We start from the raw sequence: 57671 nt of genomic DNA on the forward strand, positions 1-57671 counted from the left end.
TAGAAGAAAGCTGGAAAGAGCAACTTAAAGACGAATTTGAGAAAGATTATTTTGCCAAGCTAACAAACTTTGTAAGGGAAGAATATAGGACAAAGCAAATATTCCCTCCTGCAAAACTGATCTTTAACTCATTTGAGCATACTCCGTTCCATCAGGTGAAAGTCGTAATCTTAGGGCAGGATCCTTATCATAATGATGGGCAGGCTCATGGCCTTTCTTTCTCTGTACCTGATGGCATGCCGGCTCCTCCTTCTTTGGTAAACATCTTTAAAGAGATAAACAGAGATTTGGGCTTACCCATTCCCAAATCTGGCAATCTTATCCATTGGGCAAATCAGGGAGTTCTTCTATTAAACGCCACTCTTACTGTTCAGGCGCATATGGCTGGTTCTCATCAGAAGAAAGGGTGGGAAGCTTTTACTGATGCTGCCATCCGTAAGCTTGCCGAAGGGCGTGAAAATCTGGTCTTTATATTATGGGGAGCATATGCTCAAAAGAAAGCTGCTTTTATTGATCCGGCTAAACATCTGATACTGAAATCGGTACATCCATCTCCGTTGTCTGCTCATAATGGCTTCTTCGGGAACAACCACTTTAGCGAAACAAATAAATATCTTGTATCTAAAGGGCTGAAACCGATAGAGTGGTAACCTATTCTATTTTGCTGTTTTTTGCCAGAAGTCAAGATATTTCTTTGCCACAACTATATAGTCGTGATTTTGCTCGACAAACAGACGGCTCTTTCTCGATATTTTGGGAATCTCTTTCTTGTTCAGTACCAGCCATTCCAATTTCTCGAAAACATCGTCTTCGGTAGGATGTACATTCACTATAGGCTGATTAGTGCTGTCGTCATACAGGTCATAAATATATGGCTCACCTCCTCCAACAACAACTTTCCCTTGAGCCATTGCCAACAAGGCATTCATGGCGGGTGTATGAGAATATAGCTGATCGAGGACAACATGAGCCTGCGACATCAGTTGCTGATAGACGTCGTAGCTTACTGACTCTACACGGGTCACAATCACCTTGTCTTCATATTTGTCTTTGATCCTTGCCAGAGCTTTTTCCATTACGTCCGTCCCTTTGAATTTCTCTCTGACTTTGTTGATCCCTATAAAGAAGTTGACCTTTTCAGGCTCTTCCTCAATAGGCTGAAATTCTATCTCTGCTGTATTCAGGGGTAGTGGGATGTATTTTACTTTATCTCCGAAACATGGTTCATATGAGCAATAATATTCGTAAAGACAGGCGGCTATGCCATCCACGGAATTGGCCAATTCTATATTGAATTTTTCGAGAGGGGTACCTATCCATTTGTCTATGAAGCGTTGGTTGAAATCCACATTGATAGGCTTGCCTTCTACAAAAAATTCTGAGTAATCGAATATTTCGTTTCCCAGACAGGCTTTCACCCAATAAGAGTCGTCGCCGAAAGCTCCCATAAAGACTTTTTTATTATTCTTTTGTAGTTTTTTATACAAATGGCGATTAATTCTCACATTCTGGGTAGTGAAACATGGATTGATGAGCTGCACAACATCATATCCCTTAAATGCTTTAAATTTGCCTAGAACTGATGTCATACTTGTAAGAGTATCTATAACGCCCGAACTTTTGCGAGATAAATCCACATCGCGTGGATAGTTCTTAAAACCATCTCCGTCCGAGGCGGTTAATACTTCATGTCCTAATATTCGCAATCCTTCGGCTAACGTTAGATGAGCCCGGCTATATTCTCCTACTAATAGTATTTTCATAAAGTCCTGTTCTGATAAAAATTGAGGTCGAAGACCTATTCTATTGTTTCAATGTGTACAAAGATAACGATTAATTACCTATGTTCAGTATATCTTTTCGCTTGATGATGAATGTGTATCGTTCGTCAATAAATAAGATAGGCAGATAGCCTTCTTCTTGCCATTTTGCATTTGCTTTTTTTACTTTACTATTACTGAAAGCTCGCACATACATGCTTGTTCCTTCTTCTTCGCCGATCAATACTGCTTTTTTCTTTAGTGTTGCCGGATCATATTTCTCTAAAATATTGTCTAGCGAAATTTCCTTTACAGGAGTGTTAAGGTAGTGCAGATTGTGTCTGCGGCTATCAGTTACAAATGCAATGTAAGTATCTCCTCCTCTTTCTTCTATTTCTTTGCCTACACATACAAGGAAAGAGCCCGATGTATTTATTTTTGTTTTCTGAATGTGCTTTTTTATCGCTTTCAGCCAGATTGTTCCTACCACAAACAGTAGCAGGTATGGAATTATATACCATGACACAAGCATGTCGTAGTTGAATAAGTATAAAATACCAACAAGCCCTGCAAACAGAAATAATGTAGGAGGAACTAACAATACACTTTTCCACCAAGGGGTTTTATTCAGATAGTCTTTTTTGAAAAGATAATCTTTCTCTAATTTTACAAAATCACTAGCCTTCATATTTTTATTATTCAGAGTATAAAAGTTTTTACCCTATGGCTGCAAAGTTAAGACGGTTTTGCAAACTGAAATATTTTAACAGGTAGAAAGTTTATTATTTGTAAGAAAATAAAACATATATTATGAGAATCTTCTCGTACATACGGATAACTACAAGGGATAACCCTACATCAATCAATCCTCAAATCAGATATTTTTATCCACTTAAATCATTTCTATTTTAACTAAAACCTGACAAACTTCTACACTTTCACCACGATATAATCGTTGTCTTCATCTTTTTCCTCATCTTTCGATGACGGTTGATTGGTATTTAATACCTTCCTGAAATCAGTCATCATTTTCACTGCTTCGTCTTGGCTTACTTCTTTGGGAAACTTCAAAACTATAGGGTTGTTTTCAGAATGATTTGTTTTCGGCTCGTCTTTCTTTTCCTGTTTTTTAGGACAGCGTTCCAATGCCAGTTTTATAACAGCCGCTTTTGCCGCCATCTTCTTTCTGGTTACTGTTTTCGATTTCACAGTTGCCTCGCCATAACCGTTGTCTTGGTAAACAATCTTCTCTGTAGTCACCATATAACCTTCAAGTTGCTCACGCAACGAGCGGCGTGCCAATATTGCAAGGCTGCTGTCGCGACGGTCTTCGGCATCTTCCAATACCTGACAGAATTCAGGTTTCGAGTTTTTCCATTCATAAAACGAGTTGCGGCTGATCCGCAGAGCATCACAAATTTCGCTGATTGTATAAGTATCCTCTTCTATCAGCCTTACTATTTTTTCCACTAAACGTTCACTATATTTTGCCATAATCTAAAAAAGTTTTTCTTGTATAGATAAAGATTGTCTGATCTGTTTGCTCCGAAAAGCATGTCTTGTGTTTTTCGCAATGAGGACAGCCAATCCCTCGAAAAACAAAAAACATTCATTTTGTGACATCATAAAGTCAAGAAAACGGCAGAAAAATTTTAATTTTGTTATCCATACATTGATTCTTATAAGAATCGTAACACAAAAACGAAGATGAATAGCTATCCTATATATAATAATGAAGGGCTTACTCTTTCCAAATTTAAAAGATTGATGAAAGGGTTGGAAGCTAATCTTACTGTCGACGAGATGCAAAAGTTGCGCAAGGTAGTGAAGAGGGCTATTTCTGACAATGTGTATCAAAAAGATCATCAGATAGGAAGTATTACCGACCTCACAGTCAGCACAAGTATCATCCTCATAGAAGAGCTTGGCCTGAAAAGTGCTGCCGTTATTGCTTTAATATTATATAGGCCTGTTGTGCATAAATCTGTAACTACAGAAGATATCAGGAAAATATTTGGAGCAGATGTTGCTGATATAGTGAACGGGCTGATTAAGATAAATGCTTTGGAGACCAACGAGTCGGCAATGGCATCGGACAATTATATAAAGTTGCTGATCTCTCTGGCAGAAGATATGCGTGTTATCCTTATCAAGATAGCCAGCCGTTTGCATAAAATAAGGTGTGCAGAGCAATATGACGAGCAATACAGGTTGCAGTTAGCAATAGAAGTGTCGTATCTGTACACCCCGCTTGCACACAAACTCGGACTTTACAATATAAAGACCGAGATGGAAGACCTCTATCTTAAATATACAGACAGGGAAGCCTACAATTATATATTGAGCAAATTGAGCGAGAGCAAGGCTTCACGCGACAAGTACATAGCCGAATTTATAGCACCTATAAATGCAAAACTCAAGGAAACCGGGCTGAAATATGATATAAAAGGCAGAGTGAAATCTATATCGTCTATCAACAATAAGCTGAAAAAACAAAAGATAGACTTCGAATCTATATATGACTTGTTTGCCATCAGGATAATCCTAGACTCTCCTTTAGACAAGGAGAAAGCCGAGTGCTGGCAGGCATACTCTATAGTGACAGATATGTACACCCCCAATCCCAAAAGGCTTAAGGACTGGCTGTCTATCCCCAAAAGTAATGGTTACGAGTCTTTGCATACCACAGTGATGGGGCCCGAATCCAGATGGGTGGAAGTTCAGATACGTACCCGCCGCATGGATGAGATTGCAGAAAGAGGGCTTGCTGCACACTGGAAGTATAAAGGAGTGAAGAGCCAATCGAAAATGGATGACTGGCTTACAGGGTTGAGAGAGATGCTGGAGAATAAAGATCTGGAGAATACTGAAAAATTAGAAAATTTCAAACTCGATCTTTACGATGACGAGATATACGTATTTACTCCCAAAGGAGATTTGCATAAGCTGCCGAAAGGTGCAACAATATTAGATTTTGCTTTTTCCATCCATTCTCGTATCGGTTCCACTTGTGTGTCGGGAAAGGTAAACGGACGAAATGTATCCATCAGGCATAAACTGAAAAACGGCGATCAGATAGAAATATTGACATCACCAAACCAGTCTCCGAAAAGGGATTGGCTAAACTTTGTTACAACCTCTAAGGCTAAGAATAAAATACGCCAAAGCCTAAAAGAAGAAGCAAACAAACAGGTAGAGATAGCAAAAGAATTGCTGAAACGCCGTGTAAAAAACCGTAAGATAGAAATCAACGAATCTATTATGATGCGGTTGATAAAAAAACTCGGCTTTAAAACAATTACCGATTTCTATATAAAGATAGCAGAGGAAAGTCTCGACGTAAATACTTTTATAGATCAATATCTAGATCTGGAAAAGAAAGAGACAGAGCCGCACGAACGGCACGAGGCTGTAAGTGCTGATAAATATGTGCCATTGCAACCCGAATCGAAAAAAGACTCTGTTCGGAAAGAAGAATTGGTTATTGATCAGAATCTGACCGGAATAGACTATCGGCTGGCTAAATGCTGTAATCCGATATACGGAGATGAGATATTCGGTTTTGTGTCTTCGCAGGGGATAAAGATACACCGCAAGAATTGTCCGAATGCAGGAGATATGTTGTCTCGTTTTGCATACAGAGTGATTCCTGCACGCTGGTCGGGCAAATCGGGGTCTACCTACACAGTCACATTACGGGTGATAGGGAATGACGACATCGGTGTGATCAACAACCTGACATCGATAATAGCCAAAGAAGACGGGATAAATATGCGTTCGATCAGTATAGATTCTAACGACGGATTGTTTCAGGGCAATATATCGGTTATGCTTAACAATACGGATATGCTAAATGGTCTGATGAAAAAACTTCGTACCGTAAGAGGTGTGAAAGATGTGAGCAGGCTGAATTAAAAATAAAAAGGTCGGTACGTTTTTCGTATCGATCTTCCCAGCTTTGGCTGATAGATAAATTGTCAGCCGACTGTTTGCATAGTGCGTGAAAAAATACTACCTATTTCTTTTCCACAGCTTTCTTTACATCTGCTTTTACTTCTTTTACTTCTTTTTTAGCCTTGTTAGTTGCTTCTTTTTCTTCGTGTTTTACATCTTTCTTAGCTGCATTAACTTCAGATTTAACTGTTTTCTTTGATTCTTTTACATCTTTGTCAGCTGCTTTTTTAGTTTCATTTAAATGAAGCTTAGCATCATGCTTGGCATCGCCTAATGAGCTTTTTGCTTTTTGGGTTTCTGTCTTTGTTTCTTTTTTTGCTTTAGAAACTACATCCTGTGCCATTACATTACCTGATACTAACAATGCAATTGCAGCAATACCTGCAAGAATAGTCTTTTTCATGACCTTGTTTTTTTAATTGTTGTTTTATATATGAATTGTATCCCAATTCTGATATAAAACAATTCATGAATTTCTTTGTTTTCGTCAAAGCCATTTATTTTTGTGCAAATTTTGCAAAAGAATATTTACTAATCTTAAAAAAAAGATAATGGTCAATTATACATAAAAACGAATAATTATTACCTTTGGAAACCCAAATAGCCGAACCTCAATCTACGGCTTTTTTTATGCTCAAAAAAATAAATATGAAAAACAACTCTACAATGGAAGAAAAAAAAGTAGTGCTTGGCATTAACGAGAAGCCCAAGCCGGCGCAATGGCTGTTATTGAGTATACAACATCTGTTCGCTATGTTTGGCGCTACAGTTCTTGTTCCGGCTCTTACAGGGATGAGTCCTGCTGTAGCTCTTATCTCCAGTGGGATCGGTACTTTGGTTTTTATTGCTATTACCAAAGGTAAAGTCCCGTCTTACTTGGGATCGTCTTTTGCCTTTATCAATCCCATTATTGCCGTGAAAGCTCTGGAGTTGGATCCTAGCTCAGGGGTAGGTGTCGGAAGTTTTCTTGTCGGTAGCTTTTTGGTAGGGGTTACCTATTCTGTTGTAGCTCTTATAATTTCCCGTGCGGGTACAAATTGGCTGATGAAACTTCTCCCACCTGTAGTTGTAGGCCCTGTTATTATGGTCATTGGGCTAGGATTGTCTGCTACAGCAGTAAATATGTCGACTAATAATCCTGCGGGAGAGTATGATCTTACATATGTATTGATCGGCTTGGTTACTTTGACTATTACTATTCTGACTGCAATTTTTACAAGAGGCTTTCTCAGTGTTATACCGGTATTGGTAGGGATAGTCGGAGGATACATCTTTTCGATAATAATGGGCGTTGTAGACCTGCAACCTGTCATTGCTGCCAACTGGATAGAATTGCCTCCCTTCCAAATACCATTTGTAGATTATACTCCTTCTTTTACGTGGCGTATAGTATTGATGATGGTTCCTGTTGCTATAGTTCCTATTGCTGAACATATAGGGCATCAGTTGGTGTTAAGTAAAGTGGTAGGTAAAGACCTTATAAAAGATCCCGGACTAGACCGCTCTATGTTGGGCGATGGCGTGGCTACTATGATAGCATCTGCGATAGGTGGACCTCCGAGTACTACTTATGGTGAGAATATTGGAGTATTGGCTATTACCAGAGCGTTTAGTGTTTATCTCTTCGTCGGAGCTGCCGTATTTGCTATCCTTTTTGGCTTTTGCGGAAAGATAGCAGTGTTGTTGGCAACCATACCGACTCCTGTAATGGGTGGGGTTTCCATACTTCTTTTTGGTATTATTGCATCAAGCGGTCTGCGGATGTTGGTAGAAAATAAAGTAGATTTTAGCCGTAAACGCAATCTTATTATTGCATCTGTAATTTTGGTGATAGGTATTGGTGGAGCAGCTATTCATATCGGCAAAATGTTTTCTCTCGAAGGCATGGCTTTGGCTTCTATAATAGGAGTTGTTTTGAATCAAGTACTACCGGGAAAACAAGTTGTTGATTTTGATGAAATGTTTAAAGAATAAACACATAATATAGTATAAAAAAGAGAAAAGGTGTGGCTTGAGTCATACCTTTTCTCTTCTTAGGATGAGACATAGCATGAGTAAACAAGAAGGTTAAAATGGGTTAAAATAGATTTGCTTTTGCGAATGTTGTATATGTCTAAAGCAAAGCGGTTTATGGCACAACCTGTTGTAAAACATATAAATATAGCTGTTAAATAGTCCTTTTTTTAGGAATTCAACCTTGTGGGCATTTGAAATATGTTCTATATTTGAAAATTAGATAAGTATTAAACCCTTTTTATTAGAGCACAATTATGGAGAAAACCCTTGTTATCCTGAAGCCTTCGTGCGTTCAACGCGCACTTATGGGTGAGGTGATTTCACGCTTTGAAAAAAAAGGTTTACGCTTGGCTGGTATAAAAATGATGCAATTAAACGATGCTATATTAAATGAGCATTATGCACATCTGAAAGACCGGCCTTTTTTTGGACGTGTAAAACAGTCGATGCAGGAGTCCCCTGTTATAGTACAATGCTGGGAAGGCATAGATGCAGCAAAGGTAGTACGTAATCTTATTGGTGTCACAAATGGCCGGTTAGCTGCTGCAGGTACTATTAGAGGAGATTTTTCGATGAGCGCTCAAGAAAATATTGTACATGCATCCGATTCGGCAGAATCTGCCAAAATAGAGCTTGCACGTTTTTTTTCAGATAATGAAATATTCGATTACAATCTATCTACGATTGGAAGTCTATATGCCAACGACGAGATTTAATTTATAATATGAGAAAAAGTAATATTGTTTTAGCCGGAAGTTTAAAAAAACTCAGATTACTGCCATTGGCGGCCATGTTTTTAATCCCAATGAGCGGCTTTACTCAAAACAACAAAGGAAATACAACCGAATCAGACCGGGCAGAACTAAAATACAAGCAACGCCATAGTCGGCTTAATGCAAATAACTTATATGCAGACGGCATAAAAATAAAGAGAGATTTATCAATTCTTAAAGAAATACAAGAAGAACGGATATTGAGTGAAGATGAGATTCCCGCAGAAGACTTGTATGGCGGAATTTGGAACAACAGATATGTAAATGCGTATCGTTCGATAGAAAATATTCCGGATACGTTCAAAGTAAATTTGGCAAACTTTACAATACCAACAACAGGATATATAACATCAAATTTTGGTCCTCGCCGCCGTAGAATGCACTATGGGATAGACCTGAAAGTGCAAACCGGAGATACTATTTATGCAGCATTTGATGGAAAAGTACGTGTAAAACAATATGAGCGTAGAGGATATGGATATTACCTTACATTGCGTCACCCTAATGGACTGGAAACTGTTTATGGACATTTATCCCGTTTCTTAGTCGAAGAAGATGATGTTGTAAAATCGGGTGATCCTATTGCTCTCGGAGGAAATACGGGGCGTTCGACCGGCTCTCACTTACATTTTGAAATAAGATTCTTGGGCAATCCGATCAATCCTACTTATATTGTAGACTTTGATAATAAGGTATGCCATAAAGATACATATATGGTTACTGCGAACAGCTATAACAGATCTAGCAAGGGGGTGAATGTTAATAATCTGGCTTCTACTCCAACCAGATCGAAAGTGAGTACTACTAACAAATATGCATCGGGAAAAGTTAACTATTACCGTATAAAGAAAGGCGATACTCTTGGAGCTATTGCCAGAAAATACGGCACATCGGTGAGTAAGCTTTGTTCCCTGAACAGTATGACTGCTAAAACTGTTTTGCGTCCTGGAAAAGCGATAAGAACCTCATAAGGAGCTAATCTAAATAATAGAAGAGAAAGAAGGGGTACTTAATAATTAAGTGCCCCTTTCTGTTTATTCTTTTGCCTTGGCCTGATTCCATAGCTCGTCCATTTCGGACAATGTCATGTCTTTCAGCTTTATATTCTTTTTATTTGCTTCCTGTTCTATGTAGTTGAATCTACGGATAAATTTCTGATTGGTTCGTTCCAAAGCATTATCCGGATTCACTTTATACAATCTGGCCGCATTGATAAGACTGAAAAATATATCGCCGAACTCCGCTTCCATCTTATCTTCGTCCATTTTGGCAATTTCGGTTTTCAATTCCGAAAATTCTTCCGAGACCTTTTCCCATACATCTTCTTTCTTATTCCAATCAAAGCCGGCATTGCGAGCTTTATCCTGTATGCGATGAGCTTTGGCTATTGAGGGTAGTGATGCCGGAACACCTTCGAGAATGGTTTTATTTCCTCCTTTCTCTTTCAGCTTTATCTGTTCCCACGACTTTTCTACCTCTCCCGCTGTTTTAGCGGCATCGTCACCAAATACGTGAGGATGACGAAATATCAGCTTGTCGCAAAGGCTGTTGCATACATCAGCAATGTCGAAGCTTGTTTTTTCTTCTCCTATTTTTGCATAAAAGACAACGTGTAACAATACATCGCCCAGTTCTTTTTTTATAGCTTCGTCACTGTTTTGGATAATGGCTTCGCATAGTTCATATACTTCTTCTATTGTGTTAGTTCGTAGGCTTTCGTTAGTCTGTTTTGCATCCCATGGACATTTGACACGCAATTCGTCCATGATATCAAGAAGACGCCCGAATGCTTCCAGCTTCTGTTCTTTAGTGTGCATATCTGTCTATTGTTGTTTAAAGAAAAAGCAGACTTTTTCTAAAATCTGCTCCTTCGTTATTATTAGGTTATTCCTTTATGTCTTCTTTTTGTTTCTTGAAGTTGCTCAATCCTTTGTTTAAGAAATTGAGATATTTGGGTACATCCTCATCATACGCATAAGAAGGTCCTATTGGTTTTCCTTCGTGATTCAGCAATACATAATATGGTTGAGAATTCGTACCGAATTTATGACGTTGCAGGTAACTCCATTTGTCGCCTACTGTTTTCAACTTCGAAGTCTTGCCATTTTCTTCCACTTCTATCACTTCCGGCAATTTCTTCTTATCATCTACCATCAGGGTTATAAGCACATAGTCCTTTTCAAGAATATCCTTTACTCTGGAGTCTGTCCAAACCGAAGCTTCCATCTTTCTACAATTTACACAACCATATCCTGAAAAATCTATCATTACAGGTTTGTTGTTTTTCTGAGCATATTCCATTCCTGCTTCGTAGTCGTCAAATTTGGCATGTACTTCTCCTTTATATAGATTGAAGTCTTGAGTAAACAATGGAGGAGAGAAAGCACTGATAGCTTTTAGAGGTGCTCCCCATAACCCCGGTATCATGTAAACAGCAAAAGCAAATGATATGATAGCCATGAACAGACGAGGCACAGATATATGTTTCAGGTCACTATCGTGCGGTAATTTTATTTTTCCTAGTAAGTAAACACCAAGAAGAACGAATATTATTATCCATAATGCAAGGAAGACTTCTCTGTCCAGTATTCCCCATCCATAAGCAAGGTCTGCCACTGATAAGAATTTTAGAGCAAGAGCCAGTTCTAAAAATCCCAGAACAACTTTTACCGAATTGAGCCAGCCTCCCGATTTTGGCATGCTCTCCAACCATGAAGGGAATATGGCAAACAAAGAGAATGGTATAGCTAAAGCGAATGCAAAGCCAAACATTCCTACTGCAGGAGCAATCATGCTACCCGATCCGGCTGCTTCGACAAGCAACGTTCCTATAATAGGTCCGGTACATGAAAAAGAAACCAAAGCCAGCGTAAACGCCATGAAGAAAATGCTTATAATACCTGTTGTAGAATCGGCTTTTTGATCCATCTTGTTTGTCCACGATGAAGGTAAGACCAATTCGAAAGCTCCAAAGAAAGATACGGCGAATAAGACTAACAGGCCGAAGAATATAAGATTGAATATGGCGCTTGTAGACAAATCATTCAATGCACTTGCTCCAAAGACAGCCGTGATTATAAGTCCTAAGGCTACATATATAATAATGATTCCAAGCCCGTAGGTGATTGCATCTTTGATTGCTTTGCCCTTATCTTTTTTGTTTCGTTTGAGGAAGAAACTTACTGTCATCGGTATCATAGGCCATACGCATGGGGTAAGCAGGGCTATGAAGCCTCCGCCCATTCCTACAAGGAATATCCAGAATAAAGACATGTTTGAAGTGTCTCCTGCTGCGCCATAAGTACGAAGCTCTTCTATGACAGGGGTCCATAGGGTTGCTTTGTCGGTAGGAGGGGCAGAGGTGGTGAGTTGAGGAACTGAGTCTGTACTGCTCTCTACATCAGGAGTGTTATTCTCAGTTGGAGCTTCTGTGACAGCACTATCTTCTTTGCCGGTTTCTGTTTTAGAAACAACAAGACTCGCTGGTAAATCTTTAGACTTAAATGACAGGTCTATTTTGATAGGAATGCACTGCCCATCGACCTCGCTACATACTTGTCCGCGAAGATCACCCTCAAGTACAAATGCTGCTTTGTCTGTTATTTTCAGGCGTTGTACAAATGTGACTTGTTTTTCGTAATAACCGACTTCCATGCCGAATATTTCGTCATATACTTTTTTGAGAGTTGAGTTGACTGCTTTAAATTTGCCAACCTTGGTTGCCCCTTTCAGGTTGTCGATGGCTAAACTTGTTGGTATGGGGCCTCCATCGGGTAGATTGATGTCGTATATGTGCCATGTAGGGTCTATTTTGAAACTGGCGGAAAGTTCGACTTCTCCATTACCTTTGTCTGTAAGATTTAGAGTCCATTTTGTTGGCTCTTGGGCATATGTATTAGTTAATACAGATATGAATAGAAAAAAGAATAATACAGCTTTTTGCATAAACGAGATAAGTTTTTATAGCAGAAATTTGAATTAACAAAGGTATAAAAAAGAGTATTACAAACCAGCTTTTTACTTTTTTTATATTGTAAATAAAGAAGTGTTTTTTTCTGTAAAAAGTATTTGGAGGCATTGAAGTCTTAGGGGATTTGATTTGCATTATTTAATATTCAGATCAAGATATTTTACTTATCTTCGTACATCCAATTTATGATAGATCAGGGAACCATAGACCGTATAATGGATGCTGCACAGATAGTTGATGTAGTGTCTGAGTTTGTTACACTCAAACGCAGAGGGATAAATTATGTGGGCTTATGCCCTTTTCATACCGATAAAACTCCGTCTTTTTATGTTTCTCCGGCAAAAAATATATGTAAGTGTTTTGCTTGTGGAGAGGGGGGGACTGCTGTTCATTTCATAATGAAACATGAGCAATTGTCTTATTACGAAGCGTTGAAGTTTCTGGCAAAAAAGTATAATATAGAAGTACAGGAAAAGGAACTCACAGACGAGCAAAAACAAGCCTATAATGAGCGAGAAAGTCTTTTTATTCTCAATGATTATGCTCGGGACTATTTCGCTAATACGTTACATAACCATATAGAAGGAAAGTCGGTAGGTTTTAGCTATTTCAAGGAGCGGGGCTTCAGAGAAGATATAATAGAGAAATTTCAGTTAGGATATAGTCTCGATCAGCGTGATGCTTTTTCTCAAGAGGCTATCAAAAACGGATACAAGGAAGAATATCTGGTAAAAACAGGTTTGACTATTAAAGGAGACAATAACTACCTTGCAGACCGATTTCGGGGAAGGGTTATGTTTCCGGTACACACCTTGTCGGGTAAAGTAGTAGCCTTTGGTGGACGTATTCTCAAAAAAGCTGAGAACACGGGAAAGTATGTCAATTCTCCCGAAAGCGATATTTATCATAAAGGAAATGAGCTATATGGAATCTATTTTGCCAAACAGGCTATAACTAAAGCAGACTGCTGTTATCTAGTAGAGGGCTATACGGATGTTATCTCTATGCATCAGGCAGGAATAGAGAATGTCGTAGCCTCTTCGGGCACAGCTCTTACCAATGGACAAATACGTCTTATTCATAGGTTTACAGATAATGTAAAGGTGATATATGACGGTGATGCTGCCGGTATAAAAGCAGCCTTGCGAGGAATAGATCTTCTGTTGGAAGACGGAATGAATATAAAAGTGGTTTTGCTGCCCGATGGTGAAGATCCGGACTCTTTTGCCCGAAAACAAAATGCTCAGTCGTTCAACGAATATATTAAGGAAAATCAAGTCGATTTTATACGTTTCAAGACGAAGTTGTTGTTGGACGAAGCAGGGAATGACCCAATAAAGCGTGCGTCTCTTATCTCCGATATTGTAAACAGTATTTCTGTTATACCAGACAATATTATCAGGACTGTTTATATCAGAGACTGTAGTGTACTGCTGGATATAGACGAGCGCATTCTCACTCAGGAGGTGAATAAGAAGAGGTTGGCTTATCACGAGAAGCATAATACTCCTCAGATAGCTCCCGAAATGTCTGCTGCGAACAATGATCTTTCTAAGATTCCACCGTCCGGATCGAAGCCTGTCAGAAAAAAGACACCGATAGATAAATTCGAATTAGCCATATTGTATTACGTTGTGCGTTATGGCATGGAGATATTATTTGAAGGAGGAGAAGGCAATATGGTGACAGGAGATATGCCGACAACAGTAATTGATTGGATTAAATTTGACCTTAAAAGAGATGGCTTCTGGTTTACAAACCCTTTATATACACTGATGTTGGAAGAGGCTGTTGAAAAATCGGAGGACGAACAATTCAATCCATCCCGATATTTTTTGGCACATACCGATCCGCAGGTCAGTAGGATAGCTGCCGAAATAGTGAGCGACAGATATCAGCTAAGTAAAATACATGTGAAGCAGTTCGGCGAGGATGCCAAAAAAGAAGATACTCCGCTTGCCGAAGAGAAACATTTAGCAAAAAACGTGCCTCGTGTAATTACCGAACTTAAGGATGCGTATATTTCTCAGCAAATGAAAGCCATAAAGGATGAAATGCAGCAAAAACAGAAAGAGAACGATTGGGATGCCGCTATAGAACTTATGCAACAGCTTAAAAGTCTGGAAGAAATAAAGAAAGCCTTGGCAAAAGAATTGGGAGAAAGAATAATTCTCAGATGGTAGTGTCAGATTACGATTAGTACAATATCCTAAGGAAACAAACTTAAATGGAGCAAAACTTTACAGATGAAGGTGATAACACTTCTTACGATTCGGAAGACTATTATATACCGGAGCGTTTATTAACACCTTTGGTGATTTTGCAAAGCGGTGTTGTTGGCCTGCTTTTCTATCTTATAGGCAATACTTATGCGATAAACAATGATATATTATCTTTGGTTTTGCAATATGTAGCCACGCCTTTGAGTGCTCTTCTTGCACTGTATCTGGGTTTGAAAAAAGCTAAACAGCCGGCAAATAAGAAAAAGTTGAAGTTGGCGCTGAAAATAGTATGTATTGTAATTGCTACCTTTATATTATTGAGTATAGCTACGTTTATATTTGGACTAATTATAGGTTATTTATTAAAAGGGTCGAGTAGTGGGGGTGGTAACCCTTGGCTATAAGTATGGAAAACAGGCTTCGGAATTTAGGTAATTATTATTTTGTTATTATTGTCATTTTAGGTGTTTTATGGCTCTATCGGCTGCCGCACACAGAAGATTATAAGTACGATGAAAGGACTGTGTTTGCCAAGATACAAGTTGTAGACTCTACCCTTGCAATATTGGAGGTCGATTTATCGCAATACTCTTTTGGAGACAATAAATATTTTTTATTCAAATCTCCGTCTCTTTCTTATAAAATAAGTATAGAAGATGGTTTCGAACATATCGATAGGGGAAGCGCTAGGGATTATGATAAACAGGCATACAAAAAGCTGGCATATTACTCTTTCAATGAAGATGTGTTCTACGACGCCGGATTGCCACAGTCTGTGATGGACAAAATCGAGATAGGGATTGCAAAGACAAAAGCTAAATCAAGGTATTTCAGATATTATTATTCAGTAGCAAATGAGGGCAGAATCTACTTGAAAGTGATGGAAGAATGGCATGGTTCGGAAAATAAGGACAAAGAGGATGTGTTCATCGTTTCGTGCGATTATCAGGCAAAAAAAATAGATATGACTGATACATTGAGAGAGAAACTGGAAAAGTATTTTCCGAAGCCACCCGACTCTTTGGAATCTGATACAATAAAATAATCTTCTTTATATCTAAAAACTTTATCTATAAGGCAAATAGCTATAGTTGTAAATTTAAAAAAGAGACAAATATAAAATACTGGAAAAGTGTTACCTTTGTCATCTTTTAGTTAAAATAAGAAGCCGATAATTTGTGATTATTTGATAATCGTGGCGACTAACTTAATAGCTACTTGACATAACCATAAAAAACAATAAAAATATCAGCATGTTTTATTTAGAAACACGAGACATTGTAAAGCAATATGGAGATCACACAGCTCTTAACGGAGTTAGTGTGCAGGTACCTAAAGGCTGTGTCTATGGTTTGCTTGGCCCCAATGGTGCAGGTAAATCTTCTCTGATACGCATTATTAATCGTATAACAGCGCCTGATGAAGGAACCGTTCTGTTGAACGGAAGAGAATCGACAGCCGAAGACATATTTAATATAGGTTACCTGCCCGAAGAGAGAGGACTGTATAAGAAGATGAAAGTAGGTGAACATATTGTCTTTCTTGCTCGTCTCAGAGGACTCTCGCAAATAGAGGCTAAAAAAAGGACTAATTTTTGGCTTAAAAAGTTTAATATACTTTCGTGGGAGAATAAGAAAGTAGAAGAACTGTCGAAAGGAATGCAGCAAAAGATACAGTTTATTGCTACTGTAATCCACGAACCAGATTTATATATTCTCGATGAGCCTTTTAGCGGATTCGACCCTGTGAATGCAGAGCTGTTGAAAAATGAATTGCTGGAACTGAAATCGCAGGGGAAAACAATAATCCTGTCTACACACAATATGGAGTCGGTAGAAGAACTTTGTGACGAAATATCTTTGATAAATAAGTCGAAAGTTGTTCTACAAGGTAATGTCACAGAAATACGTGCCCGTTATCGTAAGCATATTTTCAAGGTGCAGGTGGCAGGCGATTTGTTCGATGTAGAATCGGCTCTTTTCAGTGAGCTGTCGAGATCGGAAAGTAACAATTCAGTGACAGTAAGAGTACAACGCCATGATGGGGTTTCTAATTCCGAATTGTTGCAAGAGGTGACTGCAAAATATGAAGTGCTGAGTTTTGAAGAAGAACTCCCTTCGATGAATGATATTTTTATACAAATCGTATCACAGAAAGAATAATGAAAGCATTAGGAATAATTATACAAAGAGAATTGAACTCTAGGGTGAAGACAAAAGCTTTTATCCTTACCACTTTGCTCACTCCTATTTTGTTTGTGGCGGTAATGTTCTTGCCTCTCCTTATTCAGAAATACGGAGGTAACGATGATATAAATAAGGTTTACATAATAGATAACTCAGGGTTGTATGCCGACTTGTTCAAGTCTTCTAAATCCTTTGAATTTATAAATCTTGCAGCAAATGATTCCACTCCGAAGGGCAAAGCCACAGCATTATTGCAGATAAACGGGGACTTGAATATTACTCCGGATGCAGCTACATTTTTCTCAGAGAAACAGCAGCCTCCACGCGAACTAACAGCATATATAAATGATGTTCTGACTTCGGCTGTCAGAGAAAAGAAAATAGATCAGTTTTCTAAAAGTTCAAATATAGAGCCTCAGGTAGTACAAGAGTTGCAAAGCCTTCTCAAGTCGGAAGATAGAATACATGTGTCCACAATCCGTTGGGATGAGACAGGGCAAGAGTCTGAGACTTTGGGAGAAGTGGCTTCTGTAGTTGGCATGGCTCTTACGTTTTGTATGTTTTTCTTTATTATGATGTATGGCTCTTTGGTAATGCAAAGTGTAGTAGAGGAAAAGACCAACCGTATTATCGAAGTCATAATATCATCAGTGAGGCCATTCGATCTGATGATGGGTAAAATAATAGGAGTAGGGCTTGTGGGGCTTATACAATTGTTTATATGGCTTATAATAGGAGGTGGTATCTTAGTTGCCATACAGCTTTACTTCGGAGTAGATATAAACATGTCTTCTGCAATGGATTCACAGGAAGCTATGCGAATGATGCAGCTTAATCCCGACTTGCAAGATGGTCTTAAAGGAATATTTAATATCAATTGGATACAGGTTGTCTTATGCCTTATATTGTATTTTGTAGGAGGGTATTTGTTGTTTGCTTCATTGTTTGCCATGTTCGGATCGGGAGCTAACGATTCGCAAGAGGCTCAGCAGATGGTAATGCCTGTAACGATACTTCTTATGCTGGCTTTCTATACCGGTTTTGCGGCAGCTCGTAATCCCGAAGGCAGTATGGCTTTCTGGTGTGCTTTGATTCCTTTCACCTCTCCGGTGGTAATGATGGTTCGTGCTCCGTTCGAAATTCCTTTGTGGGAGCTGGCTTTGTCTGTCGTGGTTTTGTTTGTTACTGCAACATTGATGATAAGACTAGCAGCGAAGATATATAGGGTAGGGATACTTATGTATGGAAAGAAAGTATCTTTTGCCGAAATGTTTAAATGGCTGAAATATAAGTAAGATAATATAGGAAATTGCCTTAATGATTCCCGAAAAGAATCATTAAGGCAATATATTTTATAGATAAAATGCAAACTGAACTTTTAGACCGATACTAATAGGTCTTAGCTTGTTAAGGAACTCTTTCGATTCCATATTCCGTTTATGAAATGAGCCTACCAAACTATTGAGAATGATCTCAGATGGATTTGATTGGTTATATTTCATGAACGAATCCGCCTCATCTCCTCTAATATTGTTGAGTGTATAATCTATGTATCCTCCCAGATAAACAGCATATTTTTCTCCGATTGCATAACGTGCTCCCAGCTCGGCAGCAGCGCTAATACGGGTTTTGAGCTTTAGGCTTCCATCTGAACTAAGGTTAGAAAATTCTCCAAATCCCTGTTCGGGCAGATCCTCGATAACAGGTATATCAGTTCCTTCACCCCATTGTACATAAGCTCCTTTTGTAGATAGAGACTGCAACGTATTATTATACTTGGCACTCATGCGGAAACCTATTTTTGCTCCGGCAGAGACATATAGTCCCCAGCTTTTATCTATGTGATAAGAGTAGCGAACCATTATGGGTATATTCAGGTAAGTAGCTTTCAGGCTTTCGTGGTAACCCTTGCCATCATACATGAATTTAACCCTGTCTTCTTCTGCATCTTTAGTAAAGTAGTTGCCATCAAAGCCTTCCAGTTCAAACTCTGACTTATACATTGTGAAGTCAATGCCCGACACTAGAGCTAACGATTCTGTGAAGTTGTAGGCATATCCGATCCCGAAATTTGTTCCAGCTTTGTTCTTCTTGTCTATGGTAAAGATATTAGTCGACTTTGGATTAAGCCCTCCGATACCACCTCCAGCATAGACTGATATTTCATGTCCGTTTTGGGCTATAGCCCCCAGAGAAACAAGGGCTATAGCAGCTGTCATTATATATTTCATTAAATTCTTCATAATCTTAATTGTTGTATGCTTATTTTACTTGCAATTTGAAACTCTTTTGAATATCTCCACAGTTGATTTTCATAATGTACATTGCACTAATGGCTGGAGCATTAAACTGAGTGTATTCACCTCTAAGTTTGGTCGATGTAACGAGAGTGCCTGATAGAGTGTAAATCTCAACACGGGAACTCTCAAAATTGGTGTTTTCAGGTACATCTGCTTTCACTGTTATCACCTGCCCTGCGCCAACAGGATTAGGATATACGCTTATGCTTTCAGAGTTCTTGAGGGTTATTGTCTCGGAACAAGTCCTTAGTTTTCTGCTAGGAGTTTCTTTTGTTGTCACTTCTACAGAATAGTCAGAAGTTACACCAACAGTGCCTTGCTTAGGTGCATATATTTGTCCTGTTCCTACCTTCTCTCCATTTCTGTACCATGTGTAATCTTTAAAAGAATACCCTCCATTAGTTTTTGGGTTGTTATTGACTATCAACCGTGAGCCGAATTTGTTTATAACTAAATCACTAAATCTGAAGAGGCGTTCTATTGTTAGAGTGTGTTCTTCCACTATTTGCGAAGCAGAACTTCCTATTGCTATTTTTATATTTTGCAGAACAGGCTTGCTCACATCTACTGTAAATTTCTTGTTTACACTGACATAGACTCCATCCTGAACATCCAATTCTACAGTCAGCAAAGTCGTATTGTCATTGTCGCACCCGAGAATATAAGGTTGTTCGATATCGTGTTCTACACCATTTATCTTTAGTGATTTCAGGCTGTAGTCATTCTTCTCAAGACCGTCAACAATTAATACTACATCACCTTTTACTTGCAGTATCTCGTATTCATATTTTCTATTGTTGATAGTTTTTGCTGTCAGTTCCGTTCCATTCACATATACTTTTGGTTTCGAGTTTGAATAATCGGCTTCTAACGTAAGTGCAAATGCAAAGTTTGCATTGTCTGCTACCTTATACTCTCCGGTCGGATAGTCAAAAGATGCTCCTGTCAGAGCTGGAACGGTAACAGTATGCTCGATAGTTGCTTGCTTAGGACTAACGCTTACAATTACTTTTGGATGCTTGTTACTATCCGAGTTTTCTTTTGTCCCGAATTTTGTATCATGTTTTCCATCGGTAGCCTCTTTATTGTTGTATATGCGAAATGCTATTTCTTTTTTACCTTTAATAAGCTCACTTTTTGCATATTCGGTAATGTCAAAATATATTCGATCTTGTACACCTGCTCCTCTTATATGCCCTTTGTGTTGAGCTATAATTTCGTCGGAATTAACAGGTTTTGTGACAAATGTAATGGTCTTTTCGTCCCATGTAGTATCTTCTACAGGGTTCAATATCCAATATACCTGATCTGCCGATGCGTTAGTATAAGTAGTGAATAGAGATAGTTCGACCTTTCCTACTTCTTCTTTTGTCGGATCTTTTAGGTTACTCATTCCCGATAGAGGAAGTTTGATAAAGCCCTCTCGATTATAGCCTACAGGATTTTTCTTTATAAGTATGTCAGCTTCTGTGCCGTGATTTACGTTCTCATTTGCTGCACCATCGTGAACAAAAGTATCTCCCGAAACAGGCGATTCTATAGTGTATAGTACTTCTATCTCTCCCGAAGAACCACCTTTTTCTATTTTGTGCATTTGTGAAAAACCTGCATGGTCATCATCCGAACCGGTAAAGTCGCATACTGTTGTAATAACATCTTGAGAAACCGAAGGGAATGTTGTTTTCACATTGATTGATGCCTTGCTTTGAGCCGGATCGGCTATGTGCATTGTCACTGATGGGGTTTTAACATCCTTCAGTATAATAGCACAAGCTTTATCGACTTCTATGGTCAACTGCTCATTTTCAAATTTGCCCGCTTCGAAGAATACAATCTGCAACATGTCGAGAGCCTGATGTTCTACAACTTGTATCTTATCTGTATTTTTCCAGATCTTAATATTGCTTATAGGATGTGTAGACATAGCTGCTGCCGTTAACTTATTCGGTGCTATTATATAAGAATAAGTCGAATTCTGAGGTGCTGTACCATGATCTAAATAGAGTGTAAATACATCCTTTTTTACTGCATCTGTCGATTGAGTAGAATTAATATCAGACCATTTACCTTCTTGTTCTTTATTAGTAAGCGATACATTTCCGCCATATGGGAAGAAATAGCCTACTCTATTGTGGTGAACCCATTTTAGTCCGCCGGTATAGGAGTGATCTCCTTTTGCAAGAACAGATTCTGTTGAATTATTGTTTATTGTAACATCCCCTGTTAGTAATGACTGTTCTACCGTTGTGTTTATGGCCACAGACTCATCCGAGTTTATTCCTGCTCCAAGACATACTATTTCGTCATCGAAGAAAAACCATGATTTCTTAGCTTTTGTTGTTTTCGAAGCTGTAGTTACATCAAAGTTGTATGTCATTACTGCATATAGGCTGTCGGAAACACCTCCTACAAATTGACCTTTCCCTTTGATACCCCATTCCGAGCGTTGAGGAATTGTTGTATGTTGAGGCGTTGTCGTACCCGGTATTCTTGTCCAGTTCCACACAGGAAATATATCCCGGTATTCATTTCCGAATGTAGTCATCGATGTACTACCGAAAGTCATATAATAACCCTTAGTGTTCTCTCCGTTTCCTCGTTCAACATAAGCTGTACGTTCCGAGACAGCACGAACACTATATGAATAGTTTTTTCGCAGGTGAACAACATAATCCGAAATTGGATATAAGATATTCTCGGGTTCAATATTATATGTCGCTGCTTGAGAGCCATTCATGCGTCCTACAGCATCGCTATATGTAGAAGCATTCGTTGTATCTATTGTTTTCATATAGTCGATATACTTGCTAAAGCCTGATTTCAGCATCGCACCACTACGGCTAACACTACGCCCCATAATGTTGTAGTGAATGTATTGTCCTCTCAGGTTTTTTAGGTATGTATTTCTTACAAATTTACTCATAACATCCAATTTGTCTCCGGACAATTCGTATTCGGTCCCTGCAGTATTTAAGGCAAAGTCTGTAATTCCTTTGATTAGTTCATCTCCATAGCCTCCGATATATAATTGTGGCCCATGTTGATGGAATGAATAATCGTAACGGATACCAACATCAGAATCCTTGATCCCGGTAAGTTTTAATGGTTGGAATGCATAAGCCAGCGATCTTTCCAGTTCAATCTCATCTTTTGTCAGACATGCACGATAGAAATAATCAGTAGCTACATCAATAAGGTTTGCTCCCTCTTCCTGATCAAGATTTCCTGCATCGGCCGACATGCGGCTTATCAGATCAGAGACTAATGTCAGAGGTAATTGCTTTGGAGCATGTCTCATTTCAATAAGAGAAAGTCCAAGACTCTTAGGTACGGCTATCTGATTGTTCCACCAGTTAGAACTTTTTGGATGTTTGGTATGCCATAGTTGCAATGAAGTTACTATTTTATCATATAAGTCATTACTTGCGGAATAGTTATTCCCCGGGATGGTATAGGCGAAGATGAATTCACTAATACGATTTAAGTGGTTTATCGGATCCCAATTTGTTGCAGAATTGTCAGTGTAATCAATGTCAGAGAAACTTCCATCAGCCTTGAGTGATGATAGATATGAAGCTACATTTGTGTTTAATCGGCTTGCGTTATACCCTGACTCGTATCTTTGACTGATGGTTTTCATCAATAGGTCAAATTTATCACTAACACTGACTGTAACAGAGAAAGACGCACTTTTTATTCCGGAGTTTTTTACTGACGATAGCACTATATTTGCTGTTCCGGCAGTTTTTACTTTGATGACTCCGTCTACTATTTCCAGAACTTCAGGTTTATCTACTGTGTAAATAACATCTGTCGCAGAAGCCCCTTTCGGAGATAATGTAAATAGCATAGGGTTTATCAAGCTATATTCAGTATCATTGGTCGATAGCTGTAGTCCATTTTGCAATGTTGTACTTAGTGTAATAGATTCTATATCTTTTTTCTCTATTACTTCACATAGCGAAAAATTATCGAACCAGTAAGTGGCAGTAGTATTTTCTACACTTCCATTTTGTTTACAATTTGGTCTGATATAAATCCTGAAAATCTTTAAGTCATCAGCAGTCATATTAGATGCATCAATGGTAAATGTATATTTTACCCAATCGGAAGCGGTTTTCTTTTCAATGCCTACAGCTGCTCCGGTTTTTAACAAATCTACTCCCGGGATTTGGATAGTTCCTGTTCCATGTTCTTTATTTACCTCGTTGAATGCAACAGCCTCTATTCTGAACGGAAGTTCTGCAATATTAGCTTTTGCATAGAAGCTATATTCGTACACTCCAGGCTCTAAGTTAGGTATGTCATACGATAAATAGAAACGATAGCGGTAATCAATAGAATTGAGTTGAACCTTCATCGACTTGCTTTCATGTTGAGAAGCATCTGTGACAACGTTTATATCTCCAGACGAAACAGTGTTGAGAACACTTAGATTCCATCGGTTAGCATACTGACCTGTGTATGGATTAGTCGATATCTTTGCAGGTAAGTTGGTTGTTAGTTCAAAACTGGGATTTTGAATAAGGTTACTCTGAGCATTCAGCACACTTATACTCCATATAAATAGAAGCATGCTAAGTAAAAATGTTTTTCTCATAGAACTTAATGTTAATAGATTATTTGATTTTATCTTTTTCTGAAAGGGTCAAAACAGTTTGTCCTTTTTATTTAGAGTGACGAATTGTGTTCTTTATATGATACCCAAGCTTAAGGTTGTTTAAATAGGGTTAACGACAGTTCTTTTATCCGAGGTAAATATATGTATCTTTATTTTATACAAGGGGGTAAAATAATCCACAATAGGTGCAATATAGTCCAAATTACTTATTGCCAGATGATTGTTGTTTTGCTCTTATATAGAAGTAACCCCTAAAAGCCAAACTGACTTTTAGGGGCTACTTTATGGAAAGAAGTCGTATCTTTTCCTGTCTATAGGTTTATATTGCTTCCTTTCGGATATTTTACACTATAGCTTATTTGATAAGTTTTTGTTTCGCCTGCTTCTATCTTTTCTTCCCATGTTACAACTCCGAGCTCCTCTATGTTTGCAGTCCAAGGGGTAGTGTCTTTCGAGATTAGTTCTACTTCGATATTCTTATTTGTCGAAATCGGATACTGGTCTTTTAGCGTCATCTGTATTGGTTTGTTCTGATTGTTGCGTACAGTAAGGCGATACGAGAATACCTGCTTGGTGTCATTCCCAAGAAAACGGGTGCTACTGAAATCCTGAAGCTTTTCTCGTTTTACACTTACACGCTTGTCTGTACCCAAAGTAAGGGCGAGTTTTTTCTGTGTCGATCGTGCATCAATAAGTGATTCACCTACATATGTGCCATCGTATGTAATATTTGCTTTCCCACTAAGGAGATTCAATTTTTCCCAGTCCGATATTTCAGCAAGCAAGTATGTTTCTCCGTCTAACTTTGGTGCGCAATAATACTTATATTCAGCACTAGTCTCTTTTGTATGCAGATCTATGTTTTGTTCTTTTCCATTCCCCGGGATACTATATGGGAGGTCTATATTATATACCATATTCAACTCGTTTTCAGACTGAGATATGTAGTCGTCCATACTTTTGGTAGTGACAACAACTACACCGTTACTAGCTTGCGAGCCATACATGGCAGTAGCTGAAGCATCTTTCAGTACACTTATATCTTTTATCATGCTTTGATCTAAAGAAGCTATATATTCTGCATCTACAGCATTACCATCTACAATATAGAGAGGGACAGCATTGTTATTCATGGAAGATACACCTCTAATTGCAATAGCTGGTGTTTGCTCTCGCTTCTCGTCATATGAATATGAGTTCTGAACAGCTACTCCGGCCATTTTTCCAGATAAAGATAATAGAGGACTCGATTGCATTGGGCGTGGAGTCGGTTTGTTGTAATCTAAGAACCATGCTTTAAACAAAGGTGCAATTTTCCCGCTACTAGGGGTCGATGTAGAAAGGGTTAGCTTTACTTTCTCCCAATCCAAACCTGTAGTTTGTCTGACTTTCGATTTTGCCTGTATTTTGATCGGTTTGTCTGTGGATGCGATATTGATGTCATAATATGGCGTCCAACTTGCAGCAGTGGTATAGTAGGATATAATAAAATTTGCTGCTCCTGCTATTGGAGATGTCAGATTCAGTTTTAGTACACCAGAAGTTTTATTGTTTTTTGTCGATTCCAGTTCCTGTTGACTTTCTAATCTCTCTATAGCTTCTTCGTAGTCAGTTTTCTTTTTGTTATCTGTGGTTTGAATAGATTGTAGTTCGCCTGATTTTATTTTGTAATAGTCCATAGTTTTTACAAGCTCGTCTATTCCTAATCCTTTTTCAGAACCCGACACATTTTTTTCCGTTCCTTTCTGTAACAGTCCAATCAGGTTTTCTGTTATTTTGATATCTGTCTCTATCTGATTTAGTTTTTTCTGATAGTATTTTATCGAATCGTCCAATTTTTTAGAAAAAGCATTTTTTGTTTTGTCTGCAAGATAGTCTACCGAAAACTCAGAGGCTGATATAATTGCACCATTGGTTACTTTTATTTTCAGGCTGTTTTTGTCTATGCTAGGGCTCAGATCTTCTATGTATATTTCATTTTCGCCTTTCAGTAGTGTGTATGATGCTGTGTGTGTTAGCTCAGCCCCTTGAAAAAATATTGTTGCTTCGGTCAGTTTTGCTTTTGCAGTCTTTTTATCCTGTGCACGTATATTCACAAAAAGACCTAAAATAAAAATAGTTGTAAAAAGTAATAGTTTTGTTTTCATATGTGTTTTATTTACGTTTTTTGTCAAATATATGGATTATTCTAATTGTTTGTTTTTTAACAATATAAAAAGCCTCTTTTAATTTCGTATATGTTAAACGAGCTCTTTTCCTCAACTTTAACTCTATGACAACTGATAATTAAAACACCCCTAAAGATTTAAAATATAATTTAAGTATTGGATGTAATGAGTGATATCTTATTTTGTTTTTCCATAAAACAGAAGAACATGTAAAGTGTATATTCTACATCTAGTCCATAGTCGATAGTAGGATTGTAATCAATGTTTACTTCATATATGTCAGGGTTGTAGAGGCTAGGCAACGAATGTCGTATGTTCCATTCGGTTACCATCGCACGGTTTTTGCCTTTGAGATATGTTTCAGAATAATAGCTTGATGATTTTTGAGTTGCCAAAAAAGTTTCGAATCCGGTATCAAATACAATAGCTTCGTATTCTTCTATAGACTCTTGGTTGTATATGCATACTGCTAAAGAAGAGTACAAGTCACTAAATATAGAAAAAGGAGGAACTGTAAATATTTCTGTAATATTTACGACTTCTTTTGGTTTGAGTAAAGATATGCTATTCTTTATTTTTGTATTATAAGTTTTCTTATTTTGGGCTAGACCTAAAATAGGAAAAATACAAAACAGTATAATTATAATCTTTTTCATAATCAGGCTAAATTATGACGTTTATAAATCAAATGTAAGAAATATATGATACATATCATTCACTTTTCGGATTGCTTTTTGTCAGTTTGTATAATATATTTCATTTTAAGAAGTTTTTTAATTTAACAGACAAAAACAAAGCACATGAAAACAATACTTTCAGCCTTTTAACTATCTTTGCACCCAAATATATATAAAACAACCGTTTAAATAAACGAATATTATTATATACCCGTTTCATTATGAAGAGATATAACCTGATAAACAATATTTTCGGCTGGCTTAGTTTTGCCATAGCTGCTATTGTTTACCTTATGACCGTTGAGCCGACAGCCAGCTTTTGGGACTGTGGGGAGTTTATCACATCGGCCTATAAATTGGAAGTAGGACACCCTCCGGGTGCACCATTCTTTATGCTCACCGGCAAATTCTTTTCTTTATTCGCATCTGACCCCACACAAGTGGCTATAATGGTCAATCGTATGTCGGCTTTGCTGAGTGCCCTGACTATATTATTTCTTTTCTGGACAATTACGCATCTGGCAAGAAAGCTTATATATACTAATTCGGAGAAAGAGATGTCGCTGGGGCAACTAATCGTTATCATCGGTAGTGGATTAGTCGGTGCTCTTACTTATACATTTACTGACACATTTTGGTTTTCGGCAGTAGAAGGTGAGGTTTATGCCTATTCCTCTATGTTTACGGCTTTGGTGTTTTGGTTGATACTGAAATGGGAAAATCGGGCAAACCAAACCGGATCTGATAAATGGCTGGTTCTGATTGCATATACGATGGGATTGTCTATCGGAGTCCATTTGCTCAACCTGTTGTGTATTCCTGCTATAGGATTAGTTTATTATTTTAAGAAAGCTAAAGTAATAAACGTAAAGGGTACTTTGATAGCTCTCGGTATATCTGTATTCCTTATTGTAGTATTGATGTATGGTATAATTCCTGGCTTTACGAAAGTTGGAGGCTGGTTCGAGATGCTATTTGTCAATAGCTTTGGTTTCTCTTATAATTCGGGAGCATTGACATATATATTACTGATGGCAATAACTATCGCATGGGGATTGTACGAAACACTTTCTGCTAAAGGTAGTATGCAAAGGGCTAAGATTGCTTTTGTAATCTGTATGGCTCTTAGTGGAGTAACTTTTATAGGAGACAGTATGTTGTTGTGGCTGGTTTTGCTAGGAGGCTTAATTGCATTCTTGGTTATGTCAAAACAAATCACTTTTCGCTTCTTAAATACAAGCATACTCTGTCTGATGGTGATATTGGTGGGTTATTCTTCTTTTGCATTGATACCTATTCGTTCTGTAGCCAATACGCCAATGGATCAAAATTCTCCGGAAAATGTATTTACTCTGGCTAGTTATCTTAACCGTGAACAGTATGGCGATCGTCCATTGTTTTATGGAAAAACTTATGCTTCAACAGAAGAAAGAGACTCTTCTACAGGGCGAATCACACCGGTAAGTGAAAAACAAACTTATGATAAAGTAGTAAAGAAATCGCCGGATCAGAAAGATGAATATGTTGTAACCGGAACAATTCCTACTTACGGCTATACAAATACGATGTTGGCTCCGCGTATGTACTCTACCGAAAACCGGCATCTTCTGGGTTATCAAATATGGGCAGGCGTCAAAGATACCTCTGTAGCTCCTACAATGTTTGAGAACCTGAAATTCTTTTTCGACTATCAGCTTAATTTTATGTATTTCCGTTACTTCATGTGGAATTTTTCCGGACGGCAGAATGATGTGCAGTCTGTAGGAAATATTGCTGATGGAAACTGGATTACAGGTATCAGTTTTATTGATGAACTTTTAGGTAGAGGACCGCAAGATAATTTGCCTCCTAGTATAACAGAGAATAAAGGCCACAACAAATATTATATGTTACCTTTGATATTGGGTATCTTGGGTATTGCATTCCAGTTGACACGAAAGAAGGAAGGTGAGCAACAGTTCCTTGTTACGTTCATGCTGTTCTTTATGACTGGTATTGCTATTATTATATATCTGAACCAGCAACCATTCGAGCCTCGTGAGCGAGACTATGCGTATGCCGGCTCCTTCTATGCTTTTTGTATTTGGATAGGTTTCGGGGTAGCATTTATCTGGCAGCTTCTAAAGAAGTGGTTGCCGGAGACTCCTGCTGCAGCAATAGCTACAGTGGCGGCATTGGCTATTCCTATACAAATGGGCTCTCAGAACTGGGACGACCATGATCGTTCGGGTAGATACGTGATGCGGGATTTCGGACAAAATTATCTTTTAGGATGCGAACCGAATAGTATTCTGTTTTCGATGGGAGATAATGATACATTCCCATTGTGGTATGCTCAGGAAGTAGAAGGATTCCGTACTGATGTTCGTGTATGTAATCTTAGTTATCTGCAAACAGATTGGTATGTTGACCAAATGCGCAGACAGGCTTATGATTCTCCTCCTTTGCCTATAGAGTGGGATGAAGATCGTTATCAAGGTTCGAAAGGACAATCTGCTTATGTGTTATCTAAGCAGGATATTGAGAACGTAATCAATAGAGAGTTCAAGAGTTCTAATGAGAATATGCTTAGTCGTATAAATTATTCAGACTATTACGATACAAAAGCATATAAAGATACAATGATGTTGGATGATGTGTTGAATATCCTTAAGACAAAGGATAACTACACACCTCTTAATCCGTTTGGTATAGATAAAGGAGTTATAATACCGGCCAGTGTCTTTAAAATGCCTATAAATGAGTCTAAGGTTGATTGGGCAGCCTTGGGTAGTAAACCTTCGAGTCAATTTACTTTTGATCTAGGTAGTAATAAAGGCGGGCTATACCGACAAGAAATGATGATATTGGATATGCTGAATAATATAAATAAGGATGGATGGAAACGTCCTATATATTATGCAGTTACAATCGGAGAGCCTCCATTGCGACTTAATTCTCAATCAGTTTATGAAGGTATTACTCAGCGTATTCTACCGGGAGAAGTAGACAGTACCGGAGTGAATACAGAAGCAATGTTCGATAATATGGTCAATAAATACAAATGGGGTGGAATCGAAAACCCGAAAGTATATCTTGACGAAAACAGCTTGCGCATGTGCCGCTCGTTCCGTTTGATGTTTGGAGAATTAGTACAGGCTCTTATAACACAGGGTAAGACTGATAAAGCTCTGACTGCATTGGATAAATGTATAGAAGCTATCCCCGGCAATACAGTGCCTCGTGGCATAGAGTCTGTTGCTTTTGTTGATGCATATTATCAATTGGGACATCCTGAAAAGGCTCAAAAAGTAATAGATGAAATTTTTCATAGAATTGATGGTAGCCTCCAATGGTATGCTAGTATGAAAATTGGAGATATGCGTAGTTGCAGTACAGATATAAGAGAATTTATGTCGATAAAACTACAAATCTTAGATACATATCAGCGCTTTGATAGAGAAAAATATAATGCTCTGTCTGAAAGAATAATGAATGAGACCGAACTATTCTTAAATAATGGTGTAAGCTTTGCTGACAGAAGTCATCCTTTAGATTATTTGATGAAGATAACAATGAGAGGTTATATGTTTGAAGAAGATTCGTCGATAAGAAAAAGTGAAGGAGCGTTGATGGAGCGTATAGGCGGAATGATGCATAAATATAAACCGGAGTTACTCCAGAAATATTATTCGAAATAAGAAATAAACAAACAGATTTCCTCTTTATTAATAGATGGGAATCTGTTTGTTTATAATACTAGCTATGTTTATAGAACAACCTCCTAGATTATATAGAATGCTCTTTCCTGGGGCTATATGGAGAAAGCCCGTAGAGGGACAGAAGACAGTTTATCTTACATTTGACGATGGCCCTATCCCGGAGATAACCCCTTGGGTTCTTGATTTATTACGTAAATATGATATTAAAGCTACATTTTTCTGTGTTGGAGATAATGTACGCAAATATCCCGAGATCTATAAAAGTGTTTTAAATGAGGGACATAGGGTAGGTAATCATACATTTAACCATGTGCAAGGAATCCGAAAATTTACTAAACGTTATTTGGAAAATGCTCGTTTGGCTTCTGAATATATAACTTCCGACCTTTTTCGTCCGCCACATGGGCACATGAGAATTCCTCAGTTTTTTACTTTACGCAGAGAATATAAGATTGTAATGTGGGATGTTGTAACCCGAGATTATAGTAAATTGATGACTCCGGAGAAGGTATTGGATAATGTGAAGAAGTACACCCGCGATGGATCTGTGATTGTATTTCACGATTCGCTGAAGTCGGAGCAGAATATGAAATATGCATTGCCTAGAAGTCTTGAATGGCTAAAGCAGGAAGGGTATACATTTGGCGTATTGTAAAATATTTACGGCTCTTTACCATGAGAAGTAAAAAGCCGTGAAACTCTAATTTTTAGATTGTCTTATATTATCCATTTCACCAATAGCAGCCACCTTCTACTTGGTCTGCATTCTTAGGGGTTTCATTTTCATTTGGTCTTATCCAATGCTCATTGTAAAATATATTGTAATCGGCCCTGTCATCCCATCTCTTTCCTTTGATGCCAAACATAAATTGTGTTGCCCCACCCATGTGGACAGATTTTTTACCTATATCTTTTACATGGGCTGCCAACGGAAAACCGTAAGCTCCTGCTCCAATGATAGCAATGTCGAAATCAGTTTCAGATATTTGTTTTTTCATGTGTTCAAGTGCTTCGAACCAATCTTTGAAATTGACTTTCTCTCCTGCTATGCTTTGTACGGCCTTTATTGTCTTGAGTTCAAACTCTGGTAGTACATTCGGATCTTTAAAAAGAAATTCCCTTTTTTTGTATTGAGTTGATATTGATTTGCTATATGGATGTATAACCAGAACCTTCTTTCCTGTTAAAGCCTTGTTCCATGATGGAGATATGAAAAAAGGCTCTGTAGATTGAAGAGGAATTAACTTTACTTGTCTAAAATTGTTCAATAAGAGGTTCTCTCCCTTTACAGAACAACCTAGGACATCTACTTTCGACATACAGTCTATCATTAGTTGACAGAATCTTTCAATATTAGGAACGCTATTCGAGAAAAAACCTGCATTGTTACTTAGTAAGGTTTTAGCTTTATTATTCCACCCTATAAAATTCCAGAAAAATGAAAGGCCATATTTAGATCTTTCTTTGATACTTAAATAGCGTATGACGGCATCAAGCTCTACCTTGCAAGCTCGCGCTATCATGCAGGGAGTATCCTGAATGAGTTGATCATATATTATTCTCGATCCTTCTTCTATACTTGTTGTCTCCAGATGCTCTTTCCCCTCCGGCTCCAAAAACCTATTTATCAAAGATGTCCTTATCCCCATAATCTAGATATTAACAAGATGTGCAATTGATCGGTTTCAATTGTTTGAAGAAATCATTACCTTTATCATCTACCAATATAAATGCAGGAAAATCGACAACCTCTATTTTCCATATAGCTTCCATGCCTAATTCAGGATATTCGAGGCACTCCAAGTTCTTTATGCTGTTTTGTGCTAGTATAGCAGCAGGGCCCCCGATACTTCCCAGATAGAAGCCTCCGTGCTTTTTACAAGCATCAGTTACCTGTTGGCTACGGTTTCCTTTCGCTATCATTATAAGGCTTCCGCCATGTGCTTGGAAAGAATCTACATACGAGTCCATTCTTCCCGCAGTAGTAGGCCCCATCGAACCGCTTGCATACCCTTTAGGTGTTTTTGCAGGACCTGCATAGTAGATTGGGTGATCCTTTATATATTGAGGAAGACCTTCTCCTTTATCTATTCTTTCTTGTAGCTTGGCGTGAGCTATATCTCGTCCTACTATAATCGTTCCGGTTAAAGACAGGCGAGTAGAAACCGGATATTTAGATAGCTCTGCAAGAATTTCTTTCATCGGGCGGTTCAGGTCTATTTTTATTCCTCCTCCTTCTCCCGAATTTCGCAGTTCTTCCGGAATAAGACGGGTTGGATTGTCTTCCAGTTTCTCGAGCCAAATACCATCTTTATTTATTTTACCTTTTATATTTCTATCTGCCGAACAAGACACTCCCATGCCTACAGGGCATGATGCACCATGACGAGGTAAACGTACTACTCGTATGTCGTGAGCAAAGAATTTTCCTCCGAATTGAGCTCCGAGTCCAAGCTCTTGAGCTGCCTTGAGTAATTTTGCCTCCATTTCCAAGTCACGAAAAGCCTGCCCCCCTTCATTACCCGAAGTAGGAAGACTATCGTAATATTTGGTAGAAGCCAATTTTACAACTTTTAGATTTGTTTCGGCAGAAGTTCCTCCAATAGCAAATGCAATATGATAAGGAGGGCATGCGGCTGTCCCTAACGATTTCATTTTTTCTATCAAGAATGGCTCCAGTTTTTCAGGAGTCAACAAGGCTTTGGTTTCCTGATATAGATATGTCTTATTTGCAGACCCTCCTCCTTTGGCAACAAACAAAAATTTATATTCATTTCCATTAACGGCATATAAATCTATTTGAGCAGGCAGGTTAGTACCGGTATTTACCTCTTTATACATGTCAAGAGGTGCATTTTGCGAATAACGTAAGTTGTCTTCTGTAAAAGTATTATAAACGCCTCGTGATAATGATTCTTCGTCATTACCTCCTGTCCATACATTCTGACCTTTTTTACCCATAATAATAGCAGTTCCTGTATCTTGACAGAAAGGAAGTATACCTTTTGCCGATATTTCAGAATTGCGCAGGAATGTTAGGGCTACAAATTTATCATTGTCGCTGGCTTGCGGATCCGATAGTATTTTTGCGACCTGTTCCTGATGTTCGGGGCGCAGGAGGAACTCTACATTGTGAAAAGCGTGCTGAGCCAATAATATCAGAGCTTGTGGTTCTATTTTTAAAATATCCTGCTCTCCGAATTTTGCTGTAGATACATAGTCTTTCGATAGCAGATAATACTCAGTAGTATCCTTTCCCATAGGGAATGTTTCCTGGTACTTAAATGTAGGTGTTGCCATAACTTGATGTTTAATATAATAGTTCTTAATTGTAGAACAAAAATACAAAATATATGCAACCTTTTCAAGTTTTGTCTGTCTATAAAAGACTAAAAAGAAAAGATTAAAACACTAAATTCGATAAGAGTAAATATTCGTAAATAAAAATCTTGTATCTTTGTAATTGATTGAATCAATTTAAGATAATTATTTCGTAACATGAAGCTATTATAAAATGAACACGAGTAAATATATTTTATTATCCATTATGTTGTTGTTTCCTTTGTTTGCAATGTCGCAGAGATTAAAGCCTGTGACTAAACGAGAAGCAGAACAAATAGGAAAAAAAACGTATATTTTAAGTACAGGAGAAGCCTCGAAAGTTGTTAATACTGTAGGCAGTGGTTTGGAAGATGAATATTCAAAATTTTTATTTCGAAAATCTAATACAGCAGAGCTAGATTCTATTTTTGGCGGGGTTAATTCGTCTTATGGAAATCTGGAGGAAGCAGCTATTGATGTTGACCGATTGTTGAGAGAGGTTGATCTCGAACAAAAGATAAATAAAGGTAGTAATGAATCATTAGGCTTCTGGATTGCAAAACGCAATCGGGATTTGAGAAAAAAAGAGAAAGAGGCTCAATCTATTGTAGATAACATGCCTAAAGAAGATCCTTCGATAGCAGATTTGGTTCGCAGACGCCTTCGGTTTGGAGATAAACCAACTTATTATATAAATGGGGTGGAGGTGTCGGCCTCTGTTGTAAACCAACTGTTTCAGTCTGAAATTATAAAAAGAGAATTAAGAACTACAGATACAGCGTCAGGTAATCCTAATGGTGAGATTTGGTTCTCCGTTAGCGAAAAGGCATTAGCGAGAGTTAAGATTCCGGTAGATATGACTCTGGATTATCAATTTAATGAGACTCAGATAGCATCCGGCAGGAATGATGATGAGAAGATAAATCAACTCTCTGACTATCTAATAACTAAAGAAAGAGAAGAAAGAAGATCCGGGTTGAAACCTATTCCTGTTGTTAAAAGAGAATATACGGCAGATGGTAAATATGTGGATAAGGCTGTCGTTAAAAACATAGATGTAAAAAGAGAAGAATCTACTGTTCCTACAGAAGAAAAGGAGGCGAACACTCCTTCCGGAACACGTGTTATTTCAAGAACAGTAAACTCTCAACAAGTAAATCCGACTACTTCTGGATATAATGTTCCTGCGGTTTCGGGTGCAGATAATAGAACTTCTCAGCCTGTGGTGAAACGTAGCAGAGATATAGAATCTAAGTCAGAAGCTTCTGAAAAGAAAGTAGATCAGTCAAATAGTGCTCCAAAAAAATCTGTAAAGCGAATAAAAGAAAGACATCAGAATTAAGATTGAGCTTTATCCGCTAAGATGTTCTCTATGATAACAGGAAAGTGCATATACTCTAAAGTATGCACTTTTTTTGCAACATCTTCATAACTATCTGCACTATCTACTGTACATTTTGCTTGAAAAATAATTGCCCCCTCATCATAGTTTTCATTGACATAATGTATTGTTATTCCCGATTCTGCTTCCTTATTCTCTACAACGGCTTTGTGTACATTGTCTCCATACATGCCTTTTCCTCCATATTTAGGAAGTAGGGCGGGGTGGATGTTGATAATTTTATCCGGATATGCAGAAATAAGATTTTGGGGTATTTTCAATAAGAAGCCTGCAAGAACGATGAAATCTATGTTGTTCTGCTTTAAGCATTCAAGTACCTTGTTTGTATTGTCAAACTCGTCTTTCGAAAAGGTTGCAGATTTTATACTTAGGTTTTTAGCCCGTTGATGGACGTATGCTTCTTTCTTGTTAGAAATAATAAGAGATACGGATATGTCATGACTTTCGCTGAAATATTGTGCAATATTCTCTGCGTTAGTTCCCGATCCGGAAGCAAAAATGGCTATTTTTTTCATAAGCAATATTAAGGGTATCTGCACACAAATAAAAAAAATGTGCAATTTTAACTATTTTGTCCGCAAAATATTTGTTTCATATAGATAAAAAACTGTTACTTTGCAGCGACAAAATTAGAATAAAAAATTTTATTAATAATCAAAACTAGAAATTATGTCAGAAGTAGCATCAAAAGTGAAAGCAATTATTGTTGATAAGTTAGGTGTTGAAGAATCTGAAGTAACAGATACTGCTAGCTTTACTAATGATTTAGGTGCAGATTCACTTGATACAGTGGAATTGATCATGGAATTTGAAAAAGAATTTGGTATTTCTATTCCAGATGACCAAACTGAAAAAATCGCTACAGTAGGAGACGCTGTCTCTTATATTGAAGCAAATGCGAAATAATCTTTTTTCCAATATTTACTTATGGAATTAAAAAGAGTAGTAGTAACAGGTCTAGGTTCGGTAACTCCTCTTGGCAATAATGTAGAAACTACATGGAATAATGCCATTAACGGAGTGAGTGGGGCTGGACCTATTACTCATTTTGATGCGTCAAAATTTAAAACACAATTCGCTTGCGAAGTTAAAGAATACGATCCTTCCATTTATCTGGATAGGAAAGAAATGCGCAAGTGCGATAGATATACATTACTGGCTATAGGAGCCTCAGAAGAAGCGATTGCGGATTCAAAACTTGATTTTGAAAAAGAAAATTGTGATAGGATTGGTGTAATAGTGTCTGCCGGAATCGGAGGTATTAAAACCTTTGAAGAAGAAGTATCATATTATGCTACTCACAAAGAAATGGGACCTAAATTCAATCCTTTCTTTATTCCTAAAATGATTTCGGATATAGCTTCCGGGCTAATCTCTATTCGTCATGGATTGAGAGGACCTAACTATGGAACTGTTTCGGCATGTGCATCTTCTACTCATAGTGCTATATCAGCATTCGATCATATTCGTTTGGGTAAAGCCGATGTTATGGTAGTTGGAGGAGCAGAGGCTGCGATTACAGAAGCAGGCGTTGGTGGTTTCAATGCAATGACCGCTTTATCTACTCGCAATGACTCACCTAAAACTGCATCACGTCCATTTAGTGCTAGTCGCGACGGATTTGTGATAGGGGAAGGGGCTGCATGTCTTATCTTCGAAGAACTTGAACATGCGTTAGCTCGTGGAGCTAAGATATATGCAGAAGTTATTGGTGGCGGTATGTCTGCTGATGCCTATCACCTGACAGCTTCACATCCTGATGGGTTAGGAGCAAAGTTGGTAATGAGAAATGCTTTGCAAGATGCCGGAATAAATCCGGAGGAAATGGACTATATCAATGTACATGGCACATCTACTCCTGTAGGTGATCCTTCTGAGATCAAAGCTATTAGAGAAGTTTTTGGAGATCATGCTTATAAACTGAATATAAGTTCTACCAAATCTATGACTGGTCACCTATTAGGCGCAGCCGGAGCTTTGGAAACAATGTTTTGTGTATTAGCTATTCAGAACGACATCGTACCTCCTACAATTAATTTTACTGAAGGTGATGAAGATCCGGATATTGACTACAAGCTAAATCTTACATTTAATAAGGCTCAAAAGAGACCTGTGAATGTGGCATTATCTAATACATTCGGTTTTGGTGGACATAATGCTTGTGTTATAGTTAAGAAGTTTAAGAAATAAGACATCGTGCTTAAAAAGATATATCGAGGTATAAGGCTTCTTCCTAAAAGAGGGAAGGAGCCTTATGTATCTTTTTACAAAATACTGGGATTTTATCCGTACAATATAACTCTCTACGAACAAGCCCTTTTACACAAATCGTCTTCTATAAAGCTAAAGGATGGAAGGTGGATCAATAATGAGAGGTTAGAGTTCTTGGGAGATGCTATTCTTGATGCTATTGTCGCAGATATTGTATTCAAAGAGTTCGAATACAAGAAAGAAGGTTTTCTTACAAATATTCGCTCTAAGATAGTACAAAGAGAGACACTTAACAAACTGGCGCTTGAGCTGGGTATAGATAAACTCGTAAAAACCTCTACTAAAAATACTACTCCAAATACCCATATGTATGGGAATGCTTTGGAAGCATTAATTGGTGCTATCTATTTAGATCAGGGCTATCGTATTGCTAAAAGCTTTGTCTACGAATGTCTTATTCAGCAACACTTGAATATAGAGACTGTAGCAGAACAGGAGGCTAATTATAAGTCGAGACTGATAGAATGGAGCCAGAAACAAAAAATATCAGTAAGTTTCGATTTGCTAGATAGTTTCGTCGATGAAAATAATGCTCCTGTATTCAAGACTGCGGTTTTGATTTTAGGCGAACAGGCGGGTTTAGGATCGGGCTACTCTAAGAAAGAATCGCAACAGAAAGCAGCAAAGGAAGCCTTCAATAAGTTGCAACGTAATACAGCCTTTCGAAATCATATCTTTGAGCTTCACGAACAACAGCAAATACTTCACAGTGAGACATACGCAAAAGTGCAACCCGAAGATTGCACTATATCGCCAGCAGAGTCTCATGAGGAACCTGATTGATCGGTTCAGCTTATCTCCTGTTTTATTTAATACTTAAAGCTACTTCCTCCTAAAAATTCCCTTAATAAAGATGTTGGAGGCAGTTCTCTGTCATTTATATAATTGAAGTATCTCAGGAATTTGAGTAGGCGGTATGCCTCTGCATATTCCGGCACATTGTTGGGTACCTGAGATAAGATTGGTTCTGCGTATTTACGGATAGCAGCTAATTCATACATCATTGCAGAATTGAACATAACGTCAGCATTTTCCTGATATGGGAATATCCATTTGTCTTCCCCCTTACGTACACTCGGCCATCTGGATATAGTGTCTATTGCTGAATAACTGCGGTATCTGAAGTCACGTATCAGGCGTCTGAGCAATCTGTTGTCTGTTGTCGATATCCAGTTATGATTATCTAGTGAGATTGTCGTTAGTGCCGATACATATATTTTGAATTTTTGATAATCAGGTATTCCTGCCGTAAGTTCAGGATTCAATCCATGTATTCCTTCTATAACAAGAATAGAATCTTTCTCTAATTTTAGTCTATCTCCTTTATACTCCCTTTTTCCGGTAGTGAAGTTGAATGTCGGAAGTTCTACTTCTTCCCCGTTTAGTAGTTTTTCAAGATCTTCATTGAATTTTGGAATGTCCAACGCATACAATGATTCGAAGTCATACCCCCCATCTTCATCAAGCGGAGTTTGATCTCTATCTACGAAGTAATTATCTAAAGACAGCCCAACCGGTTTTATGAGATTTACAAGTAGTTGAACCTCCAAGCGCATTCTGAAAGTTGTCTTACCCGAAGACGAAGGACCGGAGATAAGAGCTACACGTACTCCGTCTTTGGCTTTAGTTGCTATTTGTTCTGCAATACTAGCTATTGTTTTTTCTTGATAGGCTTCGGATACTTTTATAATACCTGTCATTTTTCCTTCACAGGTAGCTTTATTCATATCGCCTACATTATCTAATCCTATTATGTTTAAGAACTTAAGATGTTCTTTGTAGACGTTATACATTTTCGGTTGTGGTATCACTGGTTCTAGTTCCACAGGGTTGCTTCTGTTGGGGATACGAAGCAGAAGCCCGTCTTTATACTGTTCTAAGCCAAAGAGATGTATGTAGCCCGCAGATGGAGTAAGACAACCATAAAAATAATCTACAGTATCCTCTATTCTGTAATATTTAGAGTAAAGGTCTCCCAACGTTTCCAAGAGGATAGCCTTGTCTTCGAAGCCTTTTTGTCTAAACATTTTTACCACCTCAGCAGTTTCTTCTTCTACACCATCGAAGGGTAGGTCAGAGGCAACATATTCTTTGATTTTCGATTTTATGGACTCAATTGTTTCCTGTTCAATAATAGATTTGTCTTCGATCCGGCAAAAGTATCCGAGAGAAATCGGGTGTTCAATATATAGTTGCGCATTGGGTAATATCTTCGATACAGCTTTTGCCAACAGAAAGCAGAGCGATCTTACATATGTTCTCATTCCCGATGGCTCGGAAAGATCCACAAATTCGACAGTCTTATTATGGTATACCTGATAATTCAGAGATTCTGTCTTGTTGTTGACTTTGGCATTTACTATTTTAAATTTAGCCTTTATATCAAATTCTTCCTGTATTTTTATCAGATTTATTCCGACAGGGAAATCTTTATATGTTCCGGTGTTTGTGCAGTAAATAGTAATCTTATTTTCCATATATCTATTAATTAATAAGCAAGTTCGAAAAGTAACAAAAGTAACACTTTTTTCTAGTTTTCTAAATATAGTAAATTCTTCCGATCGAGACCATAGAAGCCTTTATCTTCATTTCCTTTATATGTATTTTTAACGAAAAAGTAACAATGTGTGAATTCTGATATTTTAATCTATAAAGATGTAGGGCACTTATTGTATAGATAAAGTTTTCAAGAATAAAAGCAAAGCCTCAAGATCAGTAATCTTGAGGCTTTGCTTAATATATCTTTTAGTTGGAATTTTATATCAAAGGCATTCCTAATGCTTCGGCCTCTTTACGCATCTCGCAAGGCCACAATCCTGCCTGTATCTCTCCTATGTGAGCTTTTCTCAGATAGAACATACATAGTCGGGACTGTCCGATACCACCACCTATCGATTGTGGCAGTTCTCCATTTAGTAGTCTTTTGTGGAAATAAAGGTCTTTACGTGTTTCCTGATCTGCTATTCTCAATTGTTCTGACAATACCTCTTGGTTTACCCGTATGCCCATTGATGATAATTCCATTCCTTGGTTCAAAACAGGATTCCATACAATGAGGTCTCCATTAAGCCCTTTGAATCCGTTTTCGGAAGTGGTAGTCCAGTCATCATAGTCGGGAGCACGTCCATCGTGAGGCTTACCATTGCTGAGGGCTCCTCCGATTCCGATAATAAAGACCGCACCATATTCTTTTGTAATCTCATTTTCTCTCTCTTTTGTAGATAGAGTAGGGTATCTTTGCAATAGTTCTTCGGAATGAATAAACTTTATCTCATTCGGCAGGATAGGGGTAATGGCAGGAAATGCCTCATATACGAGATATTCTGTTCTTACCATTGCCGAATAGATCCTATTAACTACCTCTTTGAGAAAATCAAGGTTGCGATCGTTAGGAGACATAGCTCTTTCCCAATCCCACTGATCGACATATAAGGAGTGTAGATTTCCTAGTTCTTCGTCTGCACGTATGGCGTTCATATCGGTATAGATACCAAAGCCTTCGTGTATATGATAGTCTGCAAGTGTAAGTCTTTTCCATTTGGCCAGCGAATGTACTATTTCTGCACATTGGTCACCCATATCTTTTATAGGAAAGTTTACTGCTCGTTCTACGCCATTCAGGTCGTCGTTTATACCCATTCCTTTTAGGACAAATAGAGGAGCTGTTATTCTTCTCAACCGAAGTTCAGAAGATAAGTTTTGCTGAAAGAAATCTTTTATTCGCTTGATTCCCATTTCAGTTTGCTGAAGGTCGAGTACCGCATGATACTCTTTAGGCTTAATTAAGTAACTCATATTTCGTATTCTTCTACTTCTGGTGTTAAATATTCGACAAAGTTACTCTTTATGTATTAATATGAAAATGATTTAACTATTATTTTGTTCAATATGTTATTCTTAAGGAGGGGGTTCTAACAGATATGTTCATGTAATATTATCTGTTAGCCTTACAAATAAAGAAAGCACCTTATCGAATTCGACAAGGTGCTTTCTTTATAATGATTTCGATATGTTTATTTTTTCAAAATATATAATTCAGCCATATCTCCTGTAATTCTGTTCCCTTCCATGTCTAGCTGAGTTAGTGTATTTTCTCCAACAAAGTACTTGTTAGGTGCATCTTTCACTCCATCAAGAATGATAGTATTGCCTTCAGCATTCCATGTATATGTTCCTTTCTCTTCAGACTTACTGTCTTTTTTATTTACATACTCAGTGTTTTTCACGTAAGTGTTTTCACTTAATGTAATAGATACAATCATGCCTTCTCCACTTGCTGTAGGAACCTTTCCTGTGTAAGTACCTTCATAATCAAGAGAATTTTTTGCATTATGTTCATCTTTCACATTTTGCGCAATTTCAGAGAACTCATTTACTGAAGCTTGCTCTTCCTGATTCTTTTGTGTGTTACCACCACAACTATATAGTAGACCTGCAGCAGCAATAACCATTAAGATTTTTTTCATTTGTCTTTTTGTTTGAAATGTTTATGAATAATAGAGAGCATAAGCTCACTTTGCATAGTTATTTTTTAGTCGGTTCATGTACTTTTACAGTATATCCTAACTTTTCAATTGCTGCTTGTAGTTTGGCTACTGTAGTCTGGCTTTTTTTGAATTCGATCAATACAGTTTTATTCTCAAGGTTAACTTTCATATCGGTAACACCTTTTTCGAAAGCTATATTTTTTTCAATACGTTTCTGGCAGTTTTCACAAGTCATAGAAACGTCGAAGAGAACGGTTTCCTTTTCATTATTTACTTTCTGCTTGGTCTGTGCAAAGACAGTTGCAGATACTCCTAAGATTAAAACAAGTGTAATTAGAAATATTTTCATATCTATAGTTCTTACTTTGTGTTTATTAATTTAATAAACAGATAAAACAATATTTAGTTTAATAATAATTTGCTTTTTTAATGAAACTTATCCCATATCGCAAAGACATGTAATAAGATTCCTGTCGCCATACGCATTATCTACCCGTGCAACATTGATCCAGAATTTATTCTCTTTTACAAACTCGAGAGGATATGCCGCTTTTGAACGGGGATAGGCATGATTCCATTCATCAGCACATACTTCATATTCCGGATGAGGGGCATTTATCAATACATTGTCTTCTTTGGTATATGTTCCGTTCTCTACTTCTTTTATTTCCTGCCAAATTTGATTCATTGTATCTACAAATTTATTTAGTTCGGCAAGGCTTTCACTTTCGGTAGGCTCTATCATTAGTGTTCCATGTACTGGAAATGACAGAGTTGGAGCATGATATCCGTAGTCCATCAGGCGTTTTGCGATATCTGATTCAGTGATGCCGGACGAATCTTTTACCTTACGACATTCAAGAATGAGTTCGTGTCCGACCCTTCCTGTTGTTCCTCTATAGACAATTCCGTATGTATCTTTAAAGCATTCTGCCAGATAGTTCGCATTCAGTATTGCTATTTTTGTAGCATGTGTAAGTCCCGGACCTCCCATCATTCGAATGTAGCCATAGGTTATGGGTAATATACCTGCACTTCCGTACGGAGCCGAGGCAACAGTGTTTACTGTGCTGCCATCAAGTTCCGGATGATGTGGTAAAAATGGAATAAGGTGTTCTGCTACGCATATAGGGCCTTCTCCCGGGCCACCGCCTCCGTGAGGGATTGCAAATGTTTTGTGGAGGTTGAGATGGCATACATCAGCCCCTATAAATCCGGGATTTGTGAGTCCTACCTGAGCATTCATGTTAGCGCCATCCATGTACACCTGACCTCCATGTTGATGTACTATTTTGCACATTTCTCTTATTTCTTTTTCAAAGATTCCGTGAGTAGAAGGGTAGGTTATCATACATCCGGCCAGATGATCTTTGTGCAGATCGGCTTTTGCCTGTAAGTCTTCTACTACAACATTACCCTGACTGTCGCAATCTACGGTTACTGTCTCATATCCGGCTTGTATGGCCGATGCTGGATTGGTTCCATGTGCCGATGCAGGAATAAGTATAATGTTACGATGTCCTTGACCAACACTTTCCAGATATTTTCGAATGGTCATAAGACCTGCATACTCTCCGGCAGCTCCCGAATTGGGCTGGAAGCTTACTCCCGCAAATCCTGTAATTTCTTTCAGGTATTCTCCAAGTTCTCCTATAAGTTCAGTATATCCCTGAGTTTGAGATTTTGGAGCAAACGGATGTATGTTTTGGAATCCTCCAAGAGACAGAGGTAATAATTCCGATGCGGCGTTAAGTTTCATTGTACATGAGCCAAGAGAGATCATAGAATGGGCTAATGATATGTCTTTCCTATCGAGTCTTTTTATATATCTCATCAGCTCTGTTTCGGTGTGATACTTGTTGTACACCTCGTGTTGCATGTATTTGCTTTTGCGTAAGAAACTGTCTTTTATTATCATTTTTTCGGGTAGGTCGTCTATCATAAAAACTTCTGACCGACCGGCAGCTAAAGAAAATACAGCTAACAGTTCATGCGCTTTATATTCTGTTATAGTTTCATCTATACTTAATCCTATCTCTCCAGTCTCGAAATAGCGAAGATTTATATCACGCATTTCTGCAAAATCACGGACAGAATCTTGATTTATATTACCAGGTAGAGCCACTTTCAATGTGTCGAAGTATTGCTCGTTTTGTATAATATAACCAAGTTCTTGCAATTCGTCCGCAATTAGAGCCGTTGCAGAGTGAATTCTTTTTGCAATTCTTTTCAATCCTTTAGGGCCATGATAAACAGCATAGAATCCGGCCATAGTGGCTAACAGAGCTTGTGCTGTGCATATATTTGATGTTGCTTTTTCTCTTTTGATATGTTGCTCACGGGTTTGTAAAGCCATACGCAGGGCTTCTTTTCCATAGGTATCTTTAGATATACCAATGATACGTCCCGGAACGTTTCTTTTGTAATCTTCTTTAGTAGCAAAGAACCCGGCAGAAGGGCCTCCATAAAACATAGGGATGCCAAATCGTTGGCTGCTTCCGAATGCTATATCTGCACCCCATTCTCCCGGAGGTACAAGCAGAGTAAGTGCCATAAGGTCGGTTGCTACAGCAACTTTACAGTCTGCTGCATGAGCTTTTGTGGTAAAGTTGGTATAATCTACAACACTGCCATTAGAGTTTGGATATTGTATAATTGCTCCGAAATAACCATCGGAAAGATCTGTTGTATTATAATCTCCGACAACAACATCTATTCCCTGTGGCTCGCTTCGGGTATTTATAACAGCTAATGTCTGCGGAAATATATTTTTGTCTACAAACAATTTCTTTGCATTGGCCTTTATTTTGTCGCGGCTGCGGAGATTAAACATCATCGTAGCAGCTTCGGCTCCGGCGGTAGCCTCATCTAATAATGAGCAGTTGGAAAGAGGTAGTCCTGTGAGCTCGCTCACCATTGTCTGAAAGTTGAGAAGGGCTTCCAAGCGTCCTTGAGATATTTCTGCCTGATATGGAGTATAAGATGTGTACCATACAGGGTTCTCAAAAACATTGCGGAAAATCGGTGCAGGACAAACTGTATCATACCAGCCCATGCCTATATATGAAGCGCATATTCTGTTTTTTGAAGCCATCAATGCCATCTCTTCAGCATATTCATGCTCGCTAAGGGCTTCGGGTAGTTTTATGCCTTCGGGTAAACGGATGTCTTGAGGAATAGTTTGCTCGATAAGTTCTTCAAGGGTTTTAACTCCGATTTTATCCAGCATCGTTTTTTCGTCTTCTTCGCTGATGCCAATGTGGCGGTGTTGGAATCTTTCGCTTTTCATTTGTATTATTGTTTTATTGTAGGTAAAAATTGCTTTTTATTTCATCTTTGATAGTTGTAAGGGGGCCATGTCCCGAATATATTACAGTGTCTCCCGGTAGTGTAAGAAGTTTTTCTTTTATTCCCGAAATAAGTTGATGATGACTACCTCCGGCTAAATCTGTTCTGCCGACACTACCTCTGAATAATACATCCCCAACAAAGGCACAGCCTGCCTCCTGATTATAGAATACGATACTACCCGGAGAATGTCCCGGTATTTCCAGCACAATTAGTTTTTGATCTCCAAAAGTAACAATGTCGTTTTCTTTCAGGTATTTTGCTATTTTAGGAGCTTTGATACTTGTGTCGTCAAAGCCGAACATCTTTAGTTGAGTAGGGAACTGTTCGAGAAGGAATTCATCTTCTTTATTGGCCTCGGTTTCTAAGTGAAATTGCTCGTAAATAAAATTGTTGCCAAATACATGATCGAAATGTAGATGGGTATTTAATAAGTGTTTTACTACTAAATCGTTATCGAGGATAAAATCGAGAAGTAATGATTTCTCATCAGGGAAGAAACATCCGGGGTCTATAATTACACATTCCTTAGTGTCATCATATGCCACATAGGTGTTTTCGCTTATTGGATTAAATTCGAATATTTTGACTTTCATATATTTGTTAAAATGACTATCTGTTAAAAATGAATCTAAAGATATAAATTATTTTGATGTAAAGTTAGCTGTTTGGGGTTAGATATTATGTTATTATAATACAAAAAGGCAGCGAAGTTTTCCTCATCACTGCCTTTTCTTATTGTGTTGTATTTTAGTATGCTGCCGTAAATCGTTGATGAGAGAACTTATGATTTTCTATCTCATCTACCACAGCGACAGCTAAGTCCTCTACCGACAAGACAGACTCTCCGTCTTTATCGAAAACCGGTTCGTCAGTACCGAGGCGATATTTTCCTGTACGTCCAGTTTTTATTCCCTGATGCATATTGATGGCAGGAGAAAACATAGTCCAATCCAACTCTTTTTCTTTTTTCAATATCTCCAGATAGTCGCGGGCTGCCGTTGCTCCCGGTTTTATCTCTTTAGGAAAATCATCTCCATCCACAATTTGTTTTCCTCCAATGTATAAACTTCCTGCTCCACCGATGACGATATAACGTTTTACTTCGGCGCCTTTTACTGCTTTTTGGATGGTTTGAGAACCCGCTAAAAAATCTTTATAGATATTGGGATTACTCCATCCGGCATTGAATGCACTTAGAACTAAGTCGTTCCCTTTCAATGTTGCAGCTAAATCTTTTTCGTTTGAGATATCTATAGAAACAGTTTTCGGCTTTCCGTTGTTTACCGGAATTTTATCTACAGAACGCGCTATTGCTGTTACTTCGTAATTCCTTTTCAGCAGTTCTTCTAATAGGTGAGAGCCAACAAATCCTGTTGCTCCGATTAATGCAATTTTCATAATTCGTATCTTATTGTTGTAGTATTCTTATATTTATTATAACGTTCTTTTTGTGATAATAGTTCGTTTTATTCTTGATTGAAGAATATCGTGCATAAGCTTTATACTAAATTTTCAAATTTAGAAATCGGGTTGTCTCTTTTTATCGTATCTTTGTATTGTTAAAATTTGAAAATTTATGAAGATAATATTAATTCGACTGATTATCATCACGACAGTTTTCTCCTTCTTATTCTCTTGTAAAACGGAGAAAAAAGCAGATGTGCCCAATGCTGTTATATATGACTCTGTTTTGGTAGCGAACGTATACCATTTAGATAATGATTCTACCAAGCCTTCATGTTCCTTGAAGGTAAAATATCTATATCCTGCAAAATATACAGATACGCAGATATTACAGAAGATTCAAGGGGAGCTTAATTTTGCTTTTATGGAGGATGAGAAATATGAGAAATTATTGCCTGTAGATGCAGTTAACCAATATGTGAAAGATTATATTGAAAACTACAAGAATGATGCAAAAGAACAATTTCCTAATTGGCAGGAGTCTGGCGATTCGGAAGATTATTTCTCATATTATAAATCATTAGACAGCAAGGTTGTGTTTGATATGTCCAATATTATCTCATATCAAATATCCTCGATGGATTATAAAGGAGGTGCAAATTCCTCTACAGCATTTCGTAATGTTGTTATAGATCTGAAATCGGGCGATATCCTTAGTGAGAAAGATATATTCACAGGTGATTATAGAGGTGCTCTCAATGCTTTACTAATAAGAAAGGTGGTAGAGCAAAATAAGGTTCAAAAGCCTGAAGATCTAATTGAATTTGGGTATTGGGGAATAGAGGACTTAGCGTCTAATAACAATTTTTTAGTTGATACTAAAGGGATTACATATATATTTAATCCCGGAGAATATTCTGCTCCAACCTTAGGTGAGATCCGTATCTCTCTTTCTTATGAAGAGCTTATGCTTATCCTGAAAAAGGACTCTCCTATATCAATCTTTTTTTGAATAATAGAAATCTATGGATATTATATTGAAGTATTTTCCAGATCTGAGTGATGATCAGAAAAAACAATTTTCGGCTCTTTATGATTTATACTTAGATTGGAATTCTAAGATAAATGTGATCTCGCGAAAAGATATCGAAAATCTATATGCCCATCATGTATTACACTCTTTGGCTATCGCTAAACTTATTCAGTTTACAGACAATACTAATATAATGGATGTAGGTACAGGTGGAGGGTTTCCCGGAGTTCCCTTGGCTATCCTTTTTCCAAAGTGTAATTTCCTATTAGTGGATAGTATTGGGAAAAAGATTAAGGTGGCAACAGAGGTTGCAAATGCAATTGGTTTGAAGAATATACAGTTTCGGCATTGCAGGGCAGAGGAAGAAAAAGGAAAGTTCGATTTTGTAGTTAGTCGAGCAGTAATGCCATTACCCGATTTGGTGAAGATTGTTAAGAAGAATATCTCCAATGAGCAGCATAATGCATTACCTAATGGAGTAATCTGTTTGAAAGGGGGAAGCTTGGAGAGTGAACTCAAACCTTTTAAGAAAACAGCAGAAGCAGATGACTTGTCAATGTTTTTCGAAGAAGAATTTTTCAAGACCAAGAAGATTGTATATGTACTGATATAATCTAATATCTTGATCAGATATAATATAAAAAGAATGGCTACCTCAAAAAGGTAGCCATTCTTTTTATCAAGAAAGTATATTTATTTTACTTTTTCAACAATTGCTTTGAATGCTTCCGGATGATTTGCTGCAAGGTCTGCAAGAACTTTGCGGTTAATTTCTACTCCGTTTTTGTGTAACGCACCCATCAAGCGAGAATAAGACATTCCTTCAAGACGTGCAGCTGCATTGATACGTTGTATCCACAATGCGCGGAAGTTGCGTTTTTTAGCACGACGGTCACGGAATGCATAGGTAAGACCTTTTTCCCATGTGTTTTTGGCTACTGTCCAAACATTTTTTCTGGCACCATAGTAACCTCTTGTTAGTTTTAATACTTTTTTTCTGCGGTTGCGTGAAGCAACATGATTGACTGATCTAGGCATAATTTTACAATGTTTTGAATGTTAGCGGTTCCTTTTTTCAGAAACACTTTGTTGCATACATCCGGTTAATAAATCTTTAAAAAACTTGCGTTGGTGAAATAACGATTACTTCAGAGCCAATAGCTTCTTCACTGCGCCTTCGTCTACTTTGCTTACTAGACCGCTGTGAGTAAGATTTCTCTTTTGTTTTTTCGTTTTCTTGGTCAAAATGTGACTTTTGAAAGCATGTTTTCTTTTGATTTTTCCTGATCCGGTAAGGGCAAACCTCTTTTTGGCACCGGAATTAGTCTTTTGTTTTGGCATCTCAGTTAATTAATTTAATTATTTAAAACGAATACAATTCTTTGAATTGTCTATTCTTCATCTTTTTGCACTTCTTTCTTTTCCTTTTCTACCTCTTTAGGTTTAGGAGCAGATGCAGGTTTAGGAGCTACTTTTTTAGGAGATAGCATCATGATCATTTTCTTACCTTCCAATGCTGGTAATTGATCTACTTTTGCGTAGTCTTCCAATTCTGTAGCAAAGCGTAGCAACAGAACTTCTCCTTGCTCTTTAAATAAAATAGAGCGACCTTTGAAAAACACAAACGCTTTTACTTTCGACCCTTCATCTAAAAAGCTTTTAGCATGCTTCAGTTTAAAGTTGAAATCGTGGTCGTCTGTTTGTGGTCCAAAACGGATTTCTTTTACTATCACCTTTACCGATTTGGCTTTAGCCTCTTTCTGTTTTTTCTTTTGCTGATAAAGGAATTTTTGATAATCCATTATTTTACACACGGGGGGTACAGCAGTGGGCGAAATCTCAACTAAGTCGAGCTCCAATTCATCAGCCATACGCAAAGCTTCTTGTATGGTGTAAACCCCTTGTTCTACATTGTCGCCTACCAGACGAACTTCTCTCGTACGGATGTTTCCGTTGATTCTGTGTAAATCTTCTTTTTTTTGTTGATTAAATCTGTTGTTCCTCATTCAAAAACGATTAGAGTCTTCCTATGTCTTTTATTTTATTGTTTATTGTCAAAAAATTAAATAACAAATACTTAGGGTTATTGTTCCCATGCATTCATCATTTTTTCTACTTCTTCATTTAATTGGGCAGCAAAGTTAGTAAATTTCATCGAACCTTTATCACCTTCTCCCTGTTTTCTTACAGAAACTTCTTCTGTTTCTGCTTCTTTCTCGCCAACGATGAGCAAATAAGGTATTCTTTTTAATTCATTATCGCGGATTTTTCGTCCTATTTTCTCGTTTCGGTCATCTACTTGCGAGCTAATTCCTTGTTGCTTGAAGTATGATGATACTCGATATGCATAGTCATTGAATTTCTCGCTGATAGGTAATATAACAACCTGATCGGGTGCTAACCATAGAGGGAATTTTCCTGCTGTATGTTCTATCAATACTGCAATGAAGCGCTCCATAGAACCAAACGGTGCTCTGTGGATCATTACCGGGCGATGTTTCTGATTGTCGGCTCCTGTGTATTCCAGTTCGAAGCGTTCAGGTAGATTGTAATCGACCTGTATAGTCCCCAGCTGCCAACGGCGACCAAGGGCATCTTTTACCATGAAGTCTAGTTTAGGCCCGTAAAAAGCAGCTTCGCCAAGTTCTACTTTTGCAGGTAATCCTTTTTCTTGACATGCTTCAATGATTGCACGTTCTGCTTTCTCCCAGTTTTCGTCGCTACCAATATATTTCTCCCTATTATTTGGATCACGTAAAGATATTTGTGCTTCGAAGTTTTCGAAATCGAGTGCTTTGAAGATAATGAATACAATATCCATTACTTTCAGAAATTCAGCTTTTAATTGTTCCGGAGTACAGAATATATGTGCATCATCCTGAGTAAAGCCACGTACTCTAGTTAATCCGTGTAGTTCACCGCTTTGTTCGTAGCGATATACAGTTCCGAATTCCGCCAGACGCAACGGGAGATCCTTGTACGAGCGTGGAACAACTTTGTATATTTCACAATGGTGAGGACAGTTCATCGGTTTCAGCAAAAATTCTTCGCCCTCTTCCGGTGTATGAATCGGTTGGAACGAATCTTTACCATACTTCTCGTAGTGTCCTGAGGTTACATAAAGTATTTTGCTCCCGATATGAGGAGTCATTACTTGTTCGTAGTCGAATTTCTTCTGAATCTTTTTCAGAAAGTCTTCCAGTTTCAGACGCAATTGAGTTCCACGAGGCAACCATAGAGGAAGCCCTTTTCCTACATTTTCGGAGAAGGCAAATAGCTCAAGCTCTTTTCCTATCTTACGATGATCACGTTTTTTTGCCTCTTCCAGCATTACCAGATATTCATCCAGCATTTTCTTTTTAGGGAAAGTGATACCATATAGGCGGGTAAGCTGTTTGCGTTTCTCATCGCCTCGCCAATAGGCTCCGGCAGCACTGAGTATTTTTACAGCTTTGATGTAAGAAGTATTTGGTAAATGCGGACCCCGGCACAAATCGGTGAATACGCCTTGTGTATATGTTGTGATTGTTCCGTCTGCAAGATCGTTAATAAGTTCTACCTTATAGTTTTCATTGCGGCCTTCGAACATTTTCAACGCATCGCTTTTCGAAATGCTTCGACGTTTTATTTCTTCTTTATTGGCTATCAACTCCATCATTTTAGCCTCTATTTTAGGGAAGTCGGCATCTTTTACAGGAGTATCGCCAAAGTCAATATCATAATAGAATCCATTTTCGATTGCTGGACCTATCCCAAATTTAGCATGCGGATATAATATCTGTATTGCTTCTGCCATTAAGTGAGCCGAAGAGTGCCAATAAGCATGTTTACCGTCTTCGTCTTCCCATTTCAGTAGCTCTATCGTGCTATCTTGTTCTATTGGTCTGGTCAGATCCCAAACTTCGCCATTTACCTTAGCTGCAAGAACTTCTTGCGCCAGACGAGAACTGATGCCTTCTGCAATCTGTATTGATGTTGTTCCTTTCGCAAATTCGCGTACTGAACCATCAGGAAAAGTGATTTTTATCATTTTTTTCTTCTATAATTAATTATATAGCTTCTACAAACAAGCTATTTTTCAACTTGCAAAAATAATGAATTTTTATGATACAATCGATATTCGGATGCTTTTATTGAAAGGCTGAAATGTAATAAAGCTCAATATGTATAAGACATATTGAGCCTTGTTTTTTATTAAGGAGTTTATAGTCACTCTGTCATCCTCTTGATAATACTGTATGCCTCTACTACACCCATTTCTCCAGCTTTACGCATATCATCAAGGGCACGGTCTTTGTCCTTTACCTGAAAACGGCTCAGCCCCCTGTTGTAATATGCTTCGGCAAACTCAGAGTCGCGACGTAGTGCTTCGTTGTAATCGAGTATTGCTGCTCGGAAATCATTTTGCTTATACCGTATCGCTGCTCTGTTATAGTATGCGTATATAAATTCAGGATTGAGTTCTATTACCTTATTGTAATTTTTAATAATGAGATCGTGTTCATATTTTCCCGGATCAGGTAATGCTGTAGAAGTAATACCCGGATCTTTTTTAGCCGAAGAAAGTCCCAGTATATCATTTTGTTCATTCCTTCTTTCGTACTCCGGCATGTTTTCTTTTAGGTCGAGTTGTTTTGTATATACAACTGCTAGATTGAAGTATGCCAATGTGAATTTAGGGTCAAGCTGTATTGCTTTGTTGAAATCTTCGATCGAGCTGCTAAAATCTTGTACGAGCATATACTCCATAGCTCTTGCAAAATATAGGTCTGCATTGCTAGGACTGGAAACAATTTGTTTCGACAGGTCGTCTATAGATTTGAAGTGCTCTTGTATCTGGAACTCATTGAGGGAGGCTTCACTATTTGTTATTCTCAGTTTTTTAGGGAGTATTCCTTTCTTGTTGAGAGCATCGACAAGCTGGCTATAATATACAAAGCGGCGCAGGTCGTTTGGCTTCTCGTAATAGGTTACGATAAATCGAGGTTCCAGATTTAGTTTTACTTGCTGATTTTGTATTCGGCCTCTTGTATTGTTATTGTATTTGCTTTTCTCTTCTTCTGTCTTATCTGCAACTACAAGTAAATTGAACTTGTCAATGTCTTTGTCTGATTTCTCTCTTGTCTTATCTTTTTCTTCTGCATTTGGATTCTCGGAGATTTCTTTCACCTTACGGCTTTCTTCGTTTCTTGCATAGTTGAAATCCCGTTCAGCTCCTTTCAGATCGTTTTGTCTCTTTTTTATATCTGCACGTGCAAAAAATCCTTGATAAAACTCAGGATATTCTGCCAAAACAGTATTTAAGTCTTCCAGTGCACCCTTATAGTCGCCGATATTATTTTTGATTAGAGATCTGTTGAAATATGCTATATAGTTGTTCGGCTCATATTTCAGGACTATATCAAAATCTGCAATAGCCCGATTGTCGTCACCTACTTGCGATCTTAGAAGCCCACGGTTGAATCTGGCTATTATATTGTTGGGATCCAGATCTATGACTTTGTCATAATCGGCCATAGCTCCACGCAGATCGTTTTTCGAGTATCGAATAAGCCCTCTGTTTATATAATTACCTGATTGCAAAGGGTCGATACGTATGGACTCGTCCAGATCTGCCAAGGCTTTGTCGTAATCTTTTTTATAATAATGTAAAAGTCCCCGCATAGAATATGACTGAGGCATATACTTGTCTAGCTTTATGGCTTCATTGTAGTTGTCGAAGGCCTTTAATGTATCGCCCTTCTCCTGATACAAAGCGCCTCTGCTAAGGAAGCCTTGAGTATATGTAGGGTATATTCTCAAGAGAGTATTGAGATATTTTTCCGCTTCTTCGTAATCTTTTTTCTGTATGTTGACAATACCACTGTTAATGAGGGCAAATTTATCATTAGGGTAGATGTCTAATGTTACTTTATAGTCGTCCAGCGCACCATCATAGTTGTTCTGATTTTGTCTGGCATCGGCTCTTAACTGGTATGCACGCGACATAAAGGGGTTTCTTTCCAGAGCCAGACTACAATCGTCTTCGGTACCTTTAAAGTCGTCGAGATAGTATTTTGCTATTGCCCGGTAAAAGTAAGGCTCGGCAAGGTATGGCTTTGCTTTTATAGCTTGATTGAAGTACTGTATTGCGAGAACATAATCTTCGTAATATAAAGCATTTCTACCTATAAGGACTACTCTGTCGGTATTAATTTGGGCACTGGCAAAAAGTGTGCTGATAAGAATAAATATTGAAAGAATAAATTTCTTCACGGCGATTCTTAATTTACTATTCGAGAGGCAAATATATGAATAATAGATTAACAAAAAAGAAGAGAGGCTTTAACAGCCTCTCTTTTTAATATATTTTAGTTTTCGAAGTAATCGTCGTGATAATAGGAGTTTTTCTTCAGATAATATGTTTTGTCTCCGTAGTAGCGAGAAGTACCGTAATAGCCTTCACGACCTTTTACGTCATTGAATACAAGAGCAAGATTATCTACTCCATCGTGTCTCAGCTGTGTAATCACACTTTTGAAGAAAGCTCTGTTTGTTTTTGCTCGGCGAACAACGAATATAGTTGTGTCGGCAAGCCCTGATAGTATATAGGCATCGGAGACAAGCCCTACCGGACTACAGTCGATAATGACATAGTCGTAGGTTTCTTTCAAATGTTCCAATACTTGTCTTGTTTTCAAAGTTTTTATCAATTCACTCGGATTAGGAGGCAATGTTCCTGCGGGTATTATGTCGAAACCATAGTCGGGATGCGAAATAGTAATCTCCTCTAGACTAACCTGTCCTATAAGGTAATTAGAGATACCCTTCTGAGCCTCTACCTGTAATGTTTTCGCTACAGACGGACGACGTAAGTCGAGGTCGATAATAACTACTTTTTTGCCCATTAGCTGATATACAGAAGCAATGTTGGTTGCAATAAAGGTTTTTCCGTCAGCCGGCTCTGTGGAGGTTACAAGAATCGTTATCTTGTTTTCGCGCTGAGCCATATACTCTATTCTTACTCGCATATTGCGAAACGACTCTGCAAAACTGGATTTAGGATAGTTCTTTACTAATACAACGCCATTACTCAATTTTTTGGAAATATTTTCTATTGTTCCAATAACCGGTAATCCTGATATTTTTTCGCATTCTTCTTTTGTTGTAATAGAGAAGTTTAGTACTTCTTCTCTTAATACGACAAAACAGAGTGGAACAATCAGCCCGATGATGAAAAAATATACATAGTTTTTGCCTAATGTATCTCCATTGGTTGCCCCTCCCATTCTTCTAGGAGGTTCCCATATAGAGTTGTCGGGAACATTGGATGCTTTTTGTATTTCGGCTTCCCGTTTTCGTTGGGTAAGATATTGATGATACATTTCATTCAGCCTGTTTTCCCTTTGAAACTTGATGAGGTCTCTCTCCTGAGGAGGCAGGTTTTCCATTTTAGCTTCCAGTACCATGTATTTTCTAACTAAGGCATCTTTTCTCTCCTGAAGCTGAATCTGAGTAACCTGAACTTCTGTTAATATCTTTTTTCTAAGATCGTTCAGGTCGTCTATTGTTTTATTATATAAAGGATTTTTATCTCCAAGATTATTGGCTTTTTTTATTACTTCATTGTAGCGTAGTATATATTCGCTCAATCTTCTATTTTGTATATTAAGATAGACTGGATCGACAAGCTCGTCACTGCTCATTACCATTTGCTTTACTGCTTCTGTCAGAGCCAAGGTAGACCTTTCTCTGATGGCTAGAGCATCCTTTTCGCTATTTGCACTATCCAAGTCTATTTTAAGAGCCTGTGATGTGATGTCGTAAACGCCGGTTTCTCTCTGGAAGTTTTCTAACTTGAGTCTCGATATATCTAATGAATCGTTAATTAACTTCAACTGGTTGTCGAGGAAGGTGATCGTTAATTCGGCTTGCTCATTTTTTAAGGTGAGATTATACTCTTGGAACTCATTTAGTAGTTCGGAAAGATAATCCATGTCTCTATCCGGATTTGTGCCGGACATAGATATATTTAGAATCGTAGAATTCTCACTCTCCAAGCGAGAGCTGATTCTACCATTAAACATTCCTATTAGTTGATTCTCGGAAAGAAAATTGAAGCTTATTTCTTTTATATCCTGCTTAAATGAGTTAAGGTCTGTTCTGAAAGCAGGGGTTTTGACTAGCTTTATTTTAAAGAGTTTATAATCTATTTCTTCGTCGAAAGGAGCTATAATTGATATAGTCTCATCCTTTTGAGGATCTTCTTTATAGCTGATCTCACATTTTTGCTGATCTATATATGTGAGGTTATATGTATAGTTATATGCCTGTGGTTTTATGTCTATAACTTCTACTCGTATAGGAGTGTCTGTGTATAGATTAATCGTTTTGAAACGTGTACGTATAAAGTAATCGACACGCATCTTATCTGACAGTTTCTTTACAGTTCGCTCTGTCAATCCATACGATTTTAATACTATTTGCTGGTTTTCTGTATTTCGTAATAAGCTGGCTGTTGGCACGGCTCCAGCTACCACACTGTTCGAGTTATTGTCTTGCAATATCATTACTGCCTGAATATTGTATGCAGGTACCCACGATTTGTTTTTGAAGTATGCGTACGTTAAGCATAAAGCAATCGATATAACAAACAAGTACCAATATTTCAATATTCTGTAAAACCAAAGAACAAAATCGAACGAAATGGTCGTTTTGGCCTTTACTTCTTCAAAATAAGGGTCGAATTCAGGGTTTTTATTATTACTATTATTAATCTCCATAAGTATGTGTTATCCTTGTTTTTTTCTTATCAAAAACCTCTATTATAAATAATAGAATATAGTAAGAACGTTAGAGGGCCCGATACCATTGAGGTAAATGACGAAAGTGAACTGATATTAAAGAATGAGTTCTTATTTGTGGGGAAATAAATTACATCGTTTGGTTGTATGTAATAAAATTCGGACTGAATGACATCTTGCGACCTAAGGTCGAATGTTTTAATGATTGTACTTCCCTCTTCATTTTTTCTTACAATACTCACTCTTGTCAAATCCATAGTTCCTGTCGTTTGCTGCGATATAGCTAACGCCTGATATATGGTCAGGTTGTCTTTATATACACGGTAAGAACCGCGCTTGTCATTCGCATAAATATAGAAGAAATTATTTGCTACAGAAATTTTTACCTGTACATCTTTTACCGACTCCTGCATTACTTTCTGTACAATCAGTTCAGCCTCTTGCACTGTGTGTCCGGCTATTTTTGCCGTTCCGAAAAAAGGAAGAGCAACCGTACTGTCTTCATATATAGTATATGTTTTTAATGCATTTTGATTTGTAGATAGAACGGAGTTGAAGGTTGAAACCAGCTCTTGGTCGCTAGAGGAAATAGCACAACTAACCATATCTCCTACAGCTAATTTATATTCTTTAAATTCCTGTAGAGGGTATTGTTTGTCTATTGCTTGTAGGTAATTTATTTCTTCACTTGATATACAAGACGATAGAAAGCCTATTGCAGAAATCGTGATTAGTATATAATATATTGTATATCTCATGTCAGAAAACTTTAAGAACAATGATAACTAATCCTGCCAGAGACACTAATAAACTGAAAACTCCTGCAAATGAAGTTGTTGAACTTAGGAATTTTTTCGATGTCTGAGGTATATATAGAACATCGTTTGGCTGTATGTAATAAAATTCTGTGTCGACAATTTCTTTACTTCGCAAATCGAATGTTTTGGTAATAGAACCTGTTGCATTTTGTCGGATGATTGTGACTTTCGATCTGTCTCCGTAAGGGCCTATTGTGCTGGCTATAGATAAAGCTTGTAATATAGTCATTGACGTGCTTGTCATAACTATGCGGTTGGCTCCGGCTTCGCCTAACACACTAAAATATCTGTTGGCCAAAGTTACATCGGCTGTTGTACCTTCAGCAAAGTTGTTTAGCTTTTCACTGATCAGATTCTTAGTCTGAAGCATGGTTAAACCCTGTACATAAAGTTTTCCTATATATGGGAAATTGATTGTGCCGTCAGCAAAAACTGTCGTAGGTGCTATATAAT

46 protein-coding genes (2 of these 46 cut by a window edge) are annotated in these 57671 nt (G+C 37.8%); 18 read left to right on the forward strand and 28 right to left on the reverse strand.

The window, feature by feature from the left end; all coding sequences use genetic code 11:
* A protein-coding gene (ung, locus tag BGC7_RS14095; RefSeq protein ID WP_050702249.1) for a uracil-DNA glycosylase crosses the window boundary here: on the forward strand, positions 1-650 show its 3' portion. Its footprint begins 13 nt before the window's first position; 650 of the gene's 663 nt are visible here — the last part of the coding sequence; its start codon lies off the left edge, out of view; it ends in the stop codon at positions 648-650.
* A gap of 6 nt (positions 651-656) precedes the next feature.
* On the opposite strand, the gene BGC7_RS14100 is transcribed toward ung, so the two are convergent.
* From BGC7_RS14100 to BGC7_RS14110, 3 genes are all read right to left on the reverse strand, one after another.
* Positions 657-1763 (reverse strand): glycosyltransferase, encoded by a 1107-nt coding sequence (locus BGC7_RS14100; protein ID WP_050702250.1) that lies wholly within the window; start codon positions 1761-1763, stop codon positions 657-659.
* Positions 1764-1833: 70 nt separating this feature from the next.
* On the reverse strand, positions 1834-2448 hold the full coding sequence (locus BGC7_RS14105; protein ID WP_050702251.1) for a hypothetical protein: 615 nt from the start codon (positions 2446-2448) through the stop codon (positions 1834-1836).
* Positions 2449-2690: 242 nt separating this feature from the next.
* Positions 2691-3254, reverse strand: coding sequence for a TetR/AcrR family transcriptional regulator (locus BGC7_RS14110; RefSeq protein ID WP_050702252.1), 564 nt, complete (start codon positions 3252-3254; stop codon positions 2691-2693).
* A 213-nt stretch (positions 3255-3467) separates the two neighbouring features.
* On the opposite strand from BGC7_RS14110, the gene BGC7_RS14115 reads away from it, so the two are divergent.
* Positions 3468-5675 (forward strand): RelA/SpoT family protein, encoded by a 2208-nt coding sequence (locus BGC7_RS14115; RefSeq protein WP_050702253.1) that lies wholly within the window; start codon positions 3468-3470, stop codon positions 5673-5675.
* Positions 5676-5775: 100 nt separating this feature from the next.
* On the opposite strand, the gene BGC7_RS14120 is transcribed toward BGC7_RS14115, so the two are convergent.
* On the reverse strand, positions 5776-6117 hold the full coding sequence (locus BGC7_RS14120; protein ID WP_050702254.1) for a hypothetical protein: 342 nt from the start codon (positions 6115-6117) through the stop codon (positions 5776-5778).
* Positions 6118-6362: 245 nt separating this feature from the next.
* Between BGC7_RS14120 and BGC7_RS14125 the strand changes: the two genes are divergently transcribed.
* The 3 genes from BGC7_RS14125 (at position 6363) to BGC7_RS14135 (ending at position 9474) form a co-directional block, all read left to right on the forward strand.
* Entirely contained in the window at positions 6363-7688 is a 1326-nt protein-coding gene (locus tag BGC7_RS14125) for a solute carrier family 23 protein (protein WP_050702318.1), read from the forward strand.
* A 293-nt stretch (positions 7689-7981) separates the two neighbouring features.
* Positions 7982-8446: a nucleoside-diphosphate kinase gene (ndk, locus tag BGC7_RS14130; protein WP_185112986.1), complete on the forward strand. Its 465-nt coding sequence runs from the start codon at positions 7982-7984 to the stop codon at positions 8444-8446.
* An 8-nt stretch (positions 8447-8454) separates the two neighbouring features.
* Complete coding sequence (locus BGC7_RS14135; protein WP_050702256.1) at positions 8455-9474, forward strand: peptidoglycan DD-metalloendopeptidase family protein; 1020 nt, start codon at positions 8455-8457, stop codon at positions 9472-9474.
* Positions 9475-9537: 63 nt separating this feature from the next.
* Here the strand turns inward: BGC7_RS14135 and mazG are convergent, their stop codons facing one another.
* Together mazG and BGC7_RS14145 are read right to left on the reverse strand one after the other, a co-directional pair.
* Complete coding sequence (gene mazG / locus BGC7_RS14140; protein WP_050702257.1) at positions 9538-10320, reverse strand: nucleoside triphosphate pyrophosphohydrolase; 783 nt, start codon at positions 10318-10320, stop codon at positions 9538-9540.
* Positions 10321-10387: 67 nt separating this feature from the next.
* Positions 10388-12448, reverse strand: a complete 2061-nt coding sequence (locus tag BGC7_RS14145; RefSeq protein WP_050702258.1) for a protein-disulfide reductase DsbD family protein — start codon at positions 12446-12448, stop codon at positions 10388-10390.
* A 210-nt stretch (positions 12449-12658) separates the two neighbouring features.
* On the opposite strand from BGC7_RS14145, the gene dnaG reads away from it, so the two are divergent.
* The 5 genes from dnaG (at position 12659) to BGC7_RS14170 (ending at position 18176) form a co-directional block, all read left to right on the forward strand.
* Positions 12659-14656, forward strand: a complete 1998-nt coding sequence (gene dnaG, locus BGC7_RS14150) for a DNA primase (RefSeq protein WP_050702259.1) — start codon at positions 12659-12661, stop codon at positions 14654-14656.
* 44 nt (positions 14657-14700) lie between these two features.
* Positions 14701-15099, forward strand: a complete 399-nt coding sequence (locus BGC7_RS14155; RefSeq protein WP_050702260.1) for a hypothetical protein — start codon at positions 14701-14703, stop codon at positions 15097-15099.
* Positions 15100-15101: 2 nt separating this feature from the next.
* A complete protein-coding gene (locus tag BGC7_RS14160; RefSeq protein WP_157258737.1) occupies positions 15102-15740 on the forward strand; it encodes a hypothetical protein in 639 nt (212 codons plus the stop codon).
* A gap of 208 nt (positions 15741-15948) precedes the next feature.
* The gene (locus BGC7_RS14165; RefSeq protein WP_050702262.1) at positions 15949-16857 is read left to right on the forward strand and encodes an ABC transporter ATP-binding protein; all 909 of its coding nucleotides are present in this window, start codon (positions 15949-15951) and stop codon (positions 16855-16857) included.
* Complete coding sequence (locus BGC7_RS14170) at positions 16857-18176, forward strand: ABC transporter permease (protein ID WP_050702263.1); 1320 nt, start codon at positions 16857-16859, stop codon at positions 18174-18176. Before BGC7_RS14165 ends, BGC7_RS14170 begins: the two co-directional genes overlap by 1 nt.
* Positions 18177-18233: 57 nt before the next feature.
* On the opposite strand, the gene BGC7_RS14175 is transcribed toward BGC7_RS14170, so the two are convergent.
* From BGC7_RS14175 to BGC7_RS14190, 4 genes are all read right to left on the reverse strand, one after another.
* Positions 18234-19124, reverse strand: a complete 891-nt coding sequence (locus BGC7_RS14175) for a porin family protein (RefSeq protein WP_050702264.1) — start codon at positions 19122-19124, stop codon at positions 18234-18236.
* A gap of 19 nt (positions 19125-19143) precedes the next feature.
* Complete coding sequence (locus BGC7_RS14180) at positions 19144-23781, reverse strand: polysaccharide lyase family 8 super-sandwich domain-containing protein (protein WP_082206782.1); 4638 nt, start codon at positions 23779-23781, stop codon at positions 19144-19146.
* Between the two features lie 332 nt (positions 23782-24113).
* Positions 24114-25949 (reverse strand): DUF4139 domain-containing protein, encoded by a 1836-nt coding sequence (locus tag BGC7_RS14185; RefSeq protein ID WP_050702266.1) that lies wholly within the window; start codon positions 25947-25949, stop codon positions 24114-24116.
* 170 nt (positions 25950-26119) lie between these two features.
* Entirely contained in the window at positions 26120-26626 is a 507-nt protein-coding gene (locus BGC7_RS14190; protein ID WP_050702267.1) for a DUF6146 family protein, read from the reverse strand.
* Between the two features lie 242 nt (positions 26627-26868).
* Between BGC7_RS14190 and BGC7_RS14195 the strand changes: the two genes are divergently transcribed.
* On the forward strand, positions 26869-30327 hold the full coding sequence (locus BGC7_RS14195; protein WP_050702268.1) for a DUF2723 domain-containing protein: 3459 nt from the start codon (positions 26869-26871) through the stop codon (positions 30325-30327).
* A 64-nt stretch (positions 30328-30391) separates the two neighbouring features.
* The gene (locus tag BGC7_RS14200) at positions 30392-31003 is read left to right on the forward strand and encodes a polysaccharide deacetylase family protein (protein ID WP_050702319.1); all 612 of its coding nucleotides are present in this window, start codon (positions 30392-30394) and stop codon (positions 31001-31003) included.
* A 76-nt stretch (positions 31004-31079) separates the two neighbouring features.
* Here the strand turns inward: BGC7_RS14200 and BGC7_RS14205 are convergent, their stop codons facing one another.
* Both BGC7_RS14205 and BGC7_RS14210 read right to left on the reverse strand, forming a co-directional pair.
* Positions 31080-31997 carry a hypothetical protein gene (locus BGC7_RS14205; RefSeq protein WP_050702269.1) on the reverse strand — a complete coding sequence of 306 codons (918 nt, stop codon included), beginning with the start codon at positions 31995-31997 and terminating at the stop codon, positions 31080-31082.
* 10 nt (positions 31998-32007) lie between these two features.
* Entirely contained in the window at positions 32008-33648 is a 1641-nt protein-coding gene (locus tag BGC7_RS14210) for a fumarate hydratase (RefSeq protein WP_050702270.1), read from the reverse strand.
* Positions 33649-33862: 214 nt separating this feature from the next.
* Here BGC7_RS14210 and BGC7_RS14215 point away from each other — a divergent pair, with 214 nt between their 5' ends.
* A complete protein-coding gene (locus BGC7_RS14215; protein WP_157258738.1) occupies positions 33863-35011 on the forward strand; it encodes a hypothetical protein in 1149 nt (382 codons plus the stop codon).
* Here BGC7_RS14215 and purN read toward each other — a convergent pair.
* On the reverse strand, positions 35008-35586 hold the full coding sequence (gene purN, locus BGC7_RS14220) for a phosphoribosylglycinamide formyltransferase (RefSeq protein ID WP_050702272.1): 579 nt from the start codon (positions 35584-35586) through the stop codon (positions 35008-35010). The genes BGC7_RS14215 and purN overlap by 4 nt on opposite strands.
* A gap of 154 nt (positions 35587-35740) precedes the next feature.
* Here purN and BGC7_RS14225 point away from each other — a divergent pair, with 154 nt between their 5' ends.
* The 3 genes from BGC7_RS14225 to rnc are packed head-to-tail and all read left to right on the forward strand — an operon-like array spanning position 35741 to position 38125.
* Positions 35741-35977 carry an acyl carrier protein gene (locus tag BGC7_RS14225; RefSeq protein WP_006798850.1) on the forward strand — a complete coding sequence of 79 codons (237 nt, stop codon included), beginning with the start codon at positions 35741-35743 and terminating at the stop codon, positions 35975-35977.
* 21 nt (positions 35978-35998) lie between these two features.
* Complete coding sequence (fabF, locus tag BGC7_RS14230; RefSeq protein WP_050702273.1) at positions 35999-37261, forward strand: beta-ketoacyl-ACP synthase II; 1263 nt, start codon at positions 35999-36001, stop codon at positions 37259-37261.
* Between the two features lie 6 nt (positions 37262-37267).
* Positions 37268-38125, forward strand: coding sequence for a ribonuclease III (gene rnc, locus BGC7_RS14235; protein WP_050702274.1), 858 nt, complete (start codon positions 37268-37270; stop codon positions 38123-38125).
* A 26-nt stretch (positions 38126-38151) separates the two neighbouring features.
* Here the strand turns inward: rnc and BGC7_RS14240 are convergent, their stop codons facing one another.
* The 7 genes from BGC7_RS14240 to BGC7_RS14270 form a co-directional block, all read right to left on the reverse strand.
* Complete coding sequence (locus tag BGC7_RS14240) at positions 38152-39819, reverse strand: nucleoside kinase (RefSeq protein ID WP_050702275.1); 1668 nt, start codon at positions 39817-39819, stop codon at positions 38152-38154.
* 280 nt (positions 39820-40099) lie between these two features.
* The gene (asnA, locus tag BGC7_RS14245) at positions 40100-41137 is read right to left on the reverse strand and encodes an aspartate--ammonia ligase (RefSeq protein WP_050702276.1); all 1038 of its coding nucleotides are present in this window, start codon (positions 41135-41137) and stop codon (positions 40100-40102) included.
* 218 nt (positions 41138-41355) lie between these two features.
* Positions 41356-41808 (reverse strand): copper resistance protein NlpE, encoded by a 453-nt coding sequence (locus tag BGC7_RS14250; protein ID WP_050702277.1) that lies wholly within the window; start codon positions 41806-41808, stop codon positions 41356-41358.
* 58 nt (positions 41809-41866) lie between these two features.
* Positions 41867-42178: a heavy-metal-associated domain-containing protein gene (locus BGC7_RS14255; RefSeq protein WP_199318981.1), complete on the reverse strand. Its 312-nt coding sequence runs from the start codon at positions 42176-42178 to the stop codon at positions 41867-41869.
* Between the two features lie 87 nt (positions 42179-42265).
* The gene (gene gcvP / locus BGC7_RS14260) at positions 42266-45118 is read right to left on the reverse strand and encodes an aminomethyl-transferring glycine dehydrogenase (RefSeq protein ID WP_050702279.1); all 2853 of its coding nucleotides are present in this window, start codon (positions 45116-45118) and stop codon (positions 42266-42268) included.
* Positions 45119-45131: 13 nt separating this feature from the next.
* Complete coding sequence (locus BGC7_RS14265) at positions 45132-45773, reverse strand: MBL fold metallo-hydrolase (protein WP_050702280.1); 642 nt, start codon at positions 45771-45773, stop codon at positions 45132-45134.
* Between the two features lie 154 nt (positions 45774-45927).
* On the reverse strand, positions 45928-46578 hold the full coding sequence (locus BGC7_RS14270) for an NAD(P)-dependent oxidoreductase (protein ID WP_185112985.1): 651 nt from the start codon (positions 46576-46578) through the stop codon (positions 45928-45930).
* Between the two features lie 178 nt (positions 46579-46756).
* On the opposite strand from BGC7_RS14270, the gene BGC7_RS14275 reads away from it, so the two are divergent.
* Entirely contained in the window at positions 46757-47596 is an 840-nt protein-coding gene (locus BGC7_RS14275; protein ID WP_050702282.1) for a DUF3298 and DUF4163 domain-containing protein, read from the forward strand.
* Between the two features lie 13 nt (positions 47597-47609).
* Complete coding sequence (gene rsmG, locus BGC7_RS14280) at positions 47610-48230, forward strand: 16S rRNA (guanine(527)-N(7))-methyltransferase RsmG (RefSeq protein WP_050702283.1); 621 nt, start codon at positions 47610-47612, stop codon at positions 48228-48230.
* Between the two features lie 80 nt (positions 48231-48310).
* Here rsmG and rplT read toward each other — a convergent pair whose 3' ends face one another.
* The 8 genes from rplT to BGC7_RS14320 form a co-directional block, all read right to left on the reverse strand.
* Positions 48311-48655, reverse strand: coding sequence for a 50S ribosomal protein L20 (gene rplT / locus BGC7_RS14285; RefSeq protein WP_050702284.1), 345 nt, complete (start codon positions 48653-48655; stop codon positions 48311-48313).
* Between the two features lie 105 nt (positions 48656-48760).
* A complete protein-coding gene (gene rpmI, locus BGC7_RS14290) occupies positions 48761-48958 on the reverse strand; it encodes a 50S ribosomal protein L35 (protein WP_050702285.1) in 198 nt (65 codons plus the stop codon).
* A 50-nt stretch (positions 48959-49008) separates the two neighbouring features.
* A complete protein-coding gene (gene infC, locus BGC7_RS14295) occupies positions 49009-49623 on the reverse strand; it encodes a translation initiation factor IF-3 (protein WP_050702286.1) in 615 nt (204 codons plus the stop codon).
* A 77-nt stretch (positions 49624-49700) separates the two neighbouring features.
* Positions 49701-51647, reverse strand: coding sequence for a threonine--tRNA ligase (gene thrS, locus BGC7_RS14300; RefSeq protein ID WP_050702287.1), 1947 nt, complete (start codon positions 51645-51647; stop codon positions 49701-49703).
* A 179-nt stretch (positions 51648-51826) separates the two neighbouring features.
* Positions 51827-53872 (reverse strand): tetratricopeptide repeat protein, encoded by a 2046-nt coding sequence (locus BGC7_RS14305; protein WP_050702288.1) that lies wholly within the window; start codon positions 53870-53872, stop codon positions 51827-51829.
* Between the two features lie 95 nt (positions 53873-53967).
* Positions 53968-56379: an exopolysaccharide transport family protein gene (locus BGC7_RS14310; RefSeq protein WP_050702289.1), complete on the reverse strand. Its 2412-nt coding sequence runs from the start codon at positions 56377-56379 to the stop codon at positions 53968-53970.
* A gap of 29 nt (positions 56380-56408) precedes the next feature.
* On the reverse strand, positions 56409-57158 hold the full coding sequence (locus BGC7_RS14315; RefSeq protein ID WP_050702290.1) for a polysaccharide biosynthesis/export family protein: 750 nt from the start codon (positions 57156-57158) through the stop codon (positions 56409-56411).
* Position 57159: 1 nt separating this feature from the next.
* On the reverse strand, positions 57160-57671 hold the 3' portion of the coding sequence (locus BGC7_RS14320) for a polysaccharide biosynthesis/export family protein (protein WP_050702291.1). 301 nt of this gene lie beyond the right edge of the window; the window shows 512 of its 813 coding nt (coding positions 302-813); its start codon lies beyond the right edge, outside the window; it ends in the stop codon at positions 57160-57162.

It is taken from the genome of Dysgonomonas sp. BGC7 (genome assembly GCF_001261735.1).
GTDB lineage: Bacteria > Bacteroidota > Bacteroidia > Bacteroidales > Dysgonomonadaceae > Dysgonomonas.

What these genes read in the sequence shown, in the direction of transcription:
- BGC7_RS14100 (WP_050702250.1), bottom strand. Translation starts at nt 1,763, where the DNA reads ATGAAAATACTATTAGTAGGAGAATATAGCCGGGCTCATCTAACGTTA.
- BGC7_RS14105 (WP_050702251.1), bottom strand. Translation starts at nt 2,448, where the DNA reads ATGAAGGCTAGTGATTTTGTAAAATTAGAGAAAGATTATCTTTTCAAA.
- BGC7_RS14110 (WP_050702252.1), bottom strand. Translation starts at nt 3,254, where the DNA reads ATGGCAAAATATAGTGAACGTTTAGTGGAAAAAATAGTAAGGCTGATA.
- BGC7_RS14115 (WP_050702253.1), top strand. Translation starts at nt 3,468, where the DNA reads ATGAATAGCTATCCTATATATAATAATGAAGGGCTTACTCTTTCCAAA.
- BGC7_RS14120 (WP_050702254.1), bottom strand. Translation starts at nt 6,117, where the DNA reads ATGAAAAAGACTATTCTTGCAGGTATTGCTGCAATTGCATTGTTAGTA.
- BGC7_RS14125 (WP_050702318.1), top strand. Translation starts at nt 6,363, where the DNA reads ATGAAAAACAACTCTACAATGGAAGAAAAAAAAGTAGTGCTTGGCATT.
- BGC7_RS14135 (WP_050702256.1), top strand. Translation starts at nt 8,455, where the DNA reads ATGAGAAAAAGTAATATTGTTTTAGCCGGAAGTTTAAAAAAACTCAGA.
- mazG (WP_050702257.1), bottom strand. Translation starts at nt 10,320, where the DNA reads ATGCACACTAAAGAACAGAAGCTGGAAGCATTCGGGCGTCTTCTTGAT.
- BGC7_RS14145 (WP_050702258.1), bottom strand. Translation starts at nt 12,448, where the DNA reads ATGCAAAAAGCTGTATTATTCTTTTTTCTATTCATATCTGTATTAACT.
- dnaG (WP_050702259.1), top strand. Translation starts at nt 12,659, where the DNA reads ATGATAGATCAGGGAACCATAGACCGTATAATGGATGCTGCACAGATA.
- BGC7_RS14155 (WP_050702260.1), top strand. Translation starts at nt 14,701, where the DNA reads ATGGAGCAAAACTTTACAGATGAAGGTGATAACACTTCTTACGATTCG.
- BGC7_RS14160 (WP_157258737.1), top strand. Translation starts at nt 15,102, where the DNA reads ATGGAAAACAGGCTTCGGAATTTAGGTAATTATTATTTTGTTATTATT.
- BGC7_RS14165 (WP_050702262.1), top strand. Translation starts at nt 15,949, where the DNA reads ATGTTTTATTTAGAAACACGAGACATTGTAAAGCAATATGGAGATCAC.
- BGC7_RS14170 (WP_050702263.1), top strand. Translation starts at nt 16,857, where the DNA reads ATGAAAGCATTAGGAATAATTATACAAAGAGAATTGAACTCTAGGGTG.
- BGC7_RS14175 (WP_050702264.1), bottom strand. Translation starts at nt 19,124, where the DNA reads ATGAAGAATTTAATGAAATATATAATGACAGCTGCTATAGCCCTTGTT.
- BGC7_RS14180 (WP_082206782.1), bottom strand. Translation starts at nt 23,781, where the DNA reads ATGAGAAAAACATTTTTACTTAGCATGCTTCTATTTATATGGAGTATA.
- BGC7_RS14185 (WP_050702266.1), bottom strand. Translation starts at nt 25,949, where the DNA reads ATGAAAACAAAACTATTACTTTTTACAACTATTTTTATTTTAGGTCTT.
- BGC7_RS14190 (WP_050702267.1), bottom strand. Translation starts at nt 26,626, where the DNA reads ATGAAAAAGATTATAATTATACTGTTTTGTATTTTTCCTATTTTAGGT.
- BGC7_RS14195 (WP_050702268.1), top strand. Translation starts at nt 26,869, where the DNA reads ATGAAGAGATATAACCTGATAAACAATATTTTCGGCTGGCTTAGTTTT.
- BGC7_RS14200 (WP_050702319.1), top strand. Translation starts at nt 30,392, where the DNA reads ATGTTTATAGAACAACCTCCTAGATTATATAGAATGCTCTTTCCTGGG.
- BGC7_RS14205 (WP_050702269.1), bottom strand. Translation starts at nt 31,997, where the DNA reads ATGGGGATAAGGACATCTTTGATAAATAGGTTTTTGGAGCCGGAGGGG.
- BGC7_RS14210 (WP_050702270.1), bottom strand. Translation starts at nt 33,648, where the DNA reads ATGGCAACACCTACATTTAAGTACCAGGAAACATTCCCTATGGGAAAG.
- BGC7_RS14215 (WP_157258738.1), top strand. Translation starts at nt 33,863, where the DNA reads ATGAACACGAGTAAATATATTTTATTATCCATTATGTTGTTGTTTCCT.
- purN (WP_050702272.1), bottom strand. Translation starts at nt 35,586, where the DNA reads ATGAAAAAAATAGCCATTTTTGCTTCCGGATCGGGAACTAACGCAGAG.
- BGC7_RS14225 (WP_006798850.1), top strand. Translation starts at nt 35,741, where the DNA reads ATGTCAGAAGTAGCATCAAAAGTGAAAGCAATTATTGTTGATAAGTTA.
- fabF (WP_050702273.1), top strand. Translation starts at nt 35,999, where the DNA reads ATGGAATTAAAAAGAGTAGTAGTAACAGGTCTAGGTTCGGTAACTCCT.
- BGC7_RS14240 (WP_050702275.1), bottom strand. Translation starts at nt 39,819, where the DNA reads ATGGAAAATAAGATTACTATTTACTGCACAAACACCGGAACATATAAA.
- asnA (WP_050702276.1), bottom strand. Translation starts at nt 41,137, where the DNA reads ATGAGTTACTTAATTAAGCCTAAAGAGTATCATGCGGTACTCGACCTT.
- BGC7_RS14250 (WP_050702277.1), bottom strand. Translation starts at nt 41,808, where the DNA reads ATGAAAAAAATCTTAATGGTTATTGCTGCTGCAGGTCTACTATATAGT.
- BGC7_RS14255 (WP_199318981.1), bottom strand. Translation starts at nt 42,178, where the DNA reads ATGAAAATATTTCTAATTACACTTGTTTTAATCTTAGGAGTATCTGCA.
- gcvP (WP_050702279.1), bottom strand. Translation starts at nt 45,118, where the DNA reads ATGAAAAGCGAAAGATTCCAACACCGCCACATTGGCATCAGCGAAGAA.
- BGC7_RS14265 (WP_050702280.1), bottom strand. Translation starts at nt 45,773, where the DNA reads ATGAAAGTCAAAATATTCGAATTTAATCCAATAAGCGAAAACACCTAT.
- BGC7_RS14270 (WP_185112985.1), bottom strand. Translation starts at nt 46,578, where the DNA reads ATGAAAATTGCATTAATCGGAGCAACAGGATTTGTTGGCTCTCACCTA.
- BGC7_RS14275 (WP_050702282.1), top strand. Translation starts at nt 46,757, where the DNA reads ATGAAGATAATATTAATTCGACTGATTATCATCACGACAGTTTTCTCC.
- rsmG (WP_050702283.1), top strand. Translation starts at nt 47,610, where the DNA reads ATGGATATTATATTGAAGTATTTTCCAGATCTGAGTGATGATCAGAAA.
- rplT (WP_050702284.1), bottom strand. Translation starts at nt 48,655, where the DNA reads ATGCCTAGATCAGTCAATCATGTTGCTTCACGCAACCGCAGAAAAAAA.
- rpmI (WP_050702285.1), bottom strand. Translation starts at nt 48,958, where the DNA reads ATGCCAAAACAAAAGACTAATTCCGGTGCCAAAAAGAGGTTTGCCCTT.
- infC (WP_050702286.1), bottom strand. Translation starts at nt 49,623, where the DNA reads ATGAGGAACAACAGATTTAATCAACAAAAAAAAGAAGATTTACACAGA.
- thrS (WP_050702287.1), bottom strand. Translation starts at nt 51,647, where the DNA reads ATGATAAAAATCACTTTTCCTGATGGTTCAGTACGCGAATTTGCGAAA.
- BGC7_RS14310 (WP_050702289.1), bottom strand. Translation starts at nt 56,379, where the DNA reads ATGGAGATTAATAATAGTAATAATAAAAACCCTGAATTCGACCCTTAT.
- BGC7_RS14315 (WP_050702290.1), bottom strand. Translation starts at nt 57,158, where the DNA reads ATGAGATATACAATATATTATATACTAATCACGATTTCTGCAATAGGC.